Raw genomic sequence first — 57,671 nt, 5'->3', positions numbered from 1 at the left:
ACACTCGGCCGCGCTCAGGGCCTGCGCCAGGTGGGCCAGCTCATCGGCCGGCGGCTCCGCTTCCAGGTGTTGCAGCCAACCCTGCACATAGCCGGCACACCCCTCAAACAGCTCGGCCACCGCAGGCAGCATCAACATGGCCAGTGCCCCGCGAACCTGCTGCAACAACCCCGGCAGGGGTTGCAGGCGCTGCCGAGGCCAGCCGGACTCCAGGCAATCGCCAATCAGGTCCTTGGCCTGCTGCAGCACATTCAGCGACTCGTTCAGCACCAACTGGCGAATCTCGGCCAGGTCCGAGCCAGCCAGGCCGCCCTGGCCGTTTTCCTCCAGCGGGCCGACCATGCCGTTGAGGGTAGCCTCCACGTACAGCAGGGCACCTGCCACATCCATCAGCACCGCATCGTCAACGGCACGCGCCCCCTCGGCCAGCGCCTGCAAGGCCAGCACCTGGTCGATGATCACCCGCCGTGGCTGCTGAAAGCCCAGCACGGCGAGGGTATCGGCGACATGCCGCAGGGGCGCCAGCAAAGCGTCAAGCTGTTCACGGTGCTGACGGTCGCCCCGCACGAACTGGTCAAGCCGCTCCTTGATGCGCATCAGGTCGTCGCACAGCGCGGTCACTACCGAGCGCAAGGCATCCCTGCCCGGCCCGGCCTGCAGCTGTTCACGCCAATTGCCCAGCGACAGATCGAGGTTGGCCAGGTCATCGGCACCGGCGAAGCGGTGCGCCGTGCCGCTGATCAGGCTGGCCTGGGCCAGCGGCTCGACACCCCGGCAGGCGCGCAACTGGTTGAGCAACGGCAGCATCACCAATGGCAGGTCATGGCGCGCGCCACGCAAGCGTTCAAGGTACGCCGGCAATTGCTCGAGGCCGCGGAACAATGCGCCCAGGCAATCCCCACGCGGGCTGACCTGGCCATCGGCCAAGGCCTTGGCGAACAGCTCCAGCTCTTCGGCCAAGCGTGTTGCGCCGCGCAATTCGAGCATACGCAGGCAACCATGCACCTGGTGCAGGTTGTCGACCACGAAGGCCAGCATCGACAGCTCGCCCGGCTCGCCGGCAAAGCGCTCCAGCGCCTGGCGGGCCTGGCCCAGGCAATCGAGGATGGCGGCCTTGGTCCAGGCCAGCGCCACGGTATCGTGGCGCTCGGGGCTTAGTGCTGCTACAGCCATGGGCACTCCTCAGCGCGGCATATCAGTACGGCTCATCGCAAGGCCGGTTCATCGCAAGGCCGGTTCACTTGGGCTCGGCAGGTGGTGGCAAGGTGAAGCCAGACACCGAACGGCGCATCTCGCTGGCCATGCGCGCCAGGTGGCGAATACTGTCGGCGGTCGCACCAGAACCGGCGGAAGTCTGCGCAGTGATCTGCTGGATCACCGCCATGGTGTGGGAAATCTGCCCGGCCGAAGAGGTCTGCAATTGCGCGGCGTCGGAAATGCTGTGGATAAGGTCGGCAAGGTTCTGCGACACCCCTTCGATCTCGGCCAGCGCCACCCCGGCATCCTGGGCCAGGCGGGCACCGCGCACCACCTCGGCGGTGGTTTGCTCCATGGATATGACGGCTTCGTTGGTGTCGGCCTGGATGGTGCGCACCAACGCCTCGATCTGGCGGGTGGCCGACGACGAGCGCTCGGCCAGGCGCTGCACTTCGTCGGCGACCACGGCAAAGCCGCGCCCGGCTTCGCCCGCCAGCGAGGCCTGGATTGCCGCGTTCAGGGCAAGGATATTGGTCTGGTCGGCGATATCGTCGATCAGGCTGACGATATCGCCGATTTCCTGGGACGACTCGCCCAGCCGCTTGATGCGCTTGGCGGTGTCCTGAATCTGCTCGCGAATGTTGTCCATGCCGTTGATGGTGTTGTGCACCACCTCGTTGCCCTTGTTGGCGATGGCCACCGACCGCTCGGCAACCTTGGCAGATTCATAGGCATGTGCGGAAACCCGGTCGATCGACTCGACCATGTCGCCCACCGCCTCGGACGCCTCGCTGATCTGCTCAGCCTGCTGCTCGGAGGCCTTGGCCAACTGCCGCGCGGTGTTCTGCGTATCCTGCACGGCGGCGGCAACCTGCACCGCACTGTGGTTGATGGTAGCGACCAGGTCACGCAGTTGGTCGACCGAATAGTTGATCGAGTCGGCAATGGCGCCGGTGAAGTCTTCGGTGACCGAAACCGTCACCGTCAGGTCGCCATCGGCCAGCTCTTCGATTTCATCGAGCAGGCGCATGATTGCCTGTTGGTTGCGTTCGTTCTTTTCTGCCGTCTCGCGCAGCTGCCGGTTGGTGGTGCGCACCATCACCAGGCCGATGAGGATGATCGAAGCCAGGGCCAGCAGGCCCAGGGCGTAGCCACCCACGGTATCGAGGGTGCGCCCGCCGGCCAGGTTTTCAAAACCGTTGGCCAGGTGCGAGGCCTCGTCGAGCAGGGTTTGCGACAGGCTGAAGATATTGCCCGCCGCCTCGCGCACCCGGAACAGCTCTGGGGAGGTTTCGAGAATTTCGTCCACCGAACCGGCAACGAACTGGAACAGCTCGGCAATTTCGGCCAACCGGGCACGGGCGTCGGCATCTGCAACTCGGGTTACCTGGATGCCCGCATCGCCGTTGAGCATCCCTTGCAGCACCTGGCCGAAACGCCCGGCATCACGCCCGAACGCATCGGCCGCCTGGGCTGCCGCGTCATCACCGGCCAGCACGGTATTGACCGAGCCGAGGATCCGCTCGGCCAGCAACAATTGGCGCTGGGCCACCGCCACCTGGTTGGCCGGGGCGCCGCTCTGCAGCAGGATCTCGACGACCTTTTCGTACTCCACCTGCAGTTGCGGCACGGTTTCGGCCAGGGTCGCCGCCACCTGGTGCAGCGACAGCACCGTCTGTTCAGTGGCCAGGATGGTATCGGTGTTCTTGCGCAGGTTTTCCCAGTCACGCCGCACCGCTTCCATTTCATCACGCACGGCGGGCGGCGCCGGCGGCAGGCCGGTGGCCTTGTCACCTTGGCGCAGGTAGCCCCAGCGCCGCTCGAAATCGTTGCGCGCATCCGACAGCAACTTGAACGCCAACGCCTTGCCTGCAGCGGCTTCGGTGGCGTTCTTGGCGATGCGCTGTGACAGCACGCGCAACTCGCCGGCATGGCCGATGTACTGCTTGTCGTAGTTGGACTGGGTGTTCAGGTAAGCGAAATTGGCGAACAGCAGGATGATCGATAGGATCAGGATCAGGAACAGCACGGTGATCTGCGCGATGCTGCGGGTACGCGGGGTCACGGTGGTGGCCGTGACGGGGGCGGCGGGTGTGTTCACGTTCGCAGGTCCTATAGCGCCACATCGAGAAAGCCCGGCGCCTGGGCCAGGGCGAAGGGGCTGAAGATCGCCCAATTGCGTTCACGCGGGAAGTGCCCTTGCACAAAGCGCGCAGCAGCCCGAATCAACGGCTGTGGCGGGGACAGTTGCAGGCTGTCGAGGGTAAAGTGCTGCAAACCGAGCACTTCGTCCACCAGCAGGCCGACGAACAGGTCGTCGTGGTCCACCACCAGCACCCGGCGCTGCTTGCCCGGGGCGGCGTGGCCCAGGCCAAAGAAGCTGCTCAGGTCCATTACCGGCAACAACCGGCCACGCAGGTTGGCCACGCCGCAGACCCATGGCTGCACCCCCGGTACCCGGCTGCTACGCGGCTCGCGCAGCACCTCGGCCACCTCGCCCATGGGCGCGACGAACCATTGCCCGGCGGTGCGAAAGCCAATGCCACTCCACTCTTGCAGGCGGTTGTCTTGCGGCGGCTGGTCAGCGACCAGCAAACGGCAGCGCCGGTCGATGTCCAGCAACAACTCGAAGGCGGTCAGTGACGCGCCCTGCGGGCGGCTGGTCAAGCCCCCAGCACTTCTTTGAGCTTGGCGATCAGCGCCTCTTCGCCCACCGGTTTGGTGAGGAAATCGCGGGCGCCCTGGCGGGTGGCCCAGATGCGGTCGGTCTCCTGGTCCTTGGTGGTGACCACGATCACCGGAATGGCACTGGTTTCCGGGTCTTTGCTGAGCTGGCGGGTGGCCTGGAAGCCGTTCATGCCCGGCATGACGATGTCCATCAGCACGGCGTCCGGCTTTTCCTGCCGGGCCAGTGCCACGCCGTCGGCACCGTTGTTGGCCTTGAGCACCTCGTGGCCATTCTTTTCAAGAAACTGGGTCAAACTCGTCATCTCTGTCGGCGAGTCGTCGACAATCAGAACTCGGGCCATGCTGTTACCCCATCAGGAAAGTAGAACCGTGCCATGGCGGGGCGCGGTCAGGGTGCTTGTGGTTCAGGTGCCGCAAACCCGGGCACATGGGCACGGATTGCGTCGAGCAGTTCTTCCTTGCTGAACGGCTTGGTCAGAAACTGATCAGAGCCGACTACCCGCCCGCGGGCCTTGTCGAACAGCCCGTCGCGCGACGACAACAGGATCACCGGGGTGTCCTTGAAGGCGCTGTTGTGCTTGATGATGGCGCAGGTCTGGTAGCCGTCCAGGCGCGGCATCAACACGTCGACGAAGATGATGCCGGGGCGGTGATCGACGATCTTGGCCAGGGCATCGAAGCCATCGCTGGCGGTGATCACCTCGCAGCCGGCTTCACCGAGCAACATCTGCGCAGTGCGGCGGATCGTGCGCGAGTCGTCGATCACCATCACCTTCAGGGGTTGTTCCATAGACGCCTACCCGTGGGAATTGAGCTGCAAGTTGCAAGCGGCAAGTTACAACAAAAGCCCAGCCGGCACGCGGCTGCTTTGCTCTTGAGGCTTGGAGCCAAGGGCTTGCAGCTGCATTTTTAACACACTCCGGGTGGCCGTTCCATCTGCGCCGCCCCTTGACCAGCGGCGTTCACAGCGCCACCCTGAGCCACTTTTCTTCCGACCCATCGCGGCAACGCGCCGCCAAGAGGAACCACCCCATGAGCGTTCGCCTCGGCATTGTCATGGACCCGATCGAGTCCATCTCCTACAAAAAGGACAGCTCGCTGGCCATGCTGCTGGCCGCCCAGGCACGCGGCTGGAGCCTGTTCTACATGGAGCAGCGCGACCTGTACCAAGGCGAAGGCAAAGCCCGTGCACGCATGCGCCCGCTGAGCGTTTTCGCCGACCCGGCCCGCTGGTTCGAGCTGGGCGAAGAACAGGACAGCACCCTGGCCGAGCTGGACGTGATCCTGATGCGCAAGGACCCGCCGTTCGACATGGAGTTCGTCTACAGCACCTACCTGCTGGAGCAAGCCGAGAACGATGGCGTGCTGGTGGTCAACCGCCCACAAAGCCTGCGTGACTGCAACGAAAAACTGTTCGCCACGCTGTTCCCACAGTGCACGCCACCGACGCTGGTCAGCCGCCGCCCGGACATCATCCGCGAGTTTGCCGCCAAGCATGGTGACGTGATCCTCAAACCGCTGGATGGCATGGGCGGCACGTCGATCTTCCGCCACCGGGTGGGCGACCCGAACCTGTCGGTGATCCTCGAAACCCTGACCGCGCTGGGTGCCCAGCAGATCATGGCACAGGCCTACCTGCCGGCGATCAAGGACGGCGACAAGCGCATCCTGATGATCGACGGCGAGCCGGTCGACTACTGCCTGGCGCGCATTCCGGCCAGCGGCGAAACCCGTGGCAACCTGGCTGCCGGTGGCCGCGGCGAGGCGCGCCCGCTGAGCGACCGGGACCGCTGGATTGCAGCCCAGGTGGGGCCAACCCTGCGCGAGAAAGGCCTGTTGTTCGTGGGCCTCGACGTGATCGGCGATTACCTCACCGAGATCAACGTCACCAGCCCGACCTGCATTCGCGAAATCGACAACGCCTACAACACCGATATCGGCGGCAAGCTGATGGATGCCATTGATCGCCAGTTGCAGGCGCGCTGACCGCCGACGCACGGCATTTACCCGGAGTGGGGTATGATGCGGGTCCCATTTGCCTGGCCTGCTGCCCCGCCCTGCGGTTGCTGGATACCCGATGACGCTGCCCGCTGACATCCCTTCCGACCTGCTGCCCCCACGCGTTCGCCCTGTGGACCGGCTCGGTTTCACGCTGTTCCTGGCTGCGCTGGTGCACCTGGCGCTGATCCTCGGCGTCGGTTTCACCGTGGTCAAGCCTGCCGAAATCCGCCATACCATGGACATTACCCTGGCCACCTTCAAAAGCGAAAAACCGCCGGAGAAAGCTGATTTTCAGGCCCAGGACAACCAGCAAGGCAGCGGCACCCTGGACAAGAAGGCGGTGCCCAAGACCACCGAACTGGCGCCGTTCCAGGACAGCAAGATCAACAAGATCACCCCCCCGCCGGCAGCCAAGCCGGAAGTAGTGCCGCCACCAACCCCGCAGAAGTCGGCGGTGGTGACCACCGCGCCCAAGGCGCATAAGGTCGAGCCCAAGCCCAAGCCCAGCAAGGCGCAACCCAAGCCAGCCGCGCCCGCCCCGGACTTCGACAGCTCGCAGCTGTCCAGCCAGATCGCCAGCCTGGAGGCAGAGCTGTCCAACGAACAGCAACTGTACGCCAAGCGCCCGCGCATCCACCGCCTGAACGCTGCCTCGACCATGCGCGACAAGGGCGCCTGGTACAAGGAAGAGTGGCGCAAGAAAGTAGAGCGGGTGGGCAACCTCAACTACCCCGACGAGGCGCGCCGGCAGCAGATCTACGGCAACCTGCGCATGATGGTCTCGATCAACCGCGACGGCTCGCTGTACGAAGTGCTGGTACTGGAGTCGTCCGGGCAGCCGGTGCTGGACCAGGCAGCGCAGCGTATCGTGCGGCTGGCGGCGCCGTTCGCACCGTTTACCGGGGACCTGGCCGAGTTCGACCGTCTGGAGATCATCCGCACCTGGCGCTTTGCCCGTGGGGACCGTTTGTCCAGTAACTGAGTTATGCCTTGGGTTTAGGGCTTGCGATATGCGGTGGCGCGGATATCGAGCGCCGCCCGCGCGGCGCATCGCGAGCTGCGCTCGCTCCTACGTTTGTTTCGGGCCAGTCATGCCTGTGATGGCGGCGCGCGACCGCCTTGTCTGTACCCTTCGATAGTGAGCCATGCGCCAAGACGGTCGCGCGCGATGGGCACAGGATTTATTGGCCCGAAACAAACGTAGGAGCGAGCGCAGCTCGCGATGCGCCGCGCGGGCGGCGCTCGATCTCACAACCAACAAAACCCTCAAGACACTGACCAACCAAACGACACAAAGCGGACCTTGTCAGCCCCGCCACCTGGCGCCACACTATCCCCCATGAAAACCCTCACGCCGAGCTACCTCAAGCATCAGTTCCTGATCGCCATGCCGCACATGGCCGATCCGAACTTCGCCCAGACCCTCACGTACATTGTCGAGCACAACGCCCATGGCGCCATGGGCCTGGTGGTGAATCGGCCGCAGGAACTGAGCCTGGCCGATATTCTCGAGCAATTGCGCCCGGACGAAACGCCGCCGGACAGCACCTTGCAGGTGCCGATCTACCAGGGCGGCCCGGTGCAGACCGACCGTGGCTTCGTGCTGCACAGCAGCGAGTGCAGCTTCCAGGCGAGCGTGGCGCTGGAAGGGCTGACGCTGAGCACGTCGCAAGACATCCTGCTGGCCATTGCCGCCGGGGTCGGCCCCAAGCAAAGCCTGATCACGCTCGGCTATGCCGGCTGGGAAGCCGGCCAGCTGGAAGCGGAGCTGGCCGACAATGCCTGGCTCAACTGCCCGTTCGACCCGCAAATCATCTTTGAAATGGCCAGTGACCTGCGCCTGGAGGCCGCCGCCGCCAGCCTGGGCATCAACCTGCACCTGCTGACCAGCCAGGCGGGCCACGCCTGATGGCCGAACTACGCCTGCTGCTGGGTTTCGACTATGGCAGCAAACAGATCGGTGTGGCCGTCGGCCAGGTCATCACCGGCCAGGCCCGTGAGCTGTGCACGCTGAAGGCGCAGAACGGCGTGCCGGACTGGGCTCAGGTGGAAAAGCTGATTGCCGAATGGAAGCCGGACGCCATCGTCGTCGGCCTGCCATTGAACATGGACGGCACGCCCAGCGAAATGAGCGCCCGCGCCGAAAAATTTGCCCGCCGCCTCAATGGCCGCTTCAACCTGCCCGTGCACACCCACGACGAGCGCCTGACCACTTTCGAGGCCAAAGGCGAGCGCATGGCCCGTGGCGGCCAGCGCGGCAGCTACCGCGACAACCCGGTCGATGCCATCGCCGCGGCCCTGTTGCTGCAAGGCTGGCTGGAGGCCAATACCTGATCATCTTTGCCGCCGGCCACGCCCGGCGCACCCTTCCGAGGAGCCCGCAATGAGCCTACCCAACCCCGCCGAGCTGGTCCGGCAGATGGCTGTCGACCTTCGCGCCCACCTGGCCCGCCGCAGCATCAGCGAGCCGCGTTACATCGGTATTCGTACAGGTGGTGTCTGGGTTGCCCAGGCCCTGCAGGAGGCCATGGGCGACGAGAGTGCCATGGGTACCCTGGACGTCTCGTTCTACCGCGATGACTTCAGCCAGAATGGCCTGCACCCGCAGGTACGCCCGTCCGAGCTGCCGTTCGAAATCGAAGGCCAGCACCTGGTGCTGGTGGATGACGTGCTGATGAGCGGCCGCACCATCCGCGCGGCGCTCAACGAACTGTTCGATTATGGCCGCCCGGCCAGCGTCACCCTGGTCTGCCTGGTGGACCTGGATGCCGGCGAACTGCCAATCCGCCCGAATGTGGTCGGCGCCACCCTGTCGCTGGCCCCCGATGAACGGGTAAAATTGACCGGGCCCGCACCGCTCGCCCTCGAGCGCCAGGACCTCGCCTCCGCTTCCGCCCTTTAAGAGTCCCCCGCGATGACGCCAATCGACGCCAAGCGCCCGCTGCAGCTCAATGACCAGGGCCAGCTGCGCCACTTCCTCTCGCTTGACGGTTTGCCCCGCGAACTGCTCACCGAGATCCTCGACACCGCCGACTCCTTCCTGGAAGTCGGTGCCCGGGCCGTGAAAAAAGTCCCTTTGCTGCGCGGCAAGACCGTGTGCAACGTGTTCTTCGAGAACTCGACCCGTACCCGCACCACCTTCGAGCTGGCAGCCCAGCGCCTGTCTGCCGACGTGATCAGCCTGAATGTGTCGACGTCCTCGACCAGCAAGGGCGAGACCTTGTTCGACACCCTGCGCAACCTCGAAGCCATGGCCGCCGACATGTTCGTTGTGCGCCACTCCGACTCGGGGGCTGCGCATTTCATCGCCGAGCACGTGTGCCCGCACGTTGCCGTGATCAACGGTGGTGACGGCCGCCATGCGCACCCGACCCAGGGCATGCTCGACATGCTGACCATCCGTCGCCACAAAGGCAGCTTCGAGAACCTGTCGGTAGCGATCGTCGGCGATATCCTGCACTCGCGGGTAGCCCGCTCCGACATGCTGGCGCTCAAGGCCCTGGGTTGCCCGGACATTCGCGTGATCGGGCCGAAAACCCTGATCCCGATCGGTATCGAGCAGTACGGCGTGAAGGTCTATACCGACCTCGCCGAGGGCCTGAAGGATGTCGACGTGGTGATCATGCTGCGCCTGCAGCGTGAGCGCATGGCCGGTGGCCTGCTGCCCAGCGAAGGCGAGTTCTACCGCCTGTTCGGCCTGACCACCGCCCGCCTGGCCGGGGCCAAGCCGGATGCCATCGTCATGCACCCAGGCCCGATCAACCGGGGCGTGGAGATTGAGTCGGCGGTGGCCGACGGCAAGCATTCGGTGATCCTCAACCAGGTTACCTACGGCATCGCCGTACGCATGGCAGTGCTGTCCATGGCCATGAGCGGGCAAAACGCGCAACGTCAATTCGACCAGGAGAACGCCCAGTGACCATCAGCATTCTTGGCGCCCGGGTCATCGACCCCAACAGCGGCCTGGACCAGGTCACCGACCTGCACCTGGACGGTGGCCGCATTGCTGCCATCGGCGCCGCCCCGGCCGGTTTCAGCGCAAGCCGCACGATCCAGGCGCAAGGCCTGGTTGCCGCGCCTGGCCTGGTCGACCTTGGCGTGTCCCTGCGCGAACCGGGCTTTAGCCGCAAAGGCAACATCGCCAGCGAAACCCGCGCAGCCGTGGCCGGTGGCGTGACCAGCCTGTGCTGCCCACCGCAAACCAAGCCGGTGCTGGACACCTCGGCCGTGGCCGAGCTGATTCTCGACCGTGCCCGCGAAGCGGCCAACAGCAAGGTCTACCCGATCGGCGCCCTGACCAAGGGCCTGGAAGGCGAGCAACTGGCGGAGCTGGTGGCCCTGCGTGATACCGGCTGCGTGGCATTCGGCAACGGCCTGAAGGAAATCCCCAACAACCGTACCTTGGCCCGCGCCCTGGAGTATGCCGCCACCTTCGACCTGACCGTGGTGTTCCATTCCCAGGACCGCGACCTGGCCCAGGGCGGCCTGGCCCACGAAGGCGCCATGGCCAGTTTCCTTGGCTTGCCGGGCATTCCGGAAAGTGCCGAAACCGTGGCCTTGGCGCGCAACCTGCTGCTGGTCGAGCAGAGCGGCGTGCGCGCGCACTTCAGCCAGATCACCAGCGCCCGTGGCGCGCGCCTGATCGCCCAGGCCCAGGCACTTGGCCTGCCGGTAACCGCTGACGTGGCGCTGTACCAGCTGATTCTCACCGACGAGTCGCTGCGCGAGTTCTCCAGCCTGTACCACGTGCAGCCACCGCTGCGTACTGCTGCTGACCGTGACGGCCTGCGTGAAGCGGTCAAGTCTGGCGTGATCCAGGCGATATCCAGCCACCACCAGCCGCACGAACGCGATGCCAAGCTGGCCCCTTTCGGTGCTACCGAACCGGGTATCAGCAGCGTTGAGTTGCTGCTGCCGCTGGCCATGACCCTGGTGCAGGACGGCCTGCTCGACCTGCCCACCCTGCTCGCCCGCCTGAGTAGCGGCCCGGCTGCCGCCCTGCGCCTGCCTGCGGGTGAGCTGAAGGCAGGCGGCGCGGCCGACCTGGTACTGTTCGACCCGCAAGCCTCGACCGTTGCCGGCGAGCAATGGCTGTCGCGGGGTGAGAACTGCCCGTTCATCGGCCACTGCCTGCCGGGTGCGGTGCGTTATACCTTGGTCGATGGGCACGTTTGCCACGAGGCCTGAGGGCTAGCTGCAAGCTGCAAGCCGAAAGTCGAAAGTCGAAAGTCGCAAGAAGAAGCAAGCCTCCCACGGATCTGCTTTTTCTTGCCGCTTGTAGCTTGTAGCTTGTAGCTTGTAGCTTGTAGCTTGTAGCTTGTAGCTTGCAGCTTGCAGCTTGCAGCTTGCAGCTTGCAGCTTGCAGCTTGCAGCTTGAAGAAGAAGCAAGCCACCCACCGATCTGCTTTTTCTTGTCGCTTGTAGCTTGAAGCTTGAAACTCTCCCCCCCACCCCCATATGAGTCTGCATCAGGCACTTTCGCCCCGCTGCGTGGAGACTCTCCCCTTGACCACCATCGTTTCTGTCCGCCGTAACGGCAAAGTCGTCATGGGCGGCGACGGCCAGGTATCCCTCGGCAACACGGTAATGAAAGGCAACGCCAAGAAAGTGCGCCGCCTGTACCACGGCCAGGTCATCGCCGGCTTCGCCGGTGCCACCGCCGACGCATTCACCCTGTTCGAGCGCTTTGAAGGGCAGCTGGAGAAACACCAGGGCCACCTGATCCGTGCCGCCGTCGAGCTGGCCAAGGAATGGCGTACCGACCGTTCCCTGAGCCGCCTGGAAGCCATGCTGGCCGTGGCAAACAAGGATGCCTCGCTGATCATCACCGGCAACGGCGACGTGGTCGAACCCGAGGATGGCCTGATCGCCATGGGTTCCGGTGGTGCCTACGCCCAGGCTGCCGCCCGCGCACTGCTGAACAAGACCGACCTCTCGGCCCGTGAAATCGCCGAAACCGCCCTGAACATCGCCGGCGACATCTGCGTGTTCACCAACCATAACCTGACCATCGAGGAGCAGGACCTGGCCGACTGACTCAGCTGTTCTGGCGCCCCATCCCGGTGATGGGGCTTTTCCACGCTGACTCATCTGCCCAAGGACCCAATTGATCATGTCCATGACCCCCCGCGAGATCGTCCACGAACTCAACCGCCACATCATCGGCCAGGACGACGCCAAGCGCGCCGTGGCCATTGCCCTGCGCAACCGCTGGCGGCGGATGCAGCTGCCGGCTGAGCTGCGCGCCGAAGTGACGCCGAAGAACATCCTGATGATCGGCCCGACCGGTGTCGGCAAGACCGAAATCGCCCGCCGCCTGGCCAAGCTGGCCAACGCCCCGTTCCTCAAGGTCGAAGCCACCAAGTTCACCGAAGTCGGCTACGTCGGCCGTGACGTCGAGTCGATCATCCGCGACCTGGCCGATGCCGCACTGAAGATGCTGCGCGAGCAGGAGATCATCCGCGTGCGCCACCGCGCCGAAGACGCCGCCGAAGACCGTATCCTCGATGCCCTGCTGCCGCAGGCGAGGGTGACCAGCTTCAACGAGGAAGCCGCGCAGACCAGTAGCGACTCCAACACCCGCCAGCTGTTCCGCAAGCGCCTGCGCGAAGGCCAGCTGGATGACAAGGAAATCGAGATCGAAGTCGCCGATGCCGTAGGTGTCGAAATTGCCGCGCCGCCCGGCATGGAAGAAATGACCAACCAGCTGCAAAGCCTGTTCGCCAACATGGGCAAGGGCAAGCGCAAGGCGCGCAAGCTGAAGGTCAAAGAAGCGCTGAAGATGGTCCGCGATGAAGAAGCGGGCCGCCTGGTCAACGAGGAAGAGCTCAAGGCCAAGGCCCTGGAGGCGGTCGAGCAGCACGGTATCGTGTTCATCGACGAAATCGACAAGGTCGCCAAGCGCGGTAATGTCGGCGGTGCCGATGTGTCCCGTGAAGGCGTGCAGCGCGACCTGCTGCCGCTGATCGAAGGCTGCACCGTCAACACCAAGCTGGGTATGGTCAAGACCGACCACATCCTGTTCATTGCCTCGGGCGCGTTCCACCTGAGCAAGCCCAGCGACCTGGTACCCGAGCTGCAAGGCCGCCTGCCGATCCGTGTAGAGCTCAAGGCACTGACCCCGGAAGACTTCGAGCGTATTTTGCGCGAGCCGCACGCTTCGCTGACCGAGCAGTACCAGGCGCTGCTGAAAACCGAAGGCCTGAACATCGAGTTCGTCGCCGACGGCATCAAGCGCCTGGCCGAAATTGCCTATCAGGTCAACGAGAAAACCGAGAACATCGGTGCCCGTCGCCTGCATACCCTGCTGGAGCGCCTGCTTGAAGAGGTGTCGTTCAGTGCCGGTGACCTGGCCAGCGCCCATGACGAAACGCCGATCCAGATCGACGCGGCCTATGTGAACAGCCACCTGGGTGAGCTGGCGCAGAACGAAGACCTGTCGCGTTACATCCTATAAGCGGCAAGCTGCAAGCGACGAGCTGTTAGGCGTCGCTTGCAGCACCGCAAAACATGGCCGTTACATGTCTTGGCCATCTCCTCTTGCAGCTTGAGGTTTGAAGCTTGAAGCTTGAGTCTTGTCGCCAAGAAGAGATTCAGCCCATGGCCCGCATGCCCACCGCCATCAACCTGCACAAAGCCTCGAAAACTCTCAGCCTTACCTATGCGCCCGGTGAGGTCTACACCCTGCCCGCCGAGTTTCTGCGCGTGCACTCCCCCTCCGCCGAGGTCCAAGGCCACGGCAACCCCATCCTGCAATTCGGCAAGCTCAACGTCGGCCTCAGCGGCATCGAGCCAGCCGGCCAATATGCACTGAAACTGACCTTCGACGACGGCCATGACAGCGGCCTGTTCACCTGGGAATACCTGGAACAGCTGTGCCTGCGCCAAAACGAGCTGTGGGCCGAATACCTCGACGAGCTGCACAAGGCCGGCAAGTCCCGCGACCCGGCGGAGTCGGTCGTCAAATTCATGCTCTAGCGCAAGGGCTGCAAGGTTTAGAGCGCATTTTCTAGATCCATCTGTTTGAATGGCTGACAGACGGCCCAGTGACGGGCTGTCTTGCGTATTACATGAAAGTCGGGTAACCAATGTGAGTGGCAAGTTCCCTGCATCACGCTGCAGGTATACAGAACCCCGCAGCACCGCTGTTCCTTATCACTGGTCACCCGAGTAGCAGTACCGGGCTCAGGGCTGTGCCCCCGTCACAGCAACCGGTACTCGTCTCAGGACAACGGAGCGTCGTAGATGAGTAACAAGAACAACGATGAGCTGCAGCGGCAGGCCTCAGAAAACACCCTGGGGCTGAACCCGATCATCGGCATTCGCCGCAAAGACCTGTTGAGTTCGGCACGCACCGTATTGCGCCAGGCCGTGCGCCAACCGCTGCACAGCGCAAAGCATGTGGCCCATTTTGGCCTGGAACTGAAAAACGTCCTGCTGGGCAAATCCAGCCTGGCCCCGGGTAGCGACGACCGACGCTTCAACGACCCGGCCTGGAGCAGCAACCCGCTGTACCGCCGCTACCTGCAGACGTATCTGGCCTGGCGCAACGAACTGCAGGACTGGATCGGCAGCAGTGACCTGTCACCTCAGGACATCAGCCGCGGCCAGTTCGTCATCAACCTGATGACCGAAGCCATGGCGCCGACCAACACCTTGTCCAACCCGGCGGCGGTCAAGCGCTTCTTCGAGACCGGTGGCAAGAGCCTGCTCGACGGCTTGTCCAACCTGGCCAAGGACATGGTCAACAACGGCGGCATGCCTAGCCAGGTGAACATGGACGCCTTCGAGGTGGGCAAGAACCTGGGCACCAGCGAAGGCGCGGTGGTGTACCGCAATGATGTGCTGGAACTGATCCAGTACAGCCCGATCACCGAACAGGTGCACGCCCGGCCACTGCTGGTGGTGCCGCCGCAGATCAACAAGTTCTACGTATTCGACCTGAGCCCGGAAAAGAGCCTGGCTCGTTTTTGCCTGCGCTCGCAGCAGCAAACCTTCATCATCAGCTGGCGCAACCCGACCAAGGCCCAGCGTGAATGGGGCTTGTCCACCTACATCGACGCACTCAAGGAAGCCGTCGACGCCGTATTGGCGATTACCGGCAGCAAGGACCTGAACATGCTCGGTGCCTGCTCGGGCGGCATCACCTGCACGGCACTGGTAGGGCACTACGCAGCCCTCGGCGAGCACAAGGTCAATGCCCTGACCCTGCTGGTCAGCGTGCTGGATACCACGATGGATACCCAGGTGGCGCTGTTCGTCGACGAGCAGACCCTGGAAGCCGCCAAGCGCCACTCCTACCAGGCCGGTGTGCTGGAAGGCAGCGAGATGGCCAAGGTGTTCGCCTGGATGCGCCCCAACGACCTGATCTGGAACTACTGGGTGAACAACTACCTGCTCGGCAACGAGCCGCCGGTGTTCGACATCCTGTTCTGGAACAACGACACCACGCGCCTGCCTGCCGCCTTCCATGGCGACCTGATCGAAATGTTCAAGACCAACCCGCTGACGCGCCCCAACGCCCTGGAAGTGTGCGGCACCCCCATCGACCTGAAAAACGTGCAGTGCGACATTTTCAGCGTGGCGGGTACCGCTGACCACATTCCCCCGTGGCAGTCGTGCTACCGCTCGGCCCACCTGTTCGGGGGCAAGATCGAGTTCGTGCTGTCCAACAGCGGGCATATCCAGAGCATTCTCAACCCGCCGGGCAACCCCAAGGCACGCTTCATGACCGGTGACGACCGCCCGGGTGATCCGCTGGCCTGGCAGGAAAATGCCACCAAGCATGCCGACTCTTGGTGGCTGCACTGGCAAGGCTGGCTGGCCGAGCGCGCAGGCGAACTGAAAAAAGCGCCGACCCGCCTGGGCAACCGTGCCTATGCTGCGGGCGAGGCGGCCCCAGGCACCTACGTTCACGAGCGTTGAGTGGCAGCGCCGTGGCGGCCCGCAGGGCGCCACGGTGTTCATTTCACCCAAGAGTCACGCGCATGACGCAACCGTATATCTTCCGGACCGTCGAGCTGGACAACCAGTCCATCCGCACCGCCGTCCGCCCCGGCAAGCCGCACTTGACGCCGCTGCTGATCTTCAATGGCATCGGCGCCAACCTGGAGCTGGTATTCCCGTTCATCGAAGCACTGGACCCGGACCTGGAAGTGATCGCTTTCGACGTACCCGGTGTCGGCGGCTCGTCCACTCCACGCCACCCGTATCGCTTCCCCGGGCTGGCCAAGCTGACGGCACGGATGCTCGATTACCTCGATTACGGCCAGGTCAATGTCATTGGGGTGTCCTGGGGCGGTGCCCTGGCCCAGCAGTTCGCCCACGACTACCCCGAACGCTGCAGGAAGCTGATACTCGCCGCCACTGCCGCCGGTGCGGTGATGGTACCCGGCAAGCCCAAGGTGCTATGGATGATGGCCAGCCCCAGGCGCTATGTGCAGCCGTCCCATGTCTTGCGCATTGCCCCGCTGATCTACGGCGGCGGTTTTCGCCGGGACCCGGAGCTGGCCATGCACCACGCAGCCAAGGTGCGCTCCGGCGGCAAGATGGGCTACTACTGGCAGCTGTTCGCCGGCCTGGGCTGGACCAGCATTCACTGGCTGCACAAGATCCAGCAGCCGACCCTGGTGCTGGCGGGCGACGACGACCCGCTTATCCCGCTGGTTAACATGCGCCTGCTGGCCTGGCGGATTCCCAACGCCGAGCTACATATTATCGACGACGGCCATTTGTTCCTGATCACCCGAGCCGAGGCTGTCGCGCCAATCATCATGAAGTTCCTGCAGCAAGAACGTCAGCGCGCCGTGATGCACCCGCGCCCGGCCTCGGGAGGGTAAGCGCCAGCACCGCGAAAGGGGCTACAACGCGCAATGGGTCAGACAAGGGAGTGTTGCCATGACAGACAAACCGGCCAAAGGATCACAAACGCTCCCTGCCAGCAGAATGACCGTGCAGCATGCCATGCTCGGCCTGCGCGGCCGCGACCTGCTGGCCACGCTACGCAATGTCGGCCGCCACGGACTGCGCCATCCGTTGCATACCGCCCATCACCTGCTGGCCCTTGGCGGGCAACTGGGGCGGGTGATGCTGGGCGATTCACCGCTTCAACCCAACCCGCGTGACAACCGGTTCAGCGACCCTGCATGGAGCCTGAACCCGTTCTACCGCCGAGGCCTGCAAGCCTACCTGGCCTGGCAGCAGCAGACCCGCCAGTGGATCGACGAAAGCCAGTTGCATGACGATGACCGGGCCCGCGCCCACGTTCTGTTCAACCTGCTCAACGATGCGCTGGCCCCCAGCAACTCGCTGCTCAACCCGCTGGCCGTGAAGGAACTGTTCAACACCGGTGGCCAGAGCCTGGTGCGCGGCCTGGCCCACCTGCTCGAAGACCTGCGCCACAACGATGGTCTGCCGCGCCAGGTCGATGAGCGGGCCTTTGACGTGGGCCGCAACCTGGCCGCCACCCCTGGGGCCGTGGTATTTCGCAACGAGCTGCTGGAGCTGATCCAGTACCGGCCGATGAGTGAAAAACAGCACAGCCGCCCGCTGTTGGTGGTGCCGCCGCAGATCAACAAGTTCTATATCTTCGACCTGAGCACGAACAACAGCTTCGTCCAGTACATGCTCAAGAACAACTTGCAGGTGTTCATGGTCAGCTGGCGCAACCCAGACCCGCGCCACCGTGAATGGGGCCTGTCCAGCTACGTGCAGGCGCTGGAAGAAGCCCTGGATGCCTGCCGCCGCATCAGCGGCAACCGCGACCCCAACCTCATGGGCGCTTGCGCCGGCGGCCTGACCATGGCCGCCTTGCAAGGCCACCTGCAAGCCAGGAACCAGTTGCGCCGGGTGCGCAGTGCCACCTACCTGGTCAGCCTGCTGGACAGCAAGTTCGACAGCCCGGCCAGCCTGTTCGCCGACGAGCAGACCCTGCAGGCAGCCAAACGCCGCTCTCACCAGCGCGGCGTGCTGGACGGCGCCGAAGTGGCGCGGGTCTTTGCCTGGATGCGCCCCAACGACCTGATCTGGAACTACTGGGTCAACAACTACCTGCTCGGCAAGACACCGCCTGCGTTCGACATTCTCTACTGGAACGCCGACAGCACGCGCCTGCCTGCCGCATTGCATTGCGACCTGCTGGATTTCTTCAAGCTCAACCCGTTGACCTACCCGGCCGGGCTGGAGGTCTGCGGCACGCCAATCGACCTGCAACAGGTCAGCGTGGACAGTTTTACCGTTGCCGGCAGCAACGACCACATCACCCCTTGGGACGCGGTGTACCGGTCGGCCTTGCTGCTGGGCGGTGAGCGCCGCTTCGTGCTGGCCAACAGCGGGCATATCCAGAGCATCATCAACCCGCCAGGCAACCCCAAGGCCTATTACCTGACCAACCCCAGCCTGAGCAGTGACCCGCGCGCCTGGTTCCACGAGGCTACGCGCAGCGAGGGTAGCTGGTGGCCGTTGTGGCTGGCGTGGATCACCCAGCGCTCCGGGCCGCTCAAGGCGCCACGCAACGACCTGGGCAACGCCACCCACCCGCCCCTGGCCCCTGCGCCCGGCACCTATGTGCTGACCCGATGAGCAGACCGACCGGATGAAAACCCGCGATCGTATCCTTGAGTGCGCCCTGCAGCTGTTCAACCAGCAGGGCGAGCCGAACGTATCGACCCTGGAGATTGCCAACGAGCTGGGTATCAGCCCGGGCAACCTCTACTACCACTTCCACGGCAAGGAGCCCCTGGTACTGGGGTTGTTCGAGCGCTTCGAGGAAGCGCTGATGCCGCTGCTGGACCCGCCGCTGGAAGTGCGCCTGGATGCCGAGGACTACTGGCTGTTCCTGCACCTGATCGTCGAGCACATGGCGCAGTACCGGTTTCTGTTCCAGGACCTGTCGAACCTGACCGGGCGCCTGCCCAAACTGGCCCGCGGCATGCGCAGCCTGATCAACGCCCTGAAGCGCACGCTGGCGGCACTGCTGGCCAGCCTCAAGGGCCAGGGCCTGGTACAGAGTGACACCCAGGCCTTGGGGCAACTGGTGGAACAGATCACCCTGACGCTGCTGTTCTCGCTGGATTACCAGCGGGTGCTGGGGCGCGAAGGGGATGTGGGAATCGTGGTGTACCAGGTGATGATGCTGGTGGCGCCGCACCTGCAGGCTCAGGCCCGGGGGGCAGCCGAGCAGTTGGCGATGAAGTATCTGGAGGACTAGCCCTGCAGGGGCTGTGCTGCCGCCGCCAACGCATTCGCGGGTGAACCCGCGCCTACAGGGTTGTGCTGAACCTGTAGGCGCGGGGCCACCCGCGAAGAGGGCGTTGCGGTATCAGATCAGGGTACCGGTCCCGTTGGCCGCCGACGGCGTGTTGCTGGCCGGGGCTGCAGCCGGGGCCGGGGCATCGGTTGCGGCAGGTGCAGCGCTGGCCGCCGGCTTGGCCGGTGCTTTCTTCGCTGCAGGCTTCCTGGCTGCTGCCGGTTTGGCTGCTGCCGGCTTTGCCGCAGGCTTGGCGGCAGGTTTCGCTGCTGCCGCCTTGCTTGCAGGTTTGGCAGCCGCAGGCTTGGTCGCAGGTTTTGCCGCGGCCGCCTTGGCTGCAGGTTTCGCCGCAGCGGTTTTGCCTGCGGGTTTGGCCGCTGCCGCCTTGGCCAGTGGCTTGGCTGCCGCCTTGCTGGCTGCCGGCTTGGCTGCGGCCCCTCGCGACGAAACCGGCGCCACCGAGGCACCGGTCAGCTTCTCGATCTGCTTGGTCAGGCTGTCTACCTGTTGGTGCAGGGCCTTGATTTCGTTGCGGCTCGGTACACCCAGGCGCGAGATGGCGCTGTTCAGACGTTTATCGAAAGCCTCTTCGAGTTCGCTCCACTTGCCCAGCGCCCGGTCCTTCACGCCAGACACCCGCGACGTGGTCGAAGACTTGGCGCTTTCGGCCACATCTTCGGCGCTCTTCTTGGCCTGCTTTTCGGCCTTCTCGCCATCTTTCACCAGCGAGTCGAAAAGCTTGGGGCCGTCCTGGTCGATCTTCGAATAGATACCCAGCCCCGCCAGCCAGATCTTGCGGGAGTATTTTTCGATCCCGCCGACCCAGGAGCTGCCTGCTTTGTCGGTATTCTTCTTGCCAGCCATCCTGCTCTCCTTATGGTTTGTGCGCGACGCGCTCAAGCAGCTCGTGCAGCTGTTCAAGCTTGATCGACAGCGCCTCAACGTCATGTTTAGACGGTATGCCAAGGCGATTCAAGGCGCGCCCTACCCGTGCGTCGAAAGCTTTTTCGATCTTGTCGAGTTGAATTTCAACCTTGCCACGTACGCGGCTCACTTCCTGGGCGGCGTCATCGATCTGCTGGTTGGCGGCGTCCAGCTCTTTATCGATGCGCTTCTTGCCCCGCTTCTCGACACCTTCGCCGGCCTTGACCAGCGCCTGGAAATAGTCGGCGCCTTCGTGGCCGACACGCGCATAGGCGCCGATGCCGGCCAGCCAGATCTTGCGTGCGTAACCCCGCACCTCACCCAGCGTGCCCGGCGCGTCCGCCTTTTTCTTCACATTCACTTTGGCCATGCTCTGTACCTCATGCTCATGAGTGGAGGAGGAACCGCCCATGGAGGTTGGGCTTGAGCATAAGGTAGAGGCAGGAATTAGAATCTTCACCCTAAGATCGGCGCACTGCTTTATCTACCACAGACGCAGCAGCCCGCTGCTCCAGCATTCGGCTCCCATCAATCGGAGCCTCCTGCCATGCCATCGTCATCGCCCCTCTCGTTCAGGCAGCTTGTAGCCACCCAGTTCGCCAATCGCCCGCGCTTGCGCGAGGTCATCGCCTGCGCAGGCTTCGAGGTCATCGCGGCACGCTACCCGTGGACGCGCAGCCAGCACCCACAGCTGCAATCGATCCAGGGCTTCAGCATCCTGCGCGGGGTGAATGGGCAGCCGCCGACAGCGTCAGGCCAGCTGGTCGATACCCTGCTGACGCATTTTTTCACTGGCCAGCCCATGGCGCTGCAGCCGACCGACCAGCTGAGCCTGAACCCACCGCTGGTCTTTCGCCCGCAAGACAGCGCCCCGGCCATCGACCTGCGCATGGAAGACCTGAACACCGACTTCGACAACATGCTTTCTACCCTCAGCGAGACCTTCCAGCGGGCGCAGGTCAGCTTCTGGAATGGCTGCGAGAAAGACTCGGACGTGACCCGCCTGCAATGGCTGCAGCAAGTGCTCAAGGCCGCCCTGCTCGGTACGCTTGAGCGCCAGGGCCTGGACCATGACCAGAAAGCCCTGCTGTACCCGCTACTGGCCCAAACCCACGCCGCGGCACAGGTGCAAGCGCTGCAGGTTTCCCTTGCCAGCCCTGGGGACACCCTGCAATGGGTGCTGCCGGACCTGCTGGTCACGGGCAGGCAAGGTACCCGTGAGCTCATTCTGTGGTGCCAGCCTTCGGGCACCGTGCGCAGCTTCGATGATCTGGCTGCTTTTTCCCGGGCCCTGCGCGAAGCGCTCGGCGAGCAGCATGCGTTCGACTCGATGTCCTGGGCCTGCACGCCCTTGCGCGAGGACCCGTTCGCCTACCAGGCCCGGCAGCTGCTCAATGGCCTGCTGCAAAGAATCGATCGGCTGCAGCTTCGCCCAGGCGACAAGGCCAGCGACCTGGATGAGCGCTTCTACACCCTCAGCGACCCTTCATGGGTGTTCCCGGCAAGTTTTGTGCTTCAGCCATCGACCCCGGCCATAGGGTTTCCGGACTGGCTCGGCAACGCCAGCCTGACTGATCGCTTCGAGTACCACACGGCGTTGCTGGCGCTGTCGGCCAGGCAGATGCTGGCCCAGGGTGGTTCGTCCCTGGACGGCATCGAGGACCTGCAGCAATACGCGGTTCGCCGCTTGCGGGAACACATGCGCAATGACCACCCTGCGCAGGTCCCGTACGACCCTGATCAGCTGCTGATCAGCCTTGCCCAGGTGGTGCAGGTTTCCTCCACCGGCCCGGCGCGGCTCGAGCACCTGAAAACCATCAGCCTGACAGAACTGGCCATCGCCCGCCTGCCGCCAGGCGACGAGCAGGTCGCAGCGGCGATCCAACGCGCCGACCAGCAGCCACTGGATAGCTGGATGAACCTCGATTACGTCGCCGCCCTGATCGACAGCGTGGATATCGGCGGCCAGTACCCGCTATTCGTTCACGAGCAGTTGCAACGTGGCAACGACGCCGACCAACGGCGCCAGCGCTTTGCCGAAGAATGGCGCACAAGCCTGCTGCTGAGCGCGCTGCAGGCCAAGATCATGGCCCAGCTGGACGAGCGCACCTGGCAGGTCATCGCCGATTTTTGCCGGCGGCAAACCCATGCCAGCGGCACGCTGAAGCTGGCGCCGCTGGCATTCAACAGCGTGCCCGGCGGCCCGAAGAGCAACCCGGTGCATGGCATGTTCGTCATCGAAGTACCCACCACCGGGGCCTGGCTACTGTACCGGCCGATGCACACCCGGCAGCCCATCAGGCAGTTCGATAGCCGCCAACAACTGATCACCTGCATCCGTACCGAACACGCCCTGCAGCAGGACATCCTCATCTGGCTGGATGACGACGCCCGCCCCATTTACGCCGATGGCGGCTTTGTTCACCCCCACCTGCATTCCGGGCTGGCCGAGGTGGCCCATCTGCTGGCGCCCGGGGCTGCCTTGGTGGGGCTTGCCATCGAGCGCCTGAGGGTGCCGGTCACACTGGCTTTCAGCCCCTGGGCCGACGACCTGGACAGCCGTATTTACCAAGCCCGGGCCGAGGTTCTGCTGTTGCTGGCCTCACGGCAGAGCGTGTCCAACCAACAACTGCGCTGGGCGCTGGTCGAGCAGTTCGCCTGGGTGGCGTTCAATACGGTCACGCCGCTGCTGCGTGGCGCGGCAGGCATGCTGGCCTGGCTGGTGACCGCCCTGCTCGGCATCCGGCATGACCTCACCGCGTTGACCGCCGGCAGCGACCAGGAAAAATGGCTCGCTGGCGCAGATATCCTGCTGAACCTGGCCATGCTGCTGGCCCACGGCTTTGCCGTTGCCCGCACACCGCCGGAACCCGCATACCAGGCCCCGCCGCGTCGGGCGCCGGCCGTGCTGGCTGATCGGTTACCGGAACAGCAAACCTGGACAGACCTCGCCGAGCCAGCCCAGCCGACAGCGCTGAATGTCAGCCAATGGGGCCATGACCAACGGCTCGGCAACCTGCCGCACGACGCCCGCGCCGCCCTCGAACGCCTGCGCGCCACGGTCAGCCTGAGTGGGCTGCAACCGGTGGCCAGCGGGCGCATGCGCGGTCTGTACGCCCTGGATGGGCGCTACTACGTGCAGTTGCAGCACGTGCCTTACGAAGTGGTCGAGAGCTGGAGCGGCATGCGCATCATGGGGCCGCCGCTGAGCCAGAGCGAATGGTCGCAGTCTTGGGGTGCGGAGCCTGACGGTTACTACCTCCCCAGCCGCGAACGCAGCCGTGGCCCTTGGCTGAAGCGCTGGAATGGCGAATGGATGCTGGACCTGCACCTTGCCGGGGGCATGCCGAAAAGCGCACGAGCGCTGATCGACGAAAAAACCCAGGCATTCAACACCCTGCTGGCGACCCGTGTCGCCAATGATCAGAAGATCAACAATACGGAAACCTTCATCGGTGTCTACCTGAAGCGGGTGGAACCCTACGACCAGGCACTCGAGGCATTCCTGAAGTCGCTCGATGAGCACCCCGGCGCTTCGCTCGACAATTTGCCGGAACACCTGCAGGAAAGCCTGCGCGCGCTGCAGGCGCTTCGCCAGGAGACACGCGCCAACCTCGATGTGTTGGCACTCACCTATGAGAAACAGGCCGCGCTGATCAGGGAGCAGATTCAACTCTACACCCGCATGGGCGAACCAAAGTACCTAAGGTTCGACCCGCAAGCCACCGCTTCATTCGCGCGAGGCCAATGGTGGGAGCAGTTGCTGCAAACTGACCTGCAGCAGTTCCGCCGCCTGCTCGACATGAATGACTACGAGGTGCTCAAGACCCAGTCCCGTCGCCTGGTGCAATTGCCGTCCGGCCAGGAGCAGGCAGAGCTGTACCTGGACTTCAGCAAGCACATCGAAGCCGCACTGGCTGTGCACAGGCGCATCCTCAGTGTCAGCCAACGCCTGGACCATAATCTTGCCGAGGCCATGCAAGACGGGCAGATCCAGTTCCCCGGCAAACGCAAGAAGCTCGACGGCATCATCAGCACCCGGCAGTACTCGACCCTCATTACCCGCGCCCAGATCATCAGTGACCTGCATCAACTCGTCGTCCGCAGGGACCGGCTCAGCGCAGACGATTTCGAAAGTACCCTGCTCGCCCAGCAAACCCTGCGCAGCAAGCATTTTCACGAAGCGCTGCTGAGCCACGACAGCCTGGCTGCTGCCGGCCTGACGCCCGAACAGCAGAAGGCGCCCCTGGAAAGCGCCCTTCGCGAATACAAGCTGGCCCTGAGCAATGCCCAGTACCTGCTTTCACGCAACATGCCTGCGGTGGACAGCAGCCAACTCGAGGCCTACATCGTTGAGCTCAATATACTGATAAGCCTGGGCGAGGATGACATGGCCAACCTGGCGGCCGCGACCGATCGCCAGGATGCAGTACCCGAGCAACCGCTGACCCACAGGGTGCGGGCCGTCCGACGCAAGGTGATCCGCACGGCGCGGGGCAGGTCGCTGGTGGTGGAGGAAACCGAGGAGGCTGGCGAAACCGTGCAGATCGACCCGATGACCCAGCAAACCGTTGCACGCTACCAGCAGCAAGGCGATCACTGGGACACCATTGCCCCCGCCACGCCGGCGCCTGACTACGCGCGCCTGCGGCGCATCGGCAATGATCTGCTGAGCCAGCAGGCGGCCAGGCTCAACCACGCCGCGCGCCACCTGGATGGGCCCAACAGCCTGGCCGACCTGCTGGATTTCTACTTGCAGGACCTGGCGGAAATCGCCGGTCACCTGCGCAGCGGCCCTGAACGGGAGCAACCACTGGCCAGCAGGATCGAACAGGCCATTACCGAAGTGCGCGCTGAAAAGCAGCGCCTCTTGACCAGCGCCTACCTTGGCACCCGCTACCCGGACAGCAAGGCCCTGCGCTTTCTGGTAGAGGCCCGCGAGGTCGAAATCACCCCGAACAGGGCGCGCAAACAGCTCAAGGCCAATGACTTTCTGGATGTGTACGACATCTATCGCCTGCAGCCCAGGCAGAAGCTCTGGGAGGCGCACTTCCACTACACCACCGCCACCGCCAATGCCCGGCGCTTTGCCAAAGGCCATTTGAAGTTTCCGGAGGCCATGGGCCGCGACGAGCGCTTGCAACGGGCACAGGCTTCGGCGGAGCGTTGCCAAGTGTACCGGGGTGACCTGCGCCTGGACCAGATCGAAGACCTGATCCCGTTCCCCGCCAGCTGAATAAAGCGGGCGTCAGGCCAGTGCCTTGTCCAGCGCCCGCTCGATCTCGCCCTTGATGGTGCCGCTCATCATCGACAGCATCATGCCCAGTTTCAGCTCCACGCGGATGCTGTCTTCGCCGATCTGCACGCTACCCTTGGCGCCGCTGCGCGCCACATCGACCCGGTCACCGTTCCAGGTGGCCTGGAGGTCGTACTCGCGGCTGAGCTTGTCGACCAGCGCCTGGGCCTTGGCACGGGCGGCGTCACGGCCGAGGGAGTGTTTGCGTTCGACGCTGATCTGGGTCATGCGGGTGTTCCTGAAGATGTAGACATAATCGGCATTATGCCCGCCCCCGGCCACAGGCACACCCTGCCAAGACAAATCCGCCCGTTCGCCCTAGAATGGCGGTAATTTTTTCCGGTGAAGCGATATGAACGACCAGCGCAAAGGCGACCACGCCGAACCCACCACCCATTTCGGCTACCAGGACGTCCCTGAAAGCCAGAAAGCCAAGAAAGTTGCCGAGGTATTCCATTCGGTAGCTGCCAAGTACGACCTGATGAACGACGTGCTCTCCGGCGGCATGCACCGCCTGTGGAAGCGCTTCACCATCGAGCTCTCGGGTGTGCGCAGCGGCAACCGCGTGCTGGACATCGCCGGTGGTACCGGCGACCTTGCCGCCAAGTTCTCGCGCCTGGTCGGCCCGACCGGGCAAGTGGTACTGGCCGACATCAACGACTCGATGCTCAAGGTTGGCCGTGACCGCCTGCTGGACCGCGGCGTGGCCGGCAACATCGAATTCGTGCAGGCCGACGCGGAAAAGCTGCCGTTCCCGGACAACCACTTCGATTGCGTGACCATCGCCTTCGGCCTGCGCAACGTCACCCACAAGGATGCAGCCATCCGTTCGATGCTGCGTGTACTCAAGCCCGGTGGCCGCTTGCTGATCCTGGAGTTCTCCAAGCCGACCAACAAGCTCATGTCCAAGGCCTACGATGCCTACTCGTTCGCCTTCATGCCCCTGGCCGGCAAGCTGATCACCAACGACTCCGAAAGCTACCGTTACCTCGCCGAGTCGATCCGCATGCACCCCGACCAGGAAACCCTGAAAAGCATGATGGTCGAGGCCGGCTTCGACCGCGTCACCTACCACAACATGACCAGCGGCATTGTTGCCGTGCACCGGGGAATCAAGCCCTGATGCTGCTGGCCGGGCTGCTCGCCAGTGTCGAACAGGGCCTGAACCGCGTCCTGCGCATGGACAGCACGGCCCTGCCGCGGCTGGGCGCGCTGGCGGGCAAGGTCATCGAGATAGACTGCCGCCAACCGGCCTTGCAGGTGTTCATCCTGCCCGATGAAGAGGGCCTGATGCTCGCCGCCCACTGGGAAGGCGAGGTCGACTGCAGCCTGCGCGCCCCGGCCGGCAGCCTGGCGCAACTGGCCATGGCCAAGGACAAGACTGGCGTGTTGCACAGCCCGCAGGTCGAGCTGCACGGCGACAGCGCCGTGCTGCTCGACCTGTTCGGTGTGCTGCAGGACCTGGAACTGGACTGGGAGCACGAGTTGCAACGCTGGCTCGGCCCGGTGGCCACGGCCATGCTGGCCGGCCACATCCGCCTGCGCGCACGCTGGACCCGCCAGGGCCTGGCGCGCTTCAGCCAGAATTTGTCCGAGTACCTGGCCGAAGAGTCGCGCACGCTGGTCGGCAAGCGTGAAGCCGAGGCTGCCTTCAGCGAACTCGATGCCCTGAAACTCGACACCGAACGCCTTGAGGCGCGCCTCAAGCGCCTTTCCCGATCCCTTGATTCCAGCGATAACGCATGAAGCTGCTCGCCGTCCGCCGCCTTTTCCGCATTCAGCGTGTGGTCATCCGCTACCGCCTGGATGACCTGCTGTTCGATCAACCCCTGCTGCCCTGGTGGCTGGCCAGCCTGCGCCTGCTGATGCCGTGGCGCTGGCTGCCACGCAAGCCGTCCGAGCTCAACCGTGGCGCACGTCTGCGCCTGGCGCTGCAGGACCTGGGGCCGATCTTCATCAAGTTCGGCCAGTTGCTGTCCACCCGCCGCGACCTGCTGCCCCCCGACATCGCCGACGAGCTGATGCTGCTGCAGGACCGCGTGCCGCCATTCGACCCGAAACACGCCGTGGCGTTGATCGAAGCGCAACTGGGTGCCAAGGTGGGCGAGCTGTTCAGCCGCTTCGACGTCGAGCCGCTGGCCTCGGCCTCGGTCGCACAGGTGCATGCCGCGCGCCTGAAAACGGGCGAAGAGGTGGTGGTCAAGGTGGTCCGCCCCGGCCTCAAGCCGGTCATCGCCCAGGACCTGGCCTGGCTGTTCCTGATTGCCAAGGCCGCCGAGCGCGCCTCGGCCGATGCCCGCCGCCTGCACCCGGTGGACATCGTCGGCGACTACGAAAAAACCATCTACGACGAGCTCGACCTGTTGCGCGAAGCGGCCAATGCCAGCCAGCTGCGGCGTAACTTCGAAGGGTCCGAGCTGATGTACGTGCCCCAGGTGTACTGGGACCTGTGCCGCCCCAAGGTGCTGGTCATGGAGCGCATCTATGGCGTGCCCGTGACCGACATGGCTACCCTGGCCGACCAGCGCACCGACATGAAGCTGCTGGCCGAACGGGGTGTCGAGGTGTTCTTCACCCAGGTGTTCCGCGACAGTTTCTTCCATGCCGACATGCACCCGGGCAACATCTTCGTCAGCACGGTCAAACCGTGGAGCCCGCAGTACATCGCCATCGACTGCGGGATCGTCGGCAGCCTCACCGCCGAAGACCAGGACTACCTGGCGCGCAACCTGTTTGCCTTCTTCAAGCGCGACTACCGGCGTGTGGCCGAGCTGCACATCGATTCGGGCTGGGTCCCGGCGCATACCAAGGTCAACGAGTTCGAAGCCGCGATCCGCACCGTGTGCGAACCGATCTTCGAAAAACCGTTAAAGGATATTTCCTTCGGCCAGGTGCTGATGCGCCTGTTCCAGACCGCACGGCGCTTCAACATGGAAGTGCAGCCGCAGTTGGTGCTGCTGCAAAAAACCTTGCTCAACATCGAAGGCTTGGGCCGCCAGCTTTACCCCGACCTGGACCTGTGGAGCACCGCCAAGCCCTACCTAGAACGCTGGATGCGCGAGCGCTACAGCCCCAAGGCCATGTTCGGCAACCTGCACAGCCAGGTCGAGCAGTTGCCGCACCTGGCCGGTATGACCCGCGACCTGCTCGAACGCCTGTCGCAACCGCATTTGCATGACCCGCAACTGCCAGAGCGCCGCAAGGGCGACCGCTGGGCGCTGCGCCTGCTGGGTGCCGGCCTGCTGGGCGGGGGCGCGGTACTGGCCGCGGGTGCTGCCGAGGCCGCCAGCCTGGCCGCGCCTGCAGCCTGGCCCGCCTGGCTGATGCTGGCCGCCGGCCTTTACCTGATCGTGCGCCAATAGCCAGCCGCGCCTGTGGCTGGCACACTAGCGCAAATGGCCCGGTACAGGAGCGGGCTCGCTTTGGAGTCGACGATGAAAGACTGGCTGGACGAGATCAAGTGGAACAGCGATGGCCTGGTGCCAGCGATCGCCCAGGACCACAAGACCGGACGGGTGCTGATGATGGCCTGGATGAACCGCGAATCGCTGGCGCTCACGGCCGCCGAGCAACGCGCCATCTACTGGTCGCGCTCGCGTGGCAAGCTGTGGCGCAAGGGCGAAGAGTCCGGGCATGTGCAGAAGCTGCATGAACTGCGCCTGGACTGCGACGCCGACGTCATCATCCTGATGGTCGAGCAACTGGGCCATATCGCCTGCCATACCGGCCGGGAAAGCTGCTTCTATCGCGTCTACGAAGACGGCCAGTGGAAAATCGTCGACCCGGTCCTCAAGGACCCGGATGCCATCTACAGCGCAGGACACTGACATGAGCGACACCCTCAACCGCCTGGCCGCCGTGCTTGAAGAACGCAAGCAAGCGGCGCCCGACAGCTCCTATGTGGCCAGCCTGTACCACAAGGGCCTGAACAAGATCCTTGAAAAGCTCGGCGAAGAGTCGGTCGAAACCATCATCGCCGCCAAGGACGCCGCGCACAGCAAGGATTACAGCGATGTCATCTACGAAACCGCCGACCTGTGGTTTCATAGCCTGGTGATGCTCAGCGCGCTGGGCCAGCATCCGCAAGCGGTGCTGGACGAACTGGAGCGCCGCTTCGGGCTGTCCGGGCATGATGAGAAGGCTGCGCGAACGCCTTCTGCCTGATGCATTTGCGGGGGGCGCCGGGCGCCCCTGAAGCTTCACTGACATTTTTTCAGGAGTACGAAATGGGTATCTTTGACTGGAAACACTGGATCGTCCTGCTGGTGGTCGTGGTGCTGGTATTCGGCACCAAGAAGCTGAAGAACTTCGGCAGTGACCTGGGCGAGTCGATCAAGGGCTTCCGCAAGGCCATGAACGATGAAGAGCACAAGCCGGCCGAGCAAACCCCGCCGCCTGCCCAGCCTGTGCCGCCGGTGCAGAACACCGCCCAGCCGCAGCCAGGCCACACCATCGAGGGCCAGGCACAGCCGGTCCAAGAGCCACAGCGGAAAGACTGACCCATGTTCGGCATCAGTTTCAGCGAGCTGCTGCTCGTCGGCCTGGTCGCCCTGTTGGTGCTCGGCCCCGAGCGCCTGCCAGGCGCCGCCCGCACCGCAGGTTTGTGGATCGGGCGGCTCAAGCGCAGCTTCAACAGCATCAAGATGGAAGTGGAGCGTGAAATCGGCGCCGACGACATCCGCCGCCAGCTGCACAACGAGCACATCCTGCAGATGGAAGAGGAAGCCAAGCGCATCCTCAACCCGCTGACGCCACCGGCACAGCCGCCCGTGACCACCGCCACCGTGCAGCCACCCGCCGGGGTCGCAGCCATGCCAGTGGAAACACCGGCCACCCCGGGCACAACCACTGAACCGCCTCAACCGCCGCGAGCCCCATGAGCGAGAATCCGGAACACGACCAGCCAATGCCGCTGGTTTCGCACCTGACCGAACTGCGCACCCGCCTGCTGCGCTGCGTTGCGGTCATTTTCCTGATCTTTGCCGGGCTGTTCTCCTTCGCCCAGCAGATCTACACCCTGGTCTCCGCCCCCCTGCGTGATCACTTGCCAGCCAACGCAACGATGATCGCCACCGACGTGGCCTCGCCGTTCCTCACGCCGTTCAAGCTGACCATGATCGTGTCGCTGTTCCTGGCCATCCCCTTCATCCTCCAGCAGATCTGGGGCTTCATCGCACCGGGGCTGTACCGCCACGAAAAGCGCATCGCGATCCCGCTGCTGGTGTCGAGCATCCTGCTGTTCTATGCCGGTATGGCGTTCGCCTATTTCCTGGTGTTCCCGCTGATGTTCAAGTTCTTCGCGGCAGCCACCCCGGCAGGCGTGGCCATGATGACCGACATCGCCAACTACCTCGATTTCGTGATGACGTTGTTCTTCGCCTTTGGCGTGGCCTTCGAGATCCCGGTGGCGGTGGTGCTGCTGGTGTGGATCGGCGTGGTCGACGTGAAGTACCTGAAGAAGATCCGCCCTTACGTGATCATAGGCTGCTTCGTGGTCGGCATGATCCTCACGCCACCGGACATTTTCTCGCAGACCCTGCTGGCCGTGCCCATGTGGTTGCTGTTCGAAGTCGGGGTGCTGTGCGGCAGCCTGGTGCGCAAGCGCAGTGCCCACGACGAAACTGCCGACGATTCCAACGACCAGCCGCCAGCGACTCAACCGTGAACCTGCTGCTGCTTGAACAGGCCGACTTCGTTGCGGCCGACCGCGTGGTGCTGGCTGACCGGCGCTTCACCCACATGCAGGAAATCCACCGCGTGGCGGTCGGCGACCAGCTGCGCGTGGGCCGCGTCAACGGCTTGATGGGCAAGGCCACGGTGCTGCGCCTGGCACCGCACCAGGCCGAGCTGGAGGTGGCCTTCGACCAGCAACCGCCGGCCAAATTGCCGCTGACCCTGGTGCTGGCTGTACCCCGCCCGAAGATGCTGCGCCGGCTGTTCCAGACCGTGGCTACCCTGGGTGTACCGCGGTTGATCCTGCTGAACAGCTACAAGGTCGAGAAAAGCTTCTGGCAAACGCCGTTCCTGCAGCCGGAAAACATTCGGGACAACCTGATCCTCGGCCTGGAACAGGCCCGCGACACGGTACTGCCCGAGGTGATCATCGAGAAGCGCTTCAAGCCGTTCGTCGAAGACCGCCTGCCCGCGATCGCTGCTGGTACCCTGGGCCTGGTCGGTCACCCCGGCCCGTACCCTGCCTGCCCGCGCGCCGTGGACCAGCCCGTGACCCTGGCCATCGGCCCCGAAGGTGGCTGGATTCCTTACGAAATCGACCTGCTGGGCAAGGCAGGCCTGGCGCCCGTGCAGCTGGGTGAGCGCATTCTGCGCGTGGAAACGGCCGTCACTGCGCTGCTTTCGCGCATTTTCTGACGCAAACGCCACCTAATCGCCCATCAAGTTTCCCCTTCCCGGGCCGATGGCCTTGGCAACACAACAAAGTTTCGTGCTGCCAAGCCGACCGGGAGTCTACATGTATCAATGGTTAGCCCAATCGCTGGGCAATATGAGCGTGAACCGCAAACTGGGAATGGGTTTCGGCCTGGTCCTGCTATTGACCGTGGCCATCACCCTGACCGGCTGGCACGGCATGGACAGCATCATCGGCCGTGGCGACAAGCTGGGGAATATCTCGGTCATTCAGCAGCACACTCAGGAACTGCGTATCGCCCGCCAGCGTTATCAACGCGAGCGTGACGATGCCTCGATCGCAGACGTGGAAAAAGCCCTGGCTACGCTGGACCGCCAGGTGCAAGTGATGCTCGGCCAGATCGAGCAGCCTGCCGACCACCAGCGCCTGGAGCAGCAGCGCGAGGCCGTGCGCGGCTACCAGCAGGCCTTGGGCGAGCTGAAACAGGCCGGCCAACGCCGCGAGGCAAGCCGCGCAGTGCTCGGCGATAGCGCCGACAAGGCCGTCGAACTGCTGAACCGGGTGCAACAGCGCCTGCGCCAGGGCGGCGACATAAGCCAATACCAGTCGGCCGTGGAGGTCAACGCCCTGCTGCAGCAAGCCCGCTTCCAGGTACGCGGTTATACCTACAGCGGCAATGCCGAGTACCAGCAAACCGCCTTCAAAGCCATCGACCAGGCCTTGCTCGAACTGCGTGCCCTGCCGGCCAAGGTGCCGGCCGACTATGCCGCCAGCCTGGACGACGCTACCACTGCCATGGGCGGCTACCGGGATGCGGTCAACCAGTTCGGCGCTGCCCAGACGGCCAGCGATCAAGCCTTGCAACGCATGGTCGAGCTCGGCGCAGCGCTGCTGCAGACCAGCGAGGCGATGACCACCTCCCAGACCGCCGTACGGGATAGCGCGGCCGCCCAGGCCAAGACCCTGCTGCTGATCGCCACCGTGCTGGCGCTGGCCCTTGGCCTGCTGGCAGCCTGGGCGATTACCCGGCAGATCGTCGTGCCCCTGCGCCAGACCCTGAGCGCCGCCGAGCGGGTAGCCAGCGGCGACCTCAGCCACAACCTGCCGGTAGACCGCCGTGACGAGCTGGGCCAGTTGCAAGCCAGCATGCAGCGCATGACTCAAGGCTTGCGCGAGCTGATCGGTGGCATCGGCGATGGGGTAACGCAGATCGCCAGTGCGGCCGAGCAACTGTCGGCGGTGACCGAGCAGACCAGCGCCGGGGTCAACAACCAGAAGGTCGAGACCGATCAGGTGGCGACTGCCATGAACCAGATGACGGCGACCGTGCACGACGTGGCACGCAATGCCGAGCAAGCCTCGGAAGCGGCCTTGATGGCCGACCAGCAGGCCCGTGAAGGTGACCGGGTGGTGGGCGAAGCGGTGGCGCAGATCGAGCGCCTGGCCGGCGAAGTGATCAACTCCAGCGAAGCGATGAACCAGCTCAAGGCCGAGAGCGACAAGATCGGCAGCGTGCTCGACGTGATCAAGTCGGTGGCTCAACAGACCAACTTGCTGGCGCTCAACGCAGCGATCGAGGCTGCCCGTGCAGGCGAAGCCGGGCGCGGCTTTGCCGTGGTGGCCGACGAGGTGCGCAGCCTGGCCCAGCGCACCCAGCAGTCGACCGAAGAAATCGAAGAACTGATTGCCGGCTTGCAAAGCGGAACCCAGCGGGTGGCCAGCGTGATGGACAGCAGCCGCCAACTGACTGACAGCAGCGTCGAGCTGACCCGCCGCGCCGGCAGCTCGCTGGAAACCATCACCCGTACCGTGTCGTCCATCCAGGCGATGAACCAGCAGATCGCCACCGCGGCAGAAGAGCAAACGGCCGTGGCCGAAGAGATCAACCGCAGCGTGATGAATGTGCGGGACATTTCCGACCAGACCTCGGCGGCCAGTGAGGAGACGGCCAGCTCCAGCGTGGAGCTGGCGCGGCTGGGCACCCATTTGCAAGGGTTGGTGGGGCGCTTCAGGCTCTGATCGGGTGTGCCTGGCCTCTTCGCGTCAGTTCGGCGCGGAGCGGCCAGGCACAGGCGACACATTTCCTACTAGCCGCAGCGAAATTTCCTACCTGATTATCAGGTCAAGTCCTACAGCTCCGCTGCCGATGGGCAAAGGTGTCATGCCGGCAATACGCCTGCATGCCCTCCCCCTTTCGCACGGAGACTCACCATGCTCGGCTACCTCAACCGCAAGCTCGGCAACATCAGCGTGGCTGCCAAGCTGGCCCTCGGCTTCGCTGTGGTCCTGCTGCTTACCCTGGCCACCACCATCAGCGGCTGGCGTGCGTTGGACGACGCCATCGTCCGCTCGCAACAGCTCAGCGAAATCGGCCAAATCAACGACCTGACCAAAGACCTGCGCGCAGAGCGCATCACCTTCCGCGTGCTCAACGACGACGCCAGCAAGGCCACTATCGGCAACATCTTCGACCAGCTCAACAGCATGCTCAGCACCCTGCAGCAGCGCAGCAACGTCGATGAGTCGCGCCAGATGCTGACCGATAAGCTGACCCTGTTGCAGCGCCTGCGCGATGACTTCACCGAGTTGCAGCGCACCGTCGCCAACCGGGTGGCCTTGCGCCAGGCAATGCAGGAGCAGGAGCAGAAGCTCAACGATGCCATCGATGAGCTGCAGACCCAGGCGTTGCTGAACATGCCGGCCCACAGCCAGCAAAATGGTGCCCTGGCGCAAATGGACACCCTCAGCCGGCAAGTGGATGGTGCCAACCAGCAAAGCCTCGTACCCGCCTACACGTTCGTCCCGGTCGAGGACTTTGCCAAAGTCGGCGACAGCGCCCTGGACGCAGCCCAGGCCAGCCTCGAGCAACTGCTCAAAGGCCTGGCGCCGCTTGGCCTGCCACGCGCTGTCAGCGAGCAGCCCGGTGTCGAGCTGGCCAAATACCGCGCCAGCCTGGACCAATACCGGCGCGCCGCCGTGCGGGTTGAGCAATTGCAGAACAACATGGAGCGAATGGGCAACGAGTTGCGCGCGCTCAGCCTGGAACTGGGTAAACGCAAGGTCGAGCAACGTGACCGCGAAGCCTTGGCCGCCCGCTCGCTGCTGACCAGCGTTGCGTTGCTAGCACTGGTAGCGGGGGCCCTGGCTGCCTGGCTGATCACCCTGCAGATCACCCAACCCTTGCGCCAGACCCTGGCGGTGGCGGCGCGCATCGCCAAGGGCGACCTGAGCCAGGTCGACACCGTGCAGCGCCGTGACGAAATGGGCCAGTTGCAGACCAGCATGCGGGAGATGACCTTGAGCCTGCGCGAACTGATCGGGGGCATCGACCAGGGCGTCGGCCAGCTGTCGCAAGCGGCCTCGCAGCTGGCGACCAGCAGCGAAGACACCAAGCTGCGCATCAACCAGCAGCGCGAGGAAACCGACCAGGTTGCCACCGCCATGAACCAGATGAGCGCCACGGTTCAGGAAGTGGCGCAAAACGCCGAGCAGGCCTCGCAGGCCGCCACCAGCGCCGACCAGCAGGCTCAGGTGGGCGACCAGGTGGTGGCCGAAGCCATCGGCCGCATCGAGCAACTGGCCGGGCAGATGGACCATTGCCTGGCGGCCATGCATCACCTGGCGGGCGAAAGCCAGCGGATTGGCAGCATTCTCGATGTCATCAAGTCGGTCTCCGAGCAGACCAACCTGCTGGCCCTGAACGCCGCCATCGAAGCGGCACGGGCCGGTGAAGCCGGGCGCGGTTTCGCCGTGGTGGCCGACGAGGTACGCGGCCTGGCCCAGCGCACCTCCACCGCAACCGAAGAGATCGGCCAGTTGATCGACAGCCTGCACAGCGGCACCGACGAGGTCACCCGCTTGCTGGACAACAGCAAGCAGCTGACCGAACAAAGTGTGGAGCTGAGCCGCAGGGCCGGCGATGCCTTGGGCCAGATCACCAACACGGTGTCGAACATCCAGGGCATGAACCAGCAGATCGCCACGGCCAGCGAAGAACAGAGCGTGGTGGCCGAGCAGATCAACCGGAGCGTGCTGAATGTGCGGGATGTGTCGGACCAGACCAGTGCGGCCAGTGAGCAGACAGCGATGTCGAGCGGCGAGCTGGAACAGCTGGGGCAGCAGCTGCGGGGGATGGTCGGGCGGTTCAATATCTGAGGGCCGCGACGCAGACATCTCAGTGGATGGCACCGGCATTGCCGGTGTTCGCGGCTAAAGCCGCTCCTACACCGACCACGTTGCGTGTAGGAGCGGCTTTAGCCGCGAAGAGGCCGGTGCAGGTTAAAGCACCTGACGCAGGAAGGCCTGCGCGCGCGGGTCTTTCGGCGCGGCAAAGAACGCGGCCGGGGCCGAGTCTTCCAGCAATTTGCCGTGATCGAAGAACAGCACCCGGTCGGCCACTTCGCGGGCAAAGCCCATTTCGTGGGTGACGCAGACCATGGTCATGCCTTCCTGGGCCAGGGTTTTCATCACGTCCAGCACCTCGCCGACCATTTCAGGGTCCAACGCAGAAGTCGGTTCATCGAACAGCATGACCTTGGGCTCCATGCACAAGGCGCGGGCAATCGCTACACGCTGCTGCTGACCGCCGGAAAGCCGTGACGGGTATTCGTTGGCCTTCTGTGCAATGCCCACCTTCTCCAGCAACGCCCGCGCCTTGGCCTCACGGTCCGCCTTGTTGCGCTTGCGGACCACCTTCTGCGCCAGGCACAGGTTTTCCAGCACGGTCATGTGCGGGAACAGGTTGAAATGCTGGAACACCATGCCGACTTCGCGGCGGTAGGCGTTGATGTCGGTCTTCGGGTCAGCCAGTTGCAGGCCGTCGATGGCGACATGGCCCTGGTCGAAGTGCTCCAGCCCGTTAAGGCAACGCAGGAAGGTGGACTTGCCCGAGCCCGACGGGCCCAGCACCACCACCACTTCGCCCTTGGCCACCTGGGTGGTGACGTTATCCACAGCCCGGACCACCTGGCCGCGGGTGTCGAATATTTTCAGCAGGTCACGGACTTCAATCACTTTGCGCAAGCCTCCGCTCGAGCCGGCTGGCAATGTGCGACAGCGGCAGGTTGATCAGCAGGTACAGGCCTGCCACACAGAACCAGATCTCGAAGGTGGAGAACGAGGTGGTAATGGCCTCGCGGCCGCTCTTGGTCAGTTCGGTAATGGCGATCACCGACACCAGCGAGGTGTCCTTGACCAGGCTGATGAACTGGCCGGCCAAGGGCGGCAGTACGCGTTTGAAAGCCTGGGGCAGGATCACGTGGCGCATCGACTGGCCGGCATTCAGGCCCAGCGAGCGTGCAGCTTCGTTCTGGCCTTTGGCAATCGACTGCACCCCGGCCCGCACGATTTCTGCCACGTAGGCGCCCGTGAACAACGCCAGTGCAGCCACCCCGGCAAATTCGCGGGACAGGTTGAGCACGGTACCGATGAAGAAGTAGAAGATGAAGATCTGCACCAGCAACGGGGTGCCACGCACCAGTTCTACGTACACCGTCGACAGGTCGCGCAGGGTCGGGTTGGTCGACAACCGACACAGGCCGGCGAACAGGCCGATCACCAGGCCCAAGGCGCCGGACACGACCGAGATCCATAGCGTGGTCCACAGGCCCCAGGCCAGCGGCCCGGCGGCCCAGTGGCGGGTCACACCGATCTGATCGCCTTCGGCAACATCGTCGCCGCGGCTCAGTTGCAGGCTGTCCGCGTCCACATCCAGCACCTGCTCGGCGCCGCTTTCGCCCTTCAGCGTCACGCGGGCGTTATCGCCGGAAATGACGATTTCCTGCACGGTGCCGTAATCGGCTGCCCGCTGGGTTTCCTCGGCCTTGTAGGCGAAGTACTGCGGAACGCGGTTCCAGCGCCACTCGTAGGAAATCATCGAGGTGGCCATGTACAGGCTGAACGCCAGGCCCACCAGGACCAGCGCGGTCAGCCCGTGCCAGGGCCACTGGGCTTTCTTGTGTTTGATCACGTGGGTACTCCAGAAAGCTTCAAGCCGCAAGCTGCAAGCTGCAAGCAGATCGGTGCACGGTCCGCTTGAAGCTTGAAGCTTGAAGCTTGTGGCTTGTGGCTTGTGGCTTGCGGCTTGCGGCTTGAAGCCAGCTTTTATTCCATTTCCTTCAGCCAGTCCTTGTTCTTGAACCACTTGTCGTGAATACGATCGTAGGTCCCGTCGTGCTTGATCTGGTGCAGGAAATTGTTGATGAAGTTGATGCTGTCGTAGTCGCCTTTCTTCAGGCCGAAGGCCAGCGGCTCGTAGGTGAAGGGCTCTTCGAGGAACAGCAGCTTGCCGGCACCGGCCTTGTCCACCGCCACCACGTTATAGGGCGCGTCGTAGACAAAGGCGTCAGCCTTGCCGTTGACCACATCCATCACGGCTTCCTGCTCGTTGTCGTAGCCATGGTACTTGGCTTTGCCGATCAGCTTCTTGGAAACCATTTCGCCGGTGGTGCCAAGCTTGGAGGTGAGACGGTACTTCTCGTTGTTCAGGTCCTTGTACGACTTGATCTCGCCTGCCAGCTCCTTGCGGATCAGCAGGGTCTGGCCAACCACGATGAAGGGTTCGCTGAAGTTAAGGCGCAGGTTGCGTTCCTGGGTAAGGGTCATGCCGCTGCCGATCATGTCGAACTTGCCGGTCAACAGCGCCGGGATGATGCCGTCGTAAGCGGTGGACACCGCCTCGAACTTGACGCCCATCGACTTGGCCATGGCTTTGAGGATATCGACCTCGAAGCCGATGATCTCGCCACGCTTGTTGGTCATCTGGAACGGCATGTAGGTCGGGTCCATGCCCACCCGCAAGGTGCCGCGCTTGACCGCATCATCGATGGCGCCGGCCTGCGCCGCTGTCACGGCGACCAGGGCGGTGACACCGACCAGCAGTCGCGAAAGGTATTTCTTGATCATCACCAAGTCCCCTAGCAAGAAAAGTAGCGAATCTTATTGTATTGGCACGGCCGTACCGGCCGATGCTTCGTATCGGAGAGGGATGCTAACGCATGCCGGCCCGGGGACCTAGCACTGGGGGGGACTTTGTTGGCCAAAATCAGGGTTGAGCCCTTAAAGCTTCGCGGGCACGCCCGCTCCCTCAGGGAAATGCGGATCCCTGTGGGAGCGGGCGTGCCCGCGAAAGGGCCGGTCAGGCGCCGGCGAGTGCCGGCTGGCCTTCATTCTCCGGATGCAACGGCAGCAGCGGCGAATGCGGGTCGTTCTTGATCGAGGCACGCCACACATCGATCCACGCCGCATTGTGCTCGGCCCATACCTGCTCGTGCAGGCGGCTCAAGGCGACCGGGTCACTGAGCAACGCCAGGCGGGTATTGAGGTCCAGCCCTTTAGGCCCGACCTCGATGGCCTTGGCCACGCGCTCGGCACGCAGCGCCTCGATCGGCGCCGCCTGCCCGTGGCGGGCCGTGGCCATGGCGCAGGCCAGGGCGTTCTGCCGCGGGTCGACCACAGCACGCACGAAACCGTCATGCAGGGCATGCCAGCGGTTTTCGTGGGTGTACTGGTCGGTTGCCAGCAACTCCTGCGGCGTCGCGTACTCCTCGGGGATCAGGAACAGCTTCTCGTCCTTGGCCGCCAGCCCCAGGCGGGTGCGGCTGGAAATGACCGATACCGGAATCGACAGCATCAACGAACCGACGATCGGCGCCAGCCACCACAGGAAGCTTGGGTTCAGCCATGCCACCAGCCCGGCCCAGGCGATGCCCAGCAGCGTCTGCGGGCCATGCCGACGCACCGCTTCGCTCCACGGTGTGGAGTCGTCGTCGCGCTGCGGCGAGTTCCAGGTCGCCGCCCAACCGAGGAACGCGGCCAGGACGAAGCGGGTATGGAAGATCATGCGCACAGGCGCCAGCAGCATGGAGAACAGCATCTCCATCAGCATCGACAAGGTGACCTTGATTCGCCCGCCGAACTCGACGGCGCCCTTGGCCCAGATCAGAATGACGCTGAGCAGCTTGGGCAGGAACAGCAGCACGATGGTGGTGGAGAACAGCGCCACGGCCTTTTCCGGGTGCCACTGTGGCCACAGCGGGTACAGCTGGTACGGCTCGATGAAGTACTGCGGCTCCATCAGCGTGTTGGTCGCCAGCAGCGCGGTCGACAGCACCAGGAACAGGAACCACAACGGTGCCGACAGGTACGACATGACCCCTGTGAGAAACACCGCACGGTGCACCGGGTGCATGCCCTTGACCAGGAACAGGCGGAAGTTCATCAGGTTGCCGTGGCACCAGCGACGGTCACGCTTGAGCTCGTCAAGCAGGTTCGGCGGTAGCTCTTCGTAACTGCCCGGCAAGTCGTAGGCGATCCACACGCCCCAGCCGGCACGGCGCATCAACGCCGCTTCGACGAAGTCGTGGGACAGGATGGCGCCGGCGAAGGCGCCCTTGCCCGGCAACGGCGCCAAGGCGCAGTGCTCGATGAACGGCTTCATGCGGATGATCGCGTTGTGGCCCCAGTAGTGCGACTCGCCCAGTTGCCAGAAATGTAGCCCGGCAGTGAACAGCGGGCCGTACACGCGGGTGGCGAACTGCTGCATGCGCGCATACAGGGTGTCCATGCCCGAGGCTTTCGGCCCGGTCTGGATGATACCGGCGTCCGGGTTGGCCTCCATCAGGCGCACCAGGCTGCTCAGGCATTCGCCACTCATGACACTGTCGGCGTCGAGCACGACCATGTACTTGTACTCGCCACCCCAGCGACGGCAGAAGTCGTCGAGGTTGCCGCTCTTGCGCTTCACGCGCCGCCGGCGGCGGCGGTAGAAGATCCGGCCAAAGCCTTTGGTTTCACGGCACACGTCCAGCCAGGCCTGCTGTTCGGCCACGGCGATGTCGGTGTCGTTGGTGTCGCTGAGCACGAAGAAGTCGAAACGGTCGAGGTTGCCACTGGCGGCCACCGATTCGAACGTCGCCCGCAGGCCGGCGAATACCCGCGGCACGTCCTCGTTGCAGATCGGCATCACCAGCGCGGTACGCGCCTCGGGCGCAATCGGCTCGTTGCCGGCGCTGCTGCCGGAGATCTTGTACTTGTCGCGCCCGGTGAGCAGCTCCAGGAAGCCCATCAGCGCGGTCCAGAAGCCCGCCGACACCCAGCAGAACAGGATGCCGAAGAGGATCAGGATGGAAGTCTGCAAGGCATAGGGCCATACCTGCACCACCGTGTCCCACAACGGCTGGTTGAGCACTTCGTCGAGGTCTACGAACGACCAGCCCTGGTACGGCAGGATGCTCTTCATGTACCAGCCGGCAACGATGGTCTGACCGATCATCAGGGCCAGCAGGATATAACGGCGGATCGACCCGACCGTGCGCCAGCGCGCTGCCGGCAGCTCGCGCTTGGGCGGCTGCGGCGCATTGGGGCGGCCGGTCATGCGGCGCCACATGCGGACCAACAGGTTGGTGCGCCACGGCTCCGGCACGACCTTGGTACGCTTGATAGGCGGGGCAATCTTCAGGCACAGGCGGCCGCTGCCGTCGACGCCGAGCATTTCGGCCTCTTCCAGCTCCGCGGCGCTGCCTACGGTAAGGCGCGGGCCCACCGAGGCCTGCACGGCCTCGGCAGGGCTGGCGGCCGGGTTGGCCGCCAGGCGTTGGTGCAGCTCACTGAACGAGGTGCAGCTGGCCAGTTCTGCCCGCTGCTCGTCGCCAAGTGGTAGGTGGGCCAGGTACTCGCCAAGCGATTCCGGCCTTGCGCTTGAGTTACTCATCGGCAGGCAACTGATAGCTCCAGGTCTCGGTCAGCACCTTCTCGGTGGTGGCCGGGGCCCCGTTGGTGGGCGCCGCGTCGGCGGCAGGTTGTTCGGCCTTGGCGGCCTTGTCCGCTTTGTCGGCCTTGGCAGGCTTGGCGGCGGCCTTGTCTTGCTTGGCGTCCTGGGCAGGCTTGGCCGGTTCGGCTGGCACATCACGCACCAGCGCGGCACGCATTTCGGTCGACTTGTTGGCCTCTTTGACCTTCAGCCGCAGGGTCAGGCGCCAGCCCTTGGTCTCTGGGTTATAGCGCAGGTTGTTCTCGACCACATCGGCGTTGTCGCCCACGCTGACCTGGCTGCGCAGCGGAGTGTCCTCAGGCAGGGCAGCCAGCGCCGGGCCGGCGAAGTCGACCACGAAGGCCACGCTGCCGTCTGGCTGGCGGATCAGGTTGGACTGCTTGACGTCACCCGTGGAGCGCAGGGTCTGCTTGACCCAGCCCAGGTCAGGGGCCTGGAACTTGGGTTCGTCGATGGTGAAGTGCAGACGGTAGTCGTACTCGAACGGCTTGCCGGGTTCAGGCAGCTTTTCCGGGCTCCAGAACGCCACGATATTGTCGTTGGTCTCGTCGGCAGTCGGGATTTCGACCAGGTCGACGGTGCCCTTGCCCCAGTCACCCTTCGGCTCGATCCAGGCGCTTGGGCGCTTCTGGTAGTTGTCGTCGAGGTCTTCGTAGTCGCTGAAGGCACGCTGACGCTGCATCAGGCCGAAACCGCGTGGGCTTTCCACGCTGAAGTTGCTTACCGACAGGTGTTTCGGGTTGTTCAGCGGGCGCCAGATCCACTCGCCGTTGCCAGCGTGGATGGACAGGCCTTCGGAGTCATGCAGGGCCGGCCGGTAGTTGAGCACTTTGGACGGCTGGTTAGGGCCGAACAGGTACATGCTGGTCAGCGGGGCAATGCCCAGGCGGCTGACCTGATCACGCAGGAACACGCGGGACTGCACGTCGACCACGGTGTCGGTGCCTGGGCGCAGGATCAGTTTGTAGGCGCCGGTGGAACGCGGCGAGTCCAGCAGGGCGTAGATCACCAAATGCTTGTCAGCCGGCTTGGGCTTCTCGACCCAGAATTCGGTGAAGCGCGGGAACTCCTCGCCCGACGGCAGCGCGGTGTCGATGGCCAGGCCACGGGCCGACAGGCCGTATACATGGCCCTTGCCGACTACGCGGAAGTAGCTGGCACCCAGCAGGGTCATGATTTCGTCCTGCTTGTCTGCCTTGTTAATCGGGTACAGCACACGGAAACCGGCGTACCCCAGGTTCTTGGTGGTATCCGGGTCGTGTGGCACGTCACCGAACTCGAAACGGCTCGGGTCGTACTTGATTTCCTCGACCTTGGTCGCGGTGACTTCGTTGATTTTCACCGGTGTGTCGAAGTGCATGCCCTGGTGGTAGAAGGACAGCTTGAACGGGGTCTTGTCCTTGGCCCACTCGGCCTTTTCCTGCAGGAAGTGGATCTTCTGGTAGTCCGCGAACTTCATGTCGCGGAACACTGCCGGCAGGTTGCTTTTCGGTGCCTCGTACTTCTGGCCGGCCAGATCCTTTGCCTTGGCTGCAACATCGTCAAGATTGAATGCCCACAGCTGGCCCGCGCTCATCAGGCCAACCAGGGCCATGCTGGCCATCAGGGCCTTGCGCAACCGGATGCCGGGGATTCTTGATGCTTTTTGGGGACTAACAATCACGAGCAACCCTCGCCGAAAACAGATCATGAAACCAACGGCCAGCGACAAATGCCGGGTTGGCGAGCACTGTTCGGACCCCGAGAGGGCGTAATGATTCCCCAAACGGTTCCAGACAATGCTCGAGTCAGAGTGAAACGAACCTGCGAACGCAGGTCCATGCAGCGCGCGATTATCCAGCAGGTCGCGTGACAACGCATCAGGCTGGAACAACTATTTATCGTACAAAACCCCTTGTTTTCCTGTGAACAAGGGGTTTATTGACCTCAAATTTGTAACATAAATGTCACGGGGCCATCATTTACCAAGTGCACCTGCATATCTGCGCCAAATCGGCCGCTGGCCACAGGGGCGTATTGGCTGTTGGCCTGCTGCAAAAGATAGTCGAACAATTCGGCCCCGAGCGCCGGCGGCGCAGCCGTCGAGAAGCTCGGGCGCAGGCCGTTGCGGGTGTCTGCCGCCAAGGTGAACTGCGACACCAGCAGCAAGCCGCCGCCAACATCCTTGAGCGACTTGTTCATCTTGCCCTGCTCGTCGCTGAATACCCGGTAGTTCAACAGCTTGTGCAAAAGCTTATCGGCGTGCTCGCGGGAATCTTCAGGCTCTACGGCAACCAGCACCAGCAACCCCTGGTCGATGGCACCCACCACCTCGCCCGCGACTTCTACCCGCGCCCCACGCACCCGTTGCAGCAGGCCCCTCATGCTTCTTCCAGCGGCAGGTCGAGCAAGCGGCGTGCCATTTGGTCGGCGGCACGGACCAGTGCATCGGTAATGCCAGGCTCGGAGGCCGCATGGCCAGCGTCACGGATCACCTTCAGCTCGCTGTTCGGCCAGGCCTGGTGCAGGGCCCAGGCGTTGTCCAGCGGGCAGATCACATCGTAGCGGCCGTGCACGATCACTGCCGGCAAATGGGCGATTTTCGGCAGGTCGCGGATCAGCTGGTCCGGCTCGAGGAACGCGTTGTTCATGAAGAAGTGACATTCGATACGGGCAATCGACAGGGCCCGCTGCGGCTCGGAGAAGCGGTCGACCACCAGCGGATTGGGGCGCAGAGTGGCGGTGCGACCTTCCCAGGTGGACCAGGCCTTGGCGGCGTGCATCTGGGCGATCTGGTCATTGCCGGTAAGGCGCTTGTGGAAGGCCGCCACCAGGTCTCCACGCTCCTGCGCGGGGATCGGCGCAATGTAGTCCTGCCAGTAGTCGGGGAACAGGCGACTGGCGCCCTCCTGGTAGAACCACTGGATTTCCTGGGGCCGGCACAGGAATATGCCGCGCAGGATCAGGCCATGCACCCGCTCGGGGTGGGTCTGGGCGTACGCCAGGGCCAGGGTGGAGCCCCACGAGCCACCGAACAGCACCCATTTATCGATACCCAGGTGCTCGCGGATACGCTCCATGTCTTCGACCAGGTGCCAGGTGGTGTTGTTCTCCAGGCTGGCATGGGGCGTGGAGCGGCCACAGCCGCGCTGGTCGAAGGTGATGATGCGATACAGGTTGGGGTCAAAATAGCAGCGGCTCTGGGCGTCGCAACCAGCGCCAGGGCCACCGTGGATGAACACCACGGGCAAACCTTCCGGCGAGCCGCTTTCGTCGACATACAACACATGCGGCGCTTCCACGGCCAGATCGTGCCGGGCGTAGGGTTTGATCTGCGGGTAGAGGGTCTGCATCGCGCACTCCGTGTGAGGATATATTCGGCCGTTGGCCATCATAAACCTGAATTGCGCTTAGAGCATGTACCTAAGCGAGATCATCTTATGTGCAGGGCGCAGGCGAGCCTCCCTAGCATCGGGGAACACCCTCGAAGTGAGACTCCCCATGATCGACTCCACCAAACCTGCAGCCTGCGAGCCCGACTTCTACCACCAGTTGATCAGCAGCAAGCTACCCGCCTGGGTGGTCGACGCCCGGCCAGAGCAGCGCCGCCAGCTGCGCCAGGCGGCCAGCCAGCGCGACCCCAGGCTGGAACGCGCATGCCTGGTACACCCAACGGTGGCCAAGGCCCTGGTGCAAACCTATGGCCAACACGTGCAAGCCGAAGCGAACCTGAGTGCCCTCCTGGCAACCCTGCCGGACCTGCAGCACTATGCCACCGAGCTGCTGTCCACCGCGGTCAGCCAGCGCTTGGGCACCACACTCGATGTCGAGCGTACCTACCTGATGAACCTGAACAGGGCGGCCGCCCTTACCGAGGCGCTCTCCAGCCCTGGCGGCGATCCTTTCGTCACTTCGTCCCGCGCGCTGAAGCTGGCAACCCAACCCCTGCTGCACTGTGCCTTGCAGAACTTCGAGGCCTTCGAGGCCCAGCCGGACGGCTTGCGCGCCGGCGGCCACGCCTCGGCCATTCTCGATAGCAACGACGTTGGCCTGGCCTCCCAGGCGGTGCCACTGCCCATCGTCGCGGAAGCGTTCGCGGCCCTGGCACGCGAGCTGGATATCGGCGGCAAGTATCAACGGCTGCTCGACGCGCTCGACCCACCGGGCGAGCAGCCCAACGCGCCGGCCATTGCCGGCGTGTTCAAGGCTGCCGAGCGCTCCACATTCGAGTTGCAGGTTCACCACGCCTGCCTGCTGGGCCGGATCGACAGGGCCCTCCATGCAACCTTGCTCAAGCTCGCCACTGAGCCAAAGGTTGAACACGATGGCCGCCCGGTCCTGTGTGCGGGCATCGAGTTGCTGCATGTTCCGCTGACCGGGGCCATGGCGATTGGCCTCGACGCACGCCGGCCGGTGGGCGCCGGCCGATTCCCACCAGGGCCGGTGTACCCGTATGCGGGCTGGGTGGTGCTTTACCTGCCCGGCATGCCCGAGCCGTTGACCCAGCACGCCAGCAGGGCCGATGCCGAAGCGTTCCTGCGTGAACAGCTGCCTGCCTTCCGCCGCCCGGAATGCCAGCGCCTGCTACCCGATCGGCACAAGCGCCCCTTCCTGGAGCGCATCGCCAACGCTCAGGTGCGTCTGCACGTGCAGCCCTTCACCCGCCCGTACCTGGACGAGCTGGCCTGCCAGCGGCAGAAGCGGCTGAGGGATGACGGGCTGTTCCATGCGGTGCCGACAGCCATGCAAAACGGCAAGACTGCGCAACGCCACCTTGACTACTTCAAGGCCCTGGCCTTCGTCAGCCTGAACGTTGCCGCCCTGTTCATCCCCCCGCTTGGCGCCGCGATGCTTGGGGTAACGGCCCTGCAGCTTGCCAATGAAACGTTCGAGGGCATCGACAGCTGGCTTGACGGTGATCGCCAGCAGGCATTCGACTACTTGATGGACGTGATCGACAACGTCGCCATCATGGCCGCGCTCGCGGCAGCCGGCGGGGGGCAGGCTACGCCGGTGGTCGAGCGGATCCCCGTGGAGACGCCGTCATTCATCGAAGAACTGCAGCCGATCGACCTGGCCGACGGCGGGCAACGCCTGTGGCACGCGGACCTAGCGCCCTTCGCCCACGACCGGGTATTGCCGGGTGGGCTGGAGCCAGACGAATCCGGCCTGCTTCACTACGGCGGCAAAACCTGGCTGCCCGTGGAAAACCGGGTCTACTCGGTGACCCCCGCTGCCACGGGTTACCGCCTTGAACACCCGACCCGCCCGGCAGGCTACCAGCCCAAAGCGCTGCACAATGGTGCAGGGGCATGGTTGCTGGAGTCCGAGCAGCCGCAAAGCTGGGACGGCGCACGCCTGCTGCGCCGCCTGGGGCACCTGAGCGGGTCTTTCGATGAAGCGACGTTGCAGCGAATCCTGCACGTCTGCGATATCCACGAAGACACGCTGCGCCACTGCCTGGCCCACAACCTGCGGCTGCCCGCACTGCTGGAAGACACCCTGCAGCGGTTCAAGCTGGATGCCCACATCCGCCAGTTGCCAGACCAAAGCGCCTGGCCTGCAGCGTTCACCACGGCGTACGCGCGCATCGCTACCCCCCTGCCGGCCAACAGCGCTGTGATCCGCCGGGTCTACCCCAGCCTGCCAGCGCCGATCATCGATGAGCTGGTGCGCAACGCTAGTGCCATTGACCTGCAAGCCCTGGGTGCCGGCAAGGTGCCCCTGCACCTGGCCGAGGAAATACGCGCCTACCAACAACACGTGCGCCTTGCCCGAGCTTATGAGGGCCTGTACCTGGCCGGCGCGCAAAGCTGGGACAGCGACCGGCTGATCATGCAAACCCTGCCCCACCTGCCGGGCTGGCCAGCAGACACGCGGCTGCGCCTGTTGCAGCGCAGTCACTGGCCCGACCAGGACCATGCCATCGGCGCGCAGGGCAGCAGCCCCTGGGCGACCATCACCCACTCGCCGGCCGGCTACATCGTTCACGCGCAGGGCGAGCCCGGGGCGGTGGTGCGTCGCTACCCGCAGCTCTTCAGCGCGCTGCATGCAGCCTTGCCCGACGCCATGCAAGGGCTGGGCGTCGCCAGCGGCGAGGCCCTTCAGCACCTGCTGCAACAGAGCCCGCTGTTACCCCGCCCGGCCTTGCGCGATGCGATGGGCATGCAACCGCCCCGGCCCGGCTATCGCTCGCCGATGCGCCTTGCCGATGGCCGCGTTGGCTACCGTTTGAGCAGCGGTGATGACCAAAACCAGGGCAGCATGCGCCAGCACCTGCTGAGCACGCTGAGGGCCACCGGCATTCCGGAACGCACCGGCAGGCCGGCCGAGCAGGTGCTGATGTCGCTTGCCGCCAACGGCCGCACCCGGCTGCAGATCCTCGAATACCTGACCACGCTGATGGAGCAACGCAACGCCTTGCAACGCAGCCTGGACGACTGGAGCGAAGCCATTTCACCGGCCTCCGACCAGGCGGCCCGCACCTATGACACCCTGCGTGAAGCGATCATGCAGCACTGGTACGACACCGCCCTGGAGGATGATGCCGCGCTCGGTGCCGAGCTGCGCGTGCAAGGCGTACCGCTGACCGACATCCCGCTGACCCTGCCCGATTTCTTCTACCGCCGCGTGCGCAGCCTGCACCTGCTCGACCTGCCAAGCGGCACCCTGGCAGGTTGGGGCCAGAGCGAGCGGCTGATGCAACGCTTGCTGCGGCTGATGCCCGGGCTGGAAGCACTGGAAATCAGCAGGCCGTATAACCCCAGGGCAACCCCCTCGCTACTGCTGCCCAGCGTGCCGACCATTGCCTCGACCCTGCCGAACCTGCGCAGGCTGGCCATGACCAACCAGAACCTGGCGTTCAGCAACAGCCACCTTGGCGAGCTGGCAGGCCATGCACGGCTTGCCCATCTGGACCTCAGTGGCAACCGGCTGCAGCAAGGCATCGACAGGGCCAGCTTCCACTGGTTTACCCTGGATTACCTGGGCTTGAACCGGATGCAACTGAGCCAATGGCCCACCGGTATCGACAGCGAAACCCTGAGCCGTATCGGGCACCTGTCGTTACAGGACAACAACCTGACGTCACTGCCCGCGTTCCTGCTGGGGGAAACGCCGCTGCAACGCGCGCCGGTGATTTCGCTGCAAGGCAACCCCATCAATGAAACGCACCTGCAACGCCTGCTGCTGAACGAACGCCCGGAAACCGCCCAGGTCACCGTGGATCAGCCCCCGGCGCTGAACCAACGGCTGGAACGCCTCCGCAGCGAGCGGCAACTCATGCGCGATGCGATCGATGGCTGGGTCCATGCCTCGAGTTCGAGCAACCCGTTGACCCAGGCGGCCCTGACCGACCGGCAGCGTATGGCAGCAGCGATAAACGCATTCTGGGAGCGCCAGGAGCAGGGCCAGCAATACCTTCGCCTGCAACTGGAGGACGTTGCCATCGAACACTTCCCGCGCCGCCTCCCGGCGTTCTTCGGCGAGCGTGTGCATGCAATGACCCTGACCCGCCTCAGTGGCACCTCAGCACAACTCAGCGAACTGCTTGCCCGCTTTCCGAATATCACCCGCCTGACCATCGATGCTCACCAAGGTGCTACGCCTGCACTGGCATCGGCCTTGCCGCGCCTGCCGCGCCTGACCTACCTGGAGTTTCGCAACATGGGCCTGGAGGTCGACCAGGCCATGCTGGAAACCTTTGCCGAGCTTGAGCACCTGACCTCGCTCGACCTGTCTGGCAACCGGGTCGGCAACATCACCCAGGTACCTGCGCGGTTGTCCGCCAACCTGACGTCCCTCGAACTGACCAACATGAACCTGCACGCGTGGCCAGACTGGTGCGACGCGCTGCTACCCCTGGAGTTGCTGGACCTCAGCTCGAACAACATCACCCAACTGCCCGAGCACATCCTCTCCAACCTGAACAACGCCATGCCGATTTCGTCGATTTCGTTGTTCGACAACCCCTTGCCCGACGCCACCATCCTGCGCGTGCGGGCCTACTCGGATAGCCAGCGCAGTTACTCGTTCGCCCTGGACATTCCAGACAACCTGATGCTGGTCAACTCGTCCAGTGAAGGCTCGCTCGACCATCCGCACTTCCCGTTGCAGGGCGACGACACCCCCAGGCTCGAAGACTGGCTGCTGGGTGACGAGGCTCAGAACGAAGCCTTGCGCAGCTGCTGGCAACAGCTGGAGGGCAGCGACCTGTTGCGGCTAGCAGGCCGTTTGCACAACGCCGCGCCGTTCGTCGACCCTACCACCCGGGGCGACTTCTGTGCGCGGGTGCGCCTGATGCTGGTGGCAGCCGCAGCCAACCAGGATGAACGGCCGATCATGGAAAGCATTGCCGCAGCGGCGCTGCCCGACCCAGAGACGGGCTCGCAGACGTGCCACGACGGCGCACTTCAGGAGTTCAACAACATCGAACTGTACCTCATGGCCAACCGCCTGCTGATCGACGCTGGCGATACCCTGCACAGCCTGCACCAGCGCCTGTTACGGCTGTTCCGCGTGGACCAGCTGGAAAAGCTTGCCGCCACGCGCACCGGTTCGGGCGACCTGGTCTCGGTGCGCCTGGCCTACCGTCGCGAGCTGGCCAGGGAGCTGGACCTGCCGATCGCCGACAGCATGCGTTTTCGCGGGGCCGCAAACCTGGCCCGTGGCGAGCTGTCGCGGGTACTGGAAAGCGTGCGCCAGAGCGAACACAGTGAAGTGTTCATCGATTACCTGCTGGCCAATAGCGGCTGGGCCCAGCGCCTGCGCGGCGAATATGCGCCGCGCTTCGCGCAGATAGAGGCCCGTTACCGCCAGCGGGTACTGGAGCTGTCCAGCAGCGGGCACCCGCTGCACGAGGAAGTCGCTCTGCAGCAGGGCCTTTGGGAGGACAAGCAGCAGGAAGAGCTGGCGCTGCTGCGCGAACTCACCCTCACCTTCGTGGGCAACAGCTGAGCAAGCCCACGCGGCGGCGGCGCGCAACTGGGCGCCGCCCATTACTTGCCGTAATGCGCCCGGCCCCACGCCAATGCGGCCTGGAGCAACGCCGTCAACACCTCGCGCGTCGGCTGGGCGCGGTCTTCGCGGTAGGTAAACGGCTCCTGCTCTTCCATGTAGGTGCTTTGCGCCAGCTCCAGCTGTACGGCATGGATGTCATGCGCCGGGTCGCCGTAATGCCGGGTGATGTGGCCGCCTTTGAAGCGCCCGTTAAGCACATGGCTGTAACCCTGGGCTTGGCTGCACACCTGGACCAGCCGCTCGGCCAGGCCCGGGTCGCAACTGGCGCCATTGAACGTGCCCAGGTTGAAGTCCGGCAGCCTGCCATCGAACAGGTGCGGGATCAGCGAACGAATCGAGTGGGCATCCCACAGCAGCGCGTAGCCGTGGGTTTCCCGCAGGCGCGCCAGCTCGTTGCGGATCGTTTGGTGATAAGGCTGCCAGATCGTCGCCAGGCAGGCCTTGCGCGCTTCGGCAGTGGGCTCCAGCCCCTGCTTGAACAAAGGCTCGCCATCGAACAGCGTGGCCGGATACAAGCCGGTTGTAGCACCGGCATATAACGGTTTGTCGTCAGCCGGGCGGTTCAAGTCGATGACGAACCGCGAATACTGCGCGGCGACCACGCTGGCCCCCAGTTCCCGGGCAAAGTCGTAGAGATGGGGTATGTGCCAATCCGTGTCGGGCAGGCTGCGCGCTTGGTCGACCAGGCCCTGGTCAACGGCCGGGGTGAGCTTGAGGCCGGCGTGGGGCATGCTGATCAGCAACGGCAAATGCCCTTGGTGGAAACTCAATACCTTGTCCATCTAGCCTCCCTCAATTGGTAATTTCATGGCCACTGCGCACCACGCGCTTGGGCAGGTCGCCGCCGAGCCAGTACGCCAGGTCGGCGGGGCGCTCGACCTGCCAGGCGACGAAGTCGGCCACCTTGCCAACCTCCAGCGAGCCGTGGCTGTCACCCAGGCCCAGCGCGGTGGCGGCATGCACCGTGACGCCGGCCAGGGCTTCTTCCGGCGTCATACGGAAGCACGTGCAGCCCATGTTCAGCATCAACCGCAGCGACAACCCGGGCGAGGTACCCGGGTTGAGGTCGCTGGCAAGGGCGATCTTCACGCCATGGCGGCGCAAGGCGTCCATCGGCGGCAGTTGGGTTTCGCGCAAAAAATAGAAAGCGCCCGGCAGCAGCACCGCGACCGTGCCCGCCTTGGCCATGGCGATGGCGTCTTCTTCAGTCATGAATTCCAGGTGGTCGGCCGACAGCGCCTGGTAACGCGCAGCCAGGCTGGAGCCGTGTAGCGAAGACAACTGTTCGGCGTGCAGCTTGACCGGCACCCCCAACGCCCGCGCCTTGATGAACACCCGCTCGACCTGGGCCGGGGTGAACGCCAGGTGCTCGCAGAAGGCGTCCACTGCGTCCACCAGGCCTTCGCCAACCAGGCTTGGCAGCAGTTCGTCGCAGATGTGCGTGATGTAGTCGTCCGCCCGGCCGGCGTATTCCGGTGGCAAGGCGTGGGCAGCCAGGCAGGTGGCCCGTACCGTCAGTGGCAGGGCATCCGCCAGCCGCCTGGCCACGCGCAGCATCTTGCGTTCGTTGGCCAGGTCCAGGCCGTAGCCGGACTTGACCTCGAGGGTTGTCACGCCGTCGCGCATCAAGGCTTGAACCCGCTGGCGCGCACTGGCGAACAGCTCATCCTCGCTGGCCGCACGGGTGGCCCGCACGGTGCTGGCAATGCCCCCGCCCTGGGCGGCGATTTCGGCATAGCTGACGCCTTGCAGGCGCTGTTCGAACTCGCCACTGCGGTTGCCACCGAATACCGCGTGGGTATGGCAGTCGATCAGCCCGGGGGTGACCCAGGCGCCGCCCAGGTCCACCGTGCGCTCGGCCTCGACCGGGCCCAGCCCGGCCCGCGGGCCGATCCATTCGATCAGCCCGGCGTGGGTGACGATGGCCGCATCTTCGATAAGCGAATAGCGGCCTTCGGCCATGGTTGCCGCATGGCAGTGCTGCCAGAGGGTTCTCATGCACAATCTCCTGTACTAGCGGTGTAGCTCGGCCGGCTCTGCAACTGGCTGGCCCTGCCCTGCCCGCGGCTTGCACCACAGCAGGTAGGACGCCACCAGGAACACCACCCAGACCACCCCGACGACCAACGCCGCCTGGGTGTCCGGGAAGTAACCGAGCACGCCAAAGATGAACACCATGAAGGCAATGGCCAGGGCCGGGCCATAGGGCCAGAACGGTACCGGGAACTTCAGCTGGGCGACCTCTTCACGGCGCAGGCTGCGGCGCATGGCCACCTGGGTAACCAGGATCATCAGCCACACCCAGACGGTGGCGAAGGTGGCGATCGAGGCGATCAGCAGGAACACGTTCTCGGGGATAAGGTAGTTGAGCAACACGCCGACCAGCAGTGCCGCCCCCATCACGACCACGGTCATCCACGGCACGCCGTGCCTGGACAACTTGCTGAAGCCGCGCGGCGCATGGCCTTGCTGGGCCAGGCCATACATCATGCGGCCGGCACCGAAGATGTCGCTGTTGATGGCCGAAATCGCCGCCGAGATCACCACCACGTTCAGCACCGCGGCCGCCGAACCGATACCCAGGTTGCTGAAGATCTGCACGAACGGGCTACCCTGGCTACCGATCTGCGGCCATGGGTACAGGCACATCAGCACGAACAAGGTGAGCACATAGAACAGCAGGATGCGCAGCGGCACCGCGTTGATCGCCTTGGGGATCACGCGCTGTGGGTCTTTGGCCTCACCGGCCGTGACACCGATGATCTCGATGCCGCCAAAGGCGAACATCACCACGGCGAACGAGGCGATCAGGCCACCGACGCCATTGGGCATGAAGCCGCCATGGTCGAACAGGTTGCTCACGCCAACGGCATGCCCGCTGCCCACCTGGCTGAAGCCGAAGGCCATGATGCCCAGGCCGGCCAGGATCATCGCCACGATGGCGCCGACCTTGAGCAACGACAGCCAGAACTCCATTTCGCCAAAGACCTTGACGTTGCACAGGTTCAGGCCGCCAATCAGGAACACGATGCCCAGCACCCAGATCCAGCGGGCGACCTCGGGGAACCAGAACCCCATGTAGATGCCGAAGGCGGTCACGTCGGCAATGGCGACGATGACCATCTCGAAGGCGTAGGTCCAGCCGAGGATGAAGCCGGCCATGGGGCCGAGGTAGGTGGTGGCGTAGTGGCCGAACGAGCCGGCCACCGGGTTGTGCACGGCCATTTCGCCGAGGGCGCGCATGACCATGAACACGGCGGCGCCGCCGATCAGGTAGGCCAGCAACACGGCCGGGCCGGCCATCTGGATGGCCGAGGCAGAGCCATAGAACAGCCCGGTGCCGATGGCCGAGCCGAGGGCCATGAAACGGATGTGGCGGGCGCTTAGCCCACGCTTGAGACCTTGAGCTTGTTGCATGTCACGTCCTTGAATTGTTTTTGTGGTCGTGAGGTCGAGAGGGGGCTGCCTTGCAGCCAGATCGCCGGCAAGCCAGCCCCCTCACTATGGGAGCCGGCTTGCCGGCGAGTGGGCCGCATGGCGGCCCCAGGGGCATTACAGGCTTGGCAGCACACCGGCCGGCAGCAAACCGGTCAGGCTCCCCTTGGCCAGCAGTTCCACGGCCTTTTCGATGTCCGGCGCAAAGAAACGGTCACGGTCATAGTGCGGCACTTCGCTGCGCAGCGCCTGGCGCGCCTGCTCCAGCTTGGTGGAGGTCTTAAGGCCCTTGCGCAGGTCGAGGCCCTGGCAGGCACCCAGCCACTCGATGGCCAGGACGCCTCGGGTATTCTCGGCCATTTCCCACAGGCGCTTGCCGGCAGCCGGGGCCATCGAAACGTGGTCTTCCTGGTTCGCCGAGGTGGGCAGGCTGTCGACGCTGTGCGGGTGGGACAGGGCCTTGTTCTCGCTGGCCAGCGCAGCAGCGGTCACCTGGGCAATCATGAAGCCGGAGTTGACCCCGCCATTTTCCACCAGGAACGGCGGCAGCTGGGACATGTGCTTGTCCATCATCAGCGAAATGCGGCGCTCGCTGAGCGAGCCGATTTCGGCGATGGCCAGGGCAATGTTGTCGGCGGCCATGGCCACCGGCTCGGCGTGGAAGTTGCCGCCGGAAATCACGTCCCCTTCGGCAGCGAACACCAGCGGGTTGTCGGATACGGCGTTGGCTTCGACCGCCAGCACTTCGGCGGCCTGGCGCAACTGGGTCAGGCACGCACCCATGACCTGCGGCTGGCAGCGCAACGAATACGGGTCCTGCACCTTGTCGCAGTTCTTGTGCGACAGCGACACTTCGCTGGCGTCGCCCAACAGGTCGCGGAAGCACGCCGCGGTGTCGATCTGGCCACGCTGGCCCCGCACTTCGTGGATACGCGCATCGAATGGCGAACGCGAACCCAGCGCGGCTTCGACGCTCAGGCCACCGCAGGCAATGGCGGCGGCGTACAGGTCTTCACCCTGGAACAGGCCGCGCAGCGCATAGGCGGTGGAAGCCTGCGTGCCGTTGAGCAGGGCCAGGCCCTCCTTGGCGGCCAGGGTCAATGGCTCGAGGCCGGCCACCGCCAAGGCTTCGGTCGCTGACAGCCACTGGCCCTTGTAGCGTGCCTTGCCTTCGCCCAGCAGCACCAGCGACATATGCGCCAAGGGGGCGAGGTCACCGGAAGCCCCCACCGACCCTTTCAGCGGGATGTGCGGGTAGACTTCGGCATTGACCAGGGCGATCAGCGCGTCGATGACCTTGCGGCGAATGCCGGAGAACCCGCGGCTGAGGCTGTTGATCTTCAGCACCATGATCAGCCGCACCAGGTCGTCATCCAGCGGCGCACCGACACCGGCAGCGTGGGACAGCACCAGCGAGCGTTGCAGGTTTTCCAGGTCGTGGCTGGCGATACGGGTGGACGCCAGCAGGCCAAAGCCGGTGTTGATACCGTAGGCGGTGCGGTCTTCGGCAATGATCTGCTCAACGCAGGCCACACTGGCGTCAATGGCGGGCGCGGCGCTGGCATCCAGCTGCAAGCGCACGGGCGCGGCGTGAATGGCACGCAGCTGGGCCAGGGTCAGGGTGCCTGGCTTGAGGGTGAATTCGGTCACGTTGCTACTCCAGTCGCTTGGAGCCACAGGCCCGTCTGTGGTGCCTGTGCGCTCCTTCTTGTTGTTCAGTATCACCCCTGGCGGGGTGCGAGCCAAAGCCAGGGGTCAGCCCGTGATCATCGGCAGGTCCAGGCCCTGCTCCCTGGCGCAGTCGATGGCGATGTCGTAGCCGGCATCGGCGTGGCGCATGACACCGGTCCCCGGGTCGTTGGTCAGCACGCGGGCGATACGCTCGGCGGCTTCATCGGTACCGTCGCAGACGATGACCATGCCCGAGTGCTGCGAGAAGCCCATGCCCACGCCGCCACCGTGGTGCAGCGAGACCCAGGTGGCACCGCCTGCGGTGTTGAGCAAGGCGTTGAGCAGCGGCCAGTCGGAGACAGCGTCCGAGCCGTCGCGCATGGCTTCGGTTTCACGGTTGGGGCTGGCCACCGACCCGGAGTCCAGGTGGTCGCGGCCAATCACTACCGGCGCCGACAGCTCGCCGCTGCGGACCATTTCGTTGAACGCCAGGCCCAGCTTGGCACGCAGGCCCAGGCCAACCCAGCAGATACGCGCCGGCAAGCCCTGGAAGCTGATGCGCTCGCGGGCCATGTCCAGCCAGCGGTGCAGGTGGGCGTCGTCGGGGATCAGCTCCTTGACCTTGGCGTCGGTCTTGTAGATGTCGTCGGCCTCACCGGACAGCGCCGCCCAGCGGAACGGGCCAACGCCGCGGCAGAACAACGGGCGGATGTAAGCGGGTACGAAACCTGGGAAGTCGAAGGCGTTCGCTACGCCTTCTTCCTTGGCCATCTGGCGGATGTTGTTGCCGTAGTCGAACGTCGGGATGCCCTGCTTCTGGAAGTCGAGCATGGCCTGCACGTGCACGGCCATCGACTGCTTGGCGGCCTTGACCACTGCCGCAGGTTCGGTCTGCGCGCGGTCGCGGTACTGTTCCCAGGTCCAGCCGGCGGGCAGGTAACCGTTGAGTGGGTCGTGGGCGCTGGTCTGGTCGGTGACCATGTCCGGGCGCACGCCGCGCTTGACCAGTTCGGGCAGGATTTCGGCGGCGTTGCCGTGCAGGGCGATGGAGATTGCCTGGCCTTTGGCGGTGTACCTGGCGATGCGTGCCAGGGCGTCGTCGAGGTCGGTGGCCTGCTCGTCGACGTAGCGGGTTTGCAGGCGGAAGTCGATGCGGCTCTGCTGGCATTCGATGTTCAGCGAGCAAGCCCCGGCCAGGGTCGCCGCCAGTGGCTGGGCACCGCCCATGCCGCCCAGGCCGGCGGTGAGTACCCACTTGCCTTTCAGGTTGCCGCCATAGTGCTGGCGACCGGCTTCGACGAAGGTTTCATAGGTGCCCTGGACGATGCCCTGGCTGCCGATGTAGATCCAGCTGCCGGCGGTCATCTGGCCATACATGGCCAGGCCTTTGGCGTCCAGCTCGTTGAAGTGCTCCCAGCTGGCCCAGTGCGGCACCAGGTTGGAGTTGGCGATCAATACACGCGGGGCGTTGCTGTGGGTCTTGAACACCCCGACCGGCTTGCCCGATTGCACCAGCAGGGTTTCGTCGTCTTCCAGGCGGGTCAGGGTTTCGACGATCTTGTCGTAGCATGCCCAGTTGCGCGCGGCGCGGCCGATGCCCCCATAAACCACCAGCTCCTTCGGGTTCTCCGCGACCTGCGGGTCGAGGTTGTTCATCAGCATGCGCAGTGGCGCTTCGGTCAGCCAGCTTTTGGCGGTGAGCTTGTTGCCACGTGGGGCACGGATTTCAACGTCACGGTATTTATTGTTGTCGGTCACGGGAAGGGTCCTCTGCGGTCGAGCGCGGGCGGGTAAGTCGTGGTCGATATACAAACACACCTTTACTTGTATGTACAAGCACGGACAACCAAAATAATCGGAACGATCCGTTGAATGGATCGGACAACAAAGGCGCCGCTGCGCGACCCAATCGCCGGCAAGCCAGCTCCCACAGGTGAACCTAGCCTTCGAGACTTGTGGCATACCTGTGGGAGATTATATGGTTCCTGGCAAGGGTAGCCGCTGCATCTTCAGTGCCTGTGAGATCGAGCGCCGCCCGCGCGGCGCATCGCGAGCTGCGCTCGCTCCTACGTTTGTTTCG

47 protein-coding genes and 1 pseudogene (1 of these 48 running past the window's edge) are annotated in these 57,671 nt (G+C 64.4%); 28 read left to right on the top strand and 20 right to left on the bottom strand.

The features are described from left to right. The 5 genes from EGJ22_RS11790 to EGJ22_RS11770 form a co-directional block, all read right to left on the bottom strand. Positions 1-1,173, bottom strand: partial view of an Hpt domain-containing protein gene (locus tag EGJ22_RS11790; protein WP_064314817.1) — the 5' portion only. It extends 3,777 nt beyond the left edge of the window; 1,173 of the gene's 4,950 nt are visible here — the first part of the coding sequence; its start codon is at positions 1,171-1,173; its stop codon lies beyond the left edge, outside the window. Positions 1,174-1,237: 64 nt separating this feature from the next. Then, positions 1,238-3,262: a methyl-accepting chemotaxis protein gene (locus tag EGJ22_RS11785; RefSeq protein WP_223809682.1), complete on the bottom strand. Its 2,025-nt coding sequence runs from the start codon at positions 3,260-3,262 to the stop codon at positions 1,238-1,240. Between the two features lie 47 nt (positions 3,263-3,309). Beyond that, complete coding sequence (locus EGJ22_RS11780) at positions 3,310-3,864, bottom strand: chemotaxis protein CheW (protein WP_029887363.1); 555 nt, start codon at positions 3,862-3,864, stop codon at positions 3,310-3,312. Continuing rightward, the gene (pilH, locus tag EGJ22_RS11775; RefSeq protein ID WP_009682819.1) at positions 3,861-4,226 is read right to left on the bottom strand and encodes a twitching motility response regulator PilH; all 366 of its coding nucleotides are present in this window, start codon (positions 4,224-4,226) and stop codon (positions 3,861-3,863) included. The genes EGJ22_RS11780 and pilH overlap by 4 nt, the downstream gene beginning before the upstream one ends. A 47-nt stretch (positions 4,227-4,273) precedes the next feature. Continuing rightward, complete coding sequence (locus tag EGJ22_RS11770) at positions 4,274-4,675, bottom strand: PleD family two-component system response regulator (RefSeq protein WP_009682818.1); 402 nt, start codon at positions 4,673-4,675, stop codon at positions 4,274-4,276. Positions 4,676-4,917: 242 nt separating this feature from the next. Here EGJ22_RS11770 and gshB point away from each other — a divergent pair, with 242 nt between their 5' ends. From gshB to EGJ22_RS11700, 14 genes are all read left to right on the top strand, one after another. After that, positions 4,918-5,871, top strand: coding sequence for a glutathione synthase (gene gshB / locus EGJ22_RS11765; protein WP_029887364.1), 954 nt, complete (start codon positions 4,918-4,920; stop codon positions 5,869-5,871). Positions 5,872-5,962: 91 nt separating this feature from the next. Next, positions 5,963-6,868 carry an energy transducer TonB gene (locus tag EGJ22_RS11760; protein WP_029887365.1) on the top strand — a complete coding sequence of 302 codons (906 nt, stop codon included), beginning with the start codon at positions 5,963-5,965 and terminating at the stop codon, positions 6,866-6,868. A gap of 357 nt (positions 6,869-7,225) precedes the next feature. Further along, positions 7,226-7,795, top strand: coding sequence for a YqgE/AlgH family protein (locus EGJ22_RS11755; RefSeq protein ID WP_029887678.1), 570 nt, complete (start codon positions 7,226-7,228; stop codon positions 7,793-7,795). Next, positions 7,795-8,220: a Holliday junction resolvase RuvX gene (ruvX, locus tag EGJ22_RS11750; RefSeq protein ID WP_003249316.1), complete on the top strand. Its 426-nt coding sequence runs from the start codon at positions 7,795-7,797 to the stop codon at positions 8,218-8,220. The genes EGJ22_RS11755 and ruvX overlap by 1 nt, the downstream gene beginning before the upstream one ends. 49 nt (positions 8,221-8,269) lie before the next feature. Next, the gene (gene pyrR / locus EGJ22_RS11745) at positions 8,270-8,788 is read left to right on the top strand and encodes a bifunctional pyr operon transcriptional regulator/uracil phosphoribosyltransferase PyrR (RefSeq protein WP_029887679.1); all 519 of its coding nucleotides are present in this window, start codon (positions 8,270-8,272) and stop codon (positions 8,786-8,788) included. Between the two features lie 12 nt (positions 8,789-8,800). Continuing rightward, on the top strand, positions 8,801-9,805 hold the full coding sequence (locus EGJ22_RS11740) for an aspartate carbamoyltransferase catalytic subunit (RefSeq protein ID WP_029887680.1): 1,005 nt from the start codon (positions 8,801-8,803) through the stop codon (positions 9,803-9,805). Further along, the gene (locus EGJ22_RS11735; RefSeq protein WP_029887681.1) at positions 9,802-11,073 is read left to right on the top strand and encodes a dihydroorotase; all 1,272 of its coding nucleotides are present in this window, start codon (positions 9,802-9,804) and stop codon (positions 11,071-11,073) included. Before EGJ22_RS11740 ends, EGJ22_RS11735 begins: the two co-directional genes overlap by 4 nt. 318 nt (positions 11,074-11,391) lie before the next feature. After that, positions 11,392-11,922: an ATP-dependent protease subunit HslV gene (gene hslV / locus EGJ22_RS11730; RefSeq protein ID WP_009682353.1), complete on the top strand. Its 531-nt coding sequence runs from the start codon at positions 11,392-11,394 to the stop codon at positions 11,920-11,922. A 76-nt stretch (positions 11,923-11,998) separates the two neighbouring features. Next, positions 11,999-13,342 (top strand): ATP-dependent protease ATPase subunit HslU, encoded by a 1,344-nt coding sequence (gene hslU / locus EGJ22_RS11725; RefSeq protein ID WP_009682354.1) that lies wholly within the window; start codon positions 11,999-12,001, stop codon positions 13,340-13,342. A gap of 143 nt (positions 13,343-13,485) precedes the next feature. Beyond that, complete coding sequence (locus EGJ22_RS11720) at positions 13,486-13,863, top strand: gamma-butyrobetaine hydroxylase-like domain-containing protein (protein ID WP_029886361.1); 378 nt, start codon at positions 13,486-13,488, stop codon at positions 13,861-13,863. A gap of 267 nt (positions 13,864-14,130) precedes the next feature. Next, positions 14,131-15,810: a class II poly(R)-hydroxyalkanoic acid synthase gene (gene phaC / locus EGJ22_RS11715; protein ID WP_029886362.1), complete on the top strand. Its 1,680-nt coding sequence runs from the start codon at positions 14,131-14,133 to the stop codon at positions 15,808-15,810. Between the two features lie 62 nt (positions 15,811-15,872). After that, positions 15,873-16,724: a poly(3-hydroxyalkanoate) depolymerase gene (gene phaZ, locus EGJ22_RS11710; RefSeq protein WP_029886363.1), complete on the top strand. Its 852-nt coding sequence runs from the start codon at positions 15,873-15,875 to the stop codon at positions 16,722-16,724. 58 nt (positions 16,725-16,782) lie between these two features. Next, positions 16,783-18,465, top strand: coding sequence for a class II poly(R)-hydroxyalkanoic acid synthase (gene phaC / locus EGJ22_RS11705; RefSeq protein WP_029886364.1), 1,683 nt, complete (start codon positions 16,783-16,785; stop codon positions 18,463-18,465). Between the two features lie 13 nt (positions 18,466-18,478). Then, positions 18,479-19,093, top strand: a complete 615-nt coding sequence (locus EGJ22_RS11700; RefSeq protein WP_029886365.1) for a TetR/AcrR family transcriptional regulator — start codon at positions 18,479-18,481, stop codon at positions 19,091-19,093. A gap of 111 nt (positions 19,094-19,204) precedes the next feature. On the opposite strand, the gene EGJ22_RS11695 is transcribed toward EGJ22_RS11700, so the two are convergent. After that, positions 19,205-19,996, bottom strand: a complete 792-nt coding sequence (locus tag EGJ22_RS11695) for a phasin family protein (RefSeq protein WP_029886366.1) — start codon at positions 19,994-19,996, stop codon at positions 19,205-19,207. A 10-nt stretch (positions 19,997-20,006) separates the two neighbouring features. After that, the gene (locus tag EGJ22_RS11690; RefSeq protein WP_009682364.1) at positions 20,007-20,426 is read right to left on the bottom strand and encodes a phasin family protein; all 420 of its coding nucleotides are present in this window, start codon (positions 20,424-20,426) and stop codon (positions 20,007-20,009) included. 177 nt (positions 20,427-20,603) lie between these two features. Here EGJ22_RS11690 and EGJ22_RS11685 point away from each other — a divergent pair, with 177 nt between their 5' ends. After that, positions 20,604-25,292, top strand: a complete 4,689-nt coding sequence (locus EGJ22_RS11685) for a DUF6543 domain-containing protein (protein ID WP_029886367.1) — start codon at positions 20,604-20,606, stop codon at positions 25,290-25,292. 12 nt (positions 25,293-25,304) lie between these two features. On the opposite strand, the gene EGJ22_RS11680 is transcribed toward EGJ22_RS11685, so the two are convergent. Further along, positions 25,305-25,580 (bottom strand): polyhydroxyalkanoic acid system family protein, encoded by a 276-nt coding sequence (locus EGJ22_RS11680; protein WP_009682366.1) that lies wholly within the window; start codon positions 25,578-25,580, stop codon positions 25,305-25,307. Between the two features lie 124 nt (positions 25,581-25,704). On the opposite strand from EGJ22_RS11680, the gene ubiE reads away from it, so the two are divergent. From ubiE to EGJ22_RS26900, 12 genes and pseudogenes are all read left to right on the top strand, one after another. After that, positions 25,705-26,475, top strand: a complete 771-nt coding sequence (gene ubiE, locus EGJ22_RS11675) for a bifunctional demethylmenaquinone methyltransferase/2-methoxy-6-polyprenyl-1,4-benzoquinol methylase UbiE (protein WP_009682367.1) — start codon at positions 25,705-25,707, stop codon at positions 26,473-26,475. Continuing rightward, on the top strand, positions 26,475-27,098 hold the full coding sequence (locus EGJ22_RS11670) for an SCP2 domain-containing protein (protein ID WP_009682368.1): 624 nt from the start codon (positions 26,475-26,477) through the stop codon (positions 27,096-27,098). The genes ubiE and EGJ22_RS11670 overlap by 1 nt, the downstream gene beginning before the upstream one ends. After that, a complete protein-coding gene (gene ubiB / locus EGJ22_RS11665; protein WP_029886369.1) occupies positions 27,095-28,714 on the top strand; it encodes a ubiquinone biosynthesis regulatory protein kinase UbiB in 1,620 nt (539 codons plus the stop codon). Before EGJ22_RS11670 ends, ubiB begins: the two co-directional genes overlap by 4 nt. A 72-nt stretch (positions 28,715-28,786) precedes the next feature. After that, positions 28,787-29,179 carry a phosphoribosyl-AMP cyclohydrolase gene (gene hisI, locus EGJ22_RS11660; RefSeq protein ID WP_003249284.1) on the top strand — a complete coding sequence of 131 codons (393 nt, stop codon included), beginning with the start codon at positions 28,787-28,789 and terminating at the stop codon, positions 29,177-29,179. A 1-nt stretch (position 29,180) separates the two neighbouring features. Next, a complete protein-coding gene (locus tag EGJ22_RS11655) occupies positions 29,181-29,516 on the top strand; it encodes a phosphoribosyl-ATP diphosphatase (RefSeq protein WP_009684306.1) in 336 nt (111 codons plus the stop codon). Between the two features lie 62 nt (positions 29,517-29,578). Further along, the gene (locus EGJ22_RS11650) at positions 29,579-29,851 is read left to right on the top strand and encodes a twin-arginine translocase TatA/TatE family subunit (protein WP_029886370.1); all 273 of its coding nucleotides are present in this window, start codon (positions 29,579-29,581) and stop codon (positions 29,849-29,851) included. Positions 29,852-29,854: 3 nt separating this feature from the next. Continuing rightward, a complete protein-coding gene (tatB, locus tag EGJ22_RS11645) occupies positions 29,855-30,232 on the top strand; it encodes a Sec-independent protein translocase protein TatB (protein ID WP_029886371.1) in 378 nt (125 codons plus the stop codon). Continuing rightward, entirely contained in the window at positions 30,229-31,017 is a 789-nt protein-coding gene (tatC, locus tag EGJ22_RS11640; protein ID WP_009684304.1) for a twin-arginine translocase subunit TatC, read from the top strand. The genes tatB and tatC overlap by 4 nt, the downstream gene beginning before the upstream one ends. Then, positions 31,014-31,721: a 16S rRNA (uracil(1498)-N(3))-methyltransferase gene (locus tag EGJ22_RS11635; protein ID WP_029886372.1), complete on the top strand. Its 708-nt coding sequence runs from the start codon at positions 31,014-31,016 to the stop codon at positions 31,719-31,721. The genes tatC and EGJ22_RS11635 overlap by 4 nt, the downstream gene beginning before the upstream one ends. Before the next feature lie 100 nt (positions 31,722-31,821). Next, positions 31,822-33,738, top strand: coding sequence for a methyl-accepting chemotaxis protein (locus tag EGJ22_RS11630; protein WP_064314818.1), 1,917 nt, complete (start codon positions 31,822-31,824; stop codon positions 33,736-33,738). Positions 33,739-33,930: 192 nt separating this feature from the next. Beyond that, positions 33,931-34,971, top strand: a pseudogene (locus EGJ22_RS26905) (methyl-accepting chemotaxis protein); the annotation flags it as partial. Positions 34,972-34,980: 9 nt separating this feature from the next. Continuing rightward, entirely contained in the window at positions 34,981-35,874 is an 894-nt protein-coding gene (locus tag EGJ22_RS26900) for a methyl-accepting chemotaxis protein (RefSeq protein WP_370593834.1), read from the top strand. A gap of 123 nt (positions 35,875-35,997) precedes the next feature. Here EGJ22_RS26900 and EGJ22_RS11620 read toward each other — a convergent pair whose 3' ends face one another. The 7 genes from EGJ22_RS11620 to pip form a co-directional block, all read right to left on the bottom strand. Then, complete coding sequence (locus tag EGJ22_RS11620) at positions 35,998-36,732, bottom strand: amino acid ABC transporter ATP-binding protein (RefSeq protein ID WP_029886375.1); 735 nt, start codon at positions 36,730-36,732, stop codon at positions 35,998-36,000. Continuing rightward, complete coding sequence (locus tag EGJ22_RS11615) at positions 36,725-37,687, bottom strand: amino acid ABC transporter permease (RefSeq protein WP_029886376.1); 963 nt, start codon at positions 37,685-37,687, stop codon at positions 36,725-36,727. The genes EGJ22_RS11620 and EGJ22_RS11615 overlap by 8 nt, the downstream gene beginning before the upstream one ends. Before the next feature lie 134 nt (positions 37,688-37,821). Continuing rightward, positions 37,822-38,619: a transporter substrate-binding domain-containing protein gene (locus EGJ22_RS11610; protein WP_033690660.1), complete on the bottom strand. Its 798-nt coding sequence runs from the start codon at positions 38,617-38,619 to the stop codon at positions 37,822-37,824. Between the two features lie 235 nt (positions 38,620-38,854). Continuing rightward, complete coding sequence (gene mdoH, locus EGJ22_RS11605) at positions 38,855-41,428, bottom strand: glucans biosynthesis glucosyltransferase MdoH (protein WP_029885406.1); 2,574 nt, start codon at positions 41,426-41,428, stop codon at positions 38,855-38,857. After that, on the bottom strand, positions 41,421-43,151 hold the full coding sequence (locus EGJ22_RS11600) for a glucan biosynthesis protein G (protein ID WP_202981962.1): 1,731 nt from the start codon (positions 43,149-43,151) through the stop codon (positions 41,421-41,423). The genes mdoH and EGJ22_RS11600 overlap by 8 nt, the downstream gene beginning before the upstream one ends. Positions 43,152-43,414: 263 nt before the next feature. Beyond that, on the bottom strand, positions 43,415-43,852 hold the full coding sequence (dtd, locus tag EGJ22_RS11595; protein WP_009684267.1) for a D-aminoacyl-tRNA deacylase: 438 nt from the start codon (positions 43,850-43,852) through the stop codon (positions 43,415-43,417). After that, positions 43,849-44,820 (bottom strand): prolyl aminopeptidase, encoded by a 972-nt coding sequence (pip, locus tag EGJ22_RS11590; RefSeq protein WP_029885408.1) that lies wholly within the window; start codon positions 44,818-44,820, stop codon positions 43,849-43,851. Before pip ends, dtd begins: the two co-directional genes overlap by 4 nt. A 148-nt stretch (positions 44,821-44,968) precedes the next feature. On the opposite strand from pip, the gene EGJ22_RS11585 reads away from it, so the two are divergent. Then, positions 44,969-50,422, top strand: coding sequence for a dermonecrotic toxin domain-containing protein (locus EGJ22_RS11585; protein WP_080709176.1), 5,454 nt, complete (start codon positions 44,969-44,971; stop codon positions 50,420-50,422). 41 nt (positions 50,423-50,463) lie between these two features. Here EGJ22_RS11585 and hutG read toward each other — a convergent pair whose 3' ends face one another. From hutG to hutU, 5 genes are all read right to left on the bottom strand, one after another. Continuing rightward, positions 50,464-51,267, bottom strand: a complete 804-nt coding sequence (hutG, locus tag EGJ22_RS11580; protein ID WP_029885410.1) for an N-formylglutamate deformylase — start codon at positions 51,265-51,267, stop codon at positions 50,464-50,466. A 10-nt stretch (positions 51,268-51,277) separates the two neighbouring features. After that, positions 51,278-52,483, bottom strand: a complete 1,206-nt coding sequence (hutI, locus tag EGJ22_RS11575) for an imidazolonepropionase (RefSeq protein ID WP_029885411.1) — start codon at positions 52,481-52,483, stop codon at positions 51,278-51,280. Positions 52,484-52,498: 15 nt separating this feature from the next. Next, positions 52,499-53,902 (bottom strand): amino acid permease, encoded by a 1,404-nt coding sequence (locus EGJ22_RS11570; protein ID WP_029885412.1) that lies wholly within the window; start codon positions 53,900-53,902, stop codon positions 52,499-52,501. A 135-nt stretch (positions 53,903-54,037) separates the two neighbouring features. Next, positions 54,038-55,570 (bottom strand): histidine ammonia-lyase, encoded by a 1,533-nt coding sequence (gene hutH / locus EGJ22_RS11565; RefSeq protein WP_029885413.1) that lies wholly within the window; start codon positions 55,568-55,570, stop codon positions 54,038-54,040. Between the two features lie 105 nt (positions 55,571-55,675). Next, complete coding sequence (gene hutU, locus EGJ22_RS11560) at positions 55,676-57,349, bottom strand: urocanate hydratase (protein WP_064314820.1); 1,674 nt, start codon at positions 57,347-57,349, stop codon at positions 55,676-55,678. Positions 57,350-57,671 lie beyond the last annotated feature (322 nt).

The sequence above is a fragment of the Pseudomonas sp. p99-361 genome, from assembly GCF_003935475.1.
Classification (GTDB): Bacteria; Pseudomonadota; Gammaproteobacteria; order Pseudomonadales; family Pseudomonadaceae; genus Aquipseudomonas; species Aquipseudomonas juntendi.
The sequence above is the reverse complement of the archived record's forward strand: the minus strand, read 5'-3'. Positions and strand labels throughout refer to the sequence as shown.

Coding starts and splice junctions, on each gene's coding strand:
- pilH (WP_009682819.1), bottom strand. CDS start 4,226: ATGGCCCGAGTTCTGATTGTCGACGACTCGCCGACAGAGATGACGAGT.
- EGJ22_RS11770 (WP_009682818.1), bottom strand. CDS start 4,675: ATGGAACAACCCCTGAAGGTGATGGTGATCGACGACTCGCGCACGATC.
- gshB (WP_029887364.1), top strand. CDS start 4,918: ATGAGCGTTCGCCTCGGCATTGTCATGGACCCGATCGAGTCCATCTCC.
- EGJ22_RS11760 (WP_029887365.1), top strand. CDS start 5,963: ATGACGCTGCCCGCTGACATCCCTTCCGACCTGCTGCCCCCACGCGTT.
- EGJ22_RS11755 (WP_029887678.1), top strand. CDS start 7,226: ATGAAAACCCTCACGCCGAGCTACCTCAAGCATCAGTTCCTGATCGCC.
- ruvX (WP_003249316.1), top strand. CDS start 7,795: ATGGCCGAACTACGCCTGCTGCTGGGTTTCGACTATGGCAGCAAACAG.
- pyrR (WP_029887679.1), top strand. CDS start 8,270: ATGAGCCTACCCAACCCCGCCGAGCTGGTCCGGCAGATGGCTGTCGAC.
- EGJ22_RS11740 (WP_029887680.1), top strand. CDS start 8,801: ATGACGCCAATCGACGCCAAGCGCCCGCTGCAGCTCAATGACCAGGGC.
- hslU (WP_009682354.1), top strand. CDS start 11,999: ATGTCCATGACCCCCCGCGAGATCGTCCACGAACTCAACCGCCACATC.
- EGJ22_RS11720 (WP_029886361.1), top strand. CDS start 13,486: ATGGCCCGCATGCCCACCGCCATCAACCTGCACAAAGCCTCGAAAACT.
- phaC (WP_029886362.1), top strand. CDS start 14,131: ATGAGTAACAAGAACAACGATGAGCTGCAGCGGCAGGCCTCAGAAAAC.
- phaZ (WP_029886363.1), top strand. CDS start 15,873: ATGACGCAACCGTATATCTTCCGGACCGTCGAGCTGGACAACCAGTCC.
- phaC (WP_029886364.1), top strand. CDS start 16,783: ATGACAGACAAACCGGCCAAAGGATCACAAACGCTCCCTGCCAGCAGA.
- EGJ22_RS11700 (WP_029886365.1), top strand. CDS start 18,479: ATGAAAACCCGCGATCGTATCCTTGAGTGCGCCCTGCAGCTGTTCAAC.
- EGJ22_RS11695 (WP_029886366.1), bottom strand. CDS start 19,996: ATGGCTGGCAAGAAGAATACCGACAAAGCAGGCAGCTCCTGGGTCGGC.
- EGJ22_RS11690 (WP_009682364.1), bottom strand. CDS start 20,426: ATGGCCAAAGTGAATGTGAAGAAAAAGGCGGACGCGCCGGGCACGCTG.
- EGJ22_RS11685 (WP_029886367.1), top strand. CDS start 20,604: ATGCCATCGTCATCGCCCCTCTCGTTCAGGCAGCTTGTAGCCACCCAG.
- EGJ22_RS11680 (WP_009682366.1), bottom strand. CDS start 25,580: ATGACCCAGATCAGCGTCGAACGCAAACACTCCCTCGGCCGTGACGCC.
- ubiE (WP_009682367.1), top strand. CDS start 25,705: ATGAACGACCAGCGCAAAGGCGACCACGCCGAACCCACCACCCATTTC.
- EGJ22_RS11670 (WP_009682368.1), top strand. CDS start 26,475: ATGCTGCTGGCCGGGCTGCTCGCCAGTGTCGAACAGGGCCTGAACCGC.
- ubiB (WP_029886369.1), top strand. CDS start 27,095: ATGAAGCTGCTCGCCGTCCGCCGCCTTTTCCGCATTCAGCGTGTGGTC.
- hisI (WP_003249284.1), top strand. CDS start 28,787: ATGAAAGACTGGCTGGACGAGATCAAGTGGAACAGCGATGGCCTGGTG.
- EGJ22_RS11655 (WP_009684306.1), top strand. CDS start 29,181: ATGAGCGACACCCTCAACCGCCTGGCCGCCGTGCTTGAAGAACGCAAG.
- EGJ22_RS11650 (WP_029886370.1), top strand. CDS start 29,579: ATGGGTATCTTTGACTGGAAACACTGGATCGTCCTGCTGGTGGTCGTG.
- tatB (WP_029886371.1), top strand. CDS start 29,855: ATGTTCGGCATCAGTTTCAGCGAGCTGCTGCTCGTCGGCCTGGTCGCC.
- tatC (WP_009684304.1), top strand. CDS start 30,229: ATGAGCGAGAATCCGGAACACGACCAGCCAATGCCGCTGGTTTCGCAC.
- EGJ22_RS11630 (WP_064314818.1), top strand. CDS start 31,822: ATGTATCAATGGTTAGCCCAATCGCTGGGCAATATGAGCGTGAACCGC.
- EGJ22_RS26900 (WP_370593834.1), top strand. CDS start 34,981: ATGGGCCAGTTGCAGACCAGCATGCGGGAGATGACCTTGAGCCTGCGC.
- mdoH (WP_029885406.1), bottom strand. CDS start 41,428: ATGAGTAACTCAAGCGCAAGGCCGGAATCGCTTGGCGAGTACCTGGCC.
- dtd (WP_009684267.1), bottom strand. CDS start 43,852: ATGAGGGGCCTGCTGCAACGGGTGCGTGGGGCGCGGGTAGAAGTCGCG.
- pip (WP_029885408.1), bottom strand. CDS start 44,820: ATGCAGACCCTCTACCCGCAGATCAAACCCTACGCCCGGCACGATCTG.
- EGJ22_RS11585 (WP_080709176.1), top strand. CDS start 44,969: ATGATCGACTCCACCAAACCTGCAGCCTGCGAGCCCGACTTCTACCAC.
- hutG (WP_029885410.1), bottom strand. CDS start 51,267: ATGGACAAGGTATTGAGTTTCCACCAAGGGCATTTGCCGTTGCTGATC.
- hutI (WP_029885411.1), bottom strand. CDS start 52,483: ATGAGAACCCTCTGGCAGCACTGCCATGCGGCAACCATGGCCGAAGGC.
- EGJ22_RS11570 (WP_029885412.1), bottom strand. CDS start 53,902: ATGCAACAAGCTCAAGGTCTCAAGCGTGGGCTAAGCGCCCGCCACATC.